The sequence below is a fragment of the Thalassotalea sp. G20_0 genome (genome assembly GCF_017744175.1).
Taxonomy (GTDB): Bacteria; Pseudomonadota; Gammaproteobacteria; order Pseudomonadales; family Endozoicomonadaceae; genus Endozoicomonas.
The window spans coordinates 1-53,394 of sequence record NZ_JAGHQV010000038.1; the positions used below are offsets into that span (position 1 = coordinate 1).

At 48.7% G+C, this 53,394-nt stretch carries 44 protein-coding genes and 2 pseudogenes; 13 read left to right on the forward strand and 33 right to left on the reverse strand.

The annotated features are described in order from the left end of the window. From J7438_RS18825 to J7438_RS18835, 3 genes are all read right to left on the reverse strand, one after another. The coding region (locus J7438_RS18825; RefSeq protein WP_209277773.1) for an IS1634 family transposase at window positions 1-812 on the reverse strand (812 nt) is incomplete at its 3' end. 108 nt (window positions 813-920) lie between these two features. Then, the gene (locus J7438_RS18830) at window positions 921-2,267 is read right to left on the reverse strand and encodes a glutamine synthetase family protein (protein WP_209277774.1); all 1,347 of its coding nucleotides are present in this window, start codon (window positions 2,265-2,267) and stop codon (window positions 921-923) included. Between the two features lie 25 nt (window positions 2,268-2,292). Beyond that, window positions 2,293-3,081, reverse strand: coding sequence for a gamma-glutamyl-gamma-aminobutyrate hydrolase family protein (locus J7438_RS18835; protein ID WP_209277775.1), 789 nt, complete (start codon window positions 3,079-3,081; stop codon window positions 2,293-2,295). Window positions 3,082-3,189: 108 nt separating this feature from the next. Here J7438_RS18835 and J7438_RS18840 point away from each other — a divergent pair, with 108 nt between their 5' ends. Then, complete coding sequence (locus J7438_RS18840; protein WP_209203337.1) at window positions 3,190-3,360, forward strand: XapX domain-containing protein; 171 nt, start codon at window positions 3,190-3,192, stop codon at window positions 3,358-3,360. A gap of 26 nt (window positions 3,361-3,386) precedes the next feature. Here J7438_RS18840 and J7438_RS18845 read toward each other — a convergent pair. Beyond that, window positions 3,387-4,019 (reverse strand): annotated as a pseudogene (locus J7438_RS18845) (aminotransferase class III-fold pyridoxal phosphate-dependent enzyme); the annotation flags it as partial. A 92-nt stretch (window positions 4,020-4,111) separates the two neighbouring features. Here J7438_RS18845 and J7438_RS18850 point away from each other — a divergent pair. Next, a pseudogene (locus J7438_RS18850) lies at window positions 4,112-5,378 on the forward strand (aldehyde dehydrogenase family protein). Here the strand turns inward: J7438_RS18850 and J7438_RS18855 are convergent. Next, window positions 5,367-6,269, reverse strand: a complete 903-nt coding sequence (locus J7438_RS18855; RefSeq protein WP_209277777.1) for a protein kinase domain-containing protein — start codon at window positions 6,267-6,269, stop codon at window positions 5,367-5,369. The pseudogene J7438_RS18850 and the gene J7438_RS18855 sit on opposite strands and share 12 nt — an antisense overlap. A gap of 406 nt (window positions 6,270-6,675) precedes the next feature. Between J7438_RS18855 and J7438_RS18860 the strand changes: the two genes are divergently transcribed. Then, window positions 6,676-7,974 carry an NAD(P)/FAD-dependent oxidoreductase gene (locus tag J7438_RS18860; protein WP_209277778.1) on the forward strand — a complete coding sequence of 433 codons (1,299 nt, stop codon included), beginning with the start codon at window positions 6,676-6,678 and terminating at the stop codon, window positions 7,972-7,974. 94 nt (window positions 7,975-8,068) lie between these two features. Here the strand turns inward: J7438_RS18860 and J7438_RS18865 are convergent, their stop codons facing one another. The 8 genes from J7438_RS18865 to J7438_RS18900 all read right to left on the reverse strand — a co-directional run bounded on the left by J7438_RS18865 (window position 8,069) and on the right by J7438_RS18900 (window position 14,252). Next, a complete protein-coding gene (locus J7438_RS18865; RefSeq protein ID WP_209203332.1) occupies window positions 8,069-8,560 on the reverse strand; it encodes a DUF2753 family protein in 492 nt (163 codons plus the stop codon). Window positions 8,561-9,047: 487 nt separating this feature from the next. Further along, window positions 9,048-9,632, reverse strand: a complete 585-nt coding sequence (locus J7438_RS18870) for a DJ-1/PfpI family protein (protein WP_209277779.1) — start codon at window positions 9,630-9,632, stop codon at window positions 9,048-9,050. 5 nt (window positions 9,633-9,637) lie between these two features. Next, complete coding sequence (locus J7438_RS18875; RefSeq protein WP_209277780.1) at window positions 9,638-10,183, reverse strand: FlgO family outer membrane protein; 546 nt, start codon at window positions 10,181-10,183, stop codon at window positions 9,638-9,640. After that, window positions 10,183-10,851, reverse strand: a complete 669-nt coding sequence (locus J7438_RS18880; RefSeq protein WP_209277781.1) for a hypothetical protein — start codon at window positions 10,849-10,851, stop codon at window positions 10,183-10,185. The genes J7438_RS18875 and J7438_RS18880 overlap by 1 nt, the downstream gene beginning before the upstream one ends. Window positions 10,852-11,016: 165 nt before the next feature. Further along, window positions 11,017-11,328: a divalent-cation tolerance protein CutA gene (gene cutA, locus J7438_RS18885; RefSeq protein WP_209277782.1), complete on the reverse strand. Its 312-nt coding sequence runs from the start codon at window positions 11,326-11,328 to the stop codon at window positions 11,017-11,019. Between the two features lie 132 nt (window positions 11,329-11,460). Continuing rightward, the gene (locus tag J7438_RS18890) at window positions 11,461-12,519 is read right to left on the reverse strand and encodes a methyltransferase domain-containing protein (protein ID WP_209277783.1); all 1,059 of its coding nucleotides are present in this window, start codon (window positions 12,517-12,519) and stop codon (window positions 11,461-11,463) included. A gap of 37 nt (window positions 12,520-12,556) precedes the next feature. Further along, window positions 12,557-13,402: an MIP/aquaporin family protein gene (locus tag J7438_RS18895; RefSeq protein WP_209277784.1), complete on the reverse strand. Its 846-nt coding sequence runs from the start codon at window positions 13,400-13,402 to the stop codon at window positions 12,557-12,559. A gap of 361 nt (window positions 13,403-13,763) precedes the next feature. Further along, on the reverse strand, window positions 13,764-14,252 hold the full coding sequence (locus J7438_RS18900; RefSeq protein WP_209277785.1) for a hypothetical protein: 489 nt from the start codon (window positions 14,250-14,252) through the stop codon (window positions 13,764-13,766). Between the two features lie 189 nt (window positions 14,253-14,441). On the opposite strand from J7438_RS18900, the gene J7438_RS18905 reads away from it, so the two are divergent. Then, entirely contained in the window at window positions 14,442-15,821 is a 1,380-nt protein-coding gene (locus tag J7438_RS18905) for a DEAD/DEAH box helicase (protein WP_209277786.1), read from the forward strand. 119 nt (window positions 15,822-15,940) lie between these two features. Then, window positions 15,941-16,672 carry a GNAT family N-acetyltransferase gene (locus J7438_RS18910; RefSeq protein WP_209277787.1) on the forward strand — a complete coding sequence of 244 codons (732 nt, stop codon included), beginning with the start codon at window positions 15,941-15,943 and terminating at the stop codon, window positions 16,670-16,672. Window positions 16,673-16,756: 84 nt separating this feature from the next. On the opposite strand, the gene J7438_RS18915 is transcribed toward J7438_RS18910, so the two are convergent. From J7438_RS18915 to J7438_RS18940, 6 genes are all read right to left on the reverse strand, one after another. Continuing rightward, the gene (locus tag J7438_RS18915; protein WP_209277788.1) at window positions 16,757-17,500 is read right to left on the reverse strand and encodes an NYN domain-containing protein; all 744 of its coding nucleotides are present in this window, start codon (window positions 17,498-17,500) and stop codon (window positions 16,757-16,759) included. Window positions 17,501-17,674: 174 nt separating this feature from the next. Beyond that, entirely contained in the window at window positions 17,675-19,924 is a 2,250-nt protein-coding gene (locus J7438_RS18920) for a hypothetical protein (protein ID WP_209277789.1), read from the reverse strand. 175 nt (window positions 19,925-20,099) lie between these two features. Next, window positions 20,100-20,678 carry a lysophospholipid acyltransferase family protein gene (locus J7438_RS18925; RefSeq protein WP_209203321.1) on the reverse strand — a complete coding sequence of 193 codons (579 nt, stop codon included), beginning with the start codon at window positions 20,676-20,678 and terminating at the stop codon, window positions 20,100-20,102. A 113-nt stretch (window positions 20,679-20,791) separates the two neighbouring features. After that, window positions 20,792-21,829, reverse strand: a complete 1,038-nt coding sequence (gene dapD / locus J7438_RS18930; protein ID WP_209277790.1) for a 2,3,4,5-tetrahydropyridine-2,6-dicarboxylate N-succinyltransferase — start codon at window positions 21,827-21,829, stop codon at window positions 20,792-20,794. 30 nt (window positions 21,830-21,859) lie between these two features. Next, window positions 21,860-22,204, reverse strand: a complete 345-nt coding sequence (locus J7438_RS18935; RefSeq protein ID WP_353620160.1) for an ArsC family reductase — start codon at window positions 22,202-22,204, stop codon at window positions 21,860-21,862. Window positions 22,205-22,530: 326 nt separating this feature from the next. Then, complete coding sequence (locus J7438_RS18940) at window positions 22,531-22,971, reverse strand: DUF1499 domain-containing protein (RefSeq protein WP_209203318.1); 441 nt, start codon at window positions 22,969-22,971, stop codon at window positions 22,531-22,533. A 281-nt stretch (window positions 22,972-23,252) separates the two neighbouring features. On the opposite strand from J7438_RS18940, the gene J7438_RS18945 reads away from it, so the two are divergent. Then, window positions 23,253-24,221: a pentapeptide repeat-containing protein gene (locus J7438_RS18945; protein ID WP_353620162.1), complete on the forward strand. Its 969-nt coding sequence runs from the start codon at window positions 23,253-23,255 to the stop codon at window positions 24,219-24,221. A gap of 89 nt (window positions 24,222-24,310) precedes the next feature. On the opposite strand, the gene J7438_RS18950 is transcribed toward J7438_RS18945, so the two are convergent. Continuing rightward, window positions 24,311-24,811: an aminoacyl-tRNA deacylase gene (locus J7438_RS18950; RefSeq protein ID WP_209203316.1), complete on the reverse strand. Its 501-nt coding sequence runs from the start codon at window positions 24,809-24,811 to the stop codon at window positions 24,311-24,313. A 328-nt stretch (window positions 24,812-25,139) separates the two neighbouring features. Between J7438_RS18950 and nhaD the strand changes: the two genes are divergently transcribed. Continuing rightward, window positions 25,140-26,504 (forward strand): sodium:proton antiporter NhaD, encoded by a 1,365-nt coding sequence (nhaD, locus tag J7438_RS18955; RefSeq protein WP_286196715.1) that lies wholly within the window; start codon window positions 25,140-25,142, stop codon window positions 26,502-26,504. Window positions 26,505-26,530: 26 nt separating this feature from the next. On the opposite strand, the gene J7438_RS18960 is transcribed toward nhaD, so the two are convergent. From J7438_RS18960 to gatC, 4 genes are all read right to left on the reverse strand, one after another. Further along, on the reverse strand, window positions 26,531-27,130 hold the full coding sequence (locus J7438_RS18960; protein ID WP_209277794.1) for an acyloxyacyl hydrolase: 600 nt from the start codon (window positions 27,128-27,130) through the stop codon (window positions 26,531-26,533). A gap of 275 nt (window positions 27,131-27,405) precedes the next feature. Continuing rightward, window positions 27,406-28,866: an Asp-tRNA(Asn)/Glu-tRNA(Gln) amidotransferase subunit GatB gene (gatB, locus tag J7438_RS18965; protein WP_209277795.1), complete on the reverse strand. Its 1,461-nt coding sequence runs from the start codon at window positions 28,864-28,866 to the stop codon at window positions 27,406-27,408. Window positions 28,867-28,890: 24 nt separating this feature from the next. Next, a complete protein-coding gene (gatA, locus tag J7438_RS18970) occupies window positions 28,891-30,342 on the reverse strand; it encodes an Asp-tRNA(Asn)/Glu-tRNA(Gln) amidotransferase subunit GatA (protein WP_209277796.1) in 1,452 nt (483 codons plus the stop codon). A gap of 129 nt (window positions 30,343-30,471) precedes the next feature. Continuing rightward, window positions 30,472-30,759 carry an Asp-tRNA(Asn)/Glu-tRNA(Gln) amidotransferase subunit GatC gene (gene gatC / locus J7438_RS18975; RefSeq protein WP_209277797.1) on the reverse strand — a complete coding sequence of 96 codons (288 nt, stop codon included), beginning with the start codon at window positions 30,757-30,759 and terminating at the stop codon, window positions 30,472-30,474. Window positions 30,760-31,286: 527 nt separating this feature from the next. On the opposite strand from gatC, the gene J7438_RS18980 reads away from it, so the two are divergent. The 3 genes from J7438_RS18980 to mreD all read left to right on the forward strand — a co-directional run bounded on the left by J7438_RS18980 (window position 31,287) and on the right by mreD (window position 34,217). After that, window positions 31,287-32,324, forward strand: coding sequence for a rod shape-determining protein (locus J7438_RS18980; RefSeq protein ID WP_020585121.1), 1,038 nt, complete (start codon window positions 31,287-31,289; stop codon window positions 32,322-32,324). A gap of 517 nt (window positions 32,325-32,841) precedes the next feature. Beyond that, complete coding sequence (gene mreC, locus J7438_RS18985; protein ID WP_353620163.1) at window positions 32,842-33,732, forward strand: rod shape-determining protein MreC; 891 nt, start codon at window positions 32,842-32,844, stop codon at window positions 33,730-33,732. Continuing rightward, window positions 33,732-34,217, forward strand: coding sequence for a rod shape-determining protein MreD (gene mreD / locus J7438_RS18990; protein WP_209277799.1), 486 nt, complete (start codon window positions 33,732-33,734; stop codon window positions 34,215-34,217). Before mreC ends, mreD begins: the two co-directional genes overlap by 1 nt. A gap of 100 nt (window positions 34,218-34,317) precedes the next feature. Here mreD and J7438_RS18995 read toward each other — a convergent pair whose 3' ends face one another. The 3 genes from J7438_RS18995 to J7438_RS19005 form a co-directional block, all read right to left on the reverse strand. Continuing rightward, a complete protein-coding gene (locus J7438_RS18995; RefSeq protein ID WP_209277800.1) occupies window positions 34,318-35,268 on the reverse strand; it encodes a hypothetical protein in 951 nt (316 codons plus the stop codon). 1,101 nt (window positions 35,269-36,369) lie between these two features. Next, complete coding sequence (locus tag J7438_RS19000; protein WP_209277801.1) at window positions 36,370-37,551, reverse strand: hypothetical protein; 1,182 nt, start codon at window positions 37,549-37,551, stop codon at window positions 36,370-36,372. A 482-nt stretch (window positions 37,552-38,033) separates the two neighbouring features. Further along, window positions 38,034-39,221, reverse strand: a complete 1,188-nt coding sequence (locus J7438_RS19005; RefSeq protein ID WP_209277802.1) for a hypothetical protein — start codon at window positions 39,219-39,221, stop codon at window positions 38,034-38,036. A 275-nt stretch (window positions 39,222-39,496) separates the two neighbouring features. Between J7438_RS19005 and J7438_RS19010 the strand changes: the two genes are divergently transcribed. The 3 genes from J7438_RS19010 (at window position 39,497) to J7438_RS19020 (ending at window position 46,085) form a co-directional block, all read left to right on the forward strand. Beyond that, the gene (locus J7438_RS19010; protein ID WP_209277803.1) at window positions 39,497-40,084 is read left to right on the forward strand and encodes a Maf family protein; all 588 of its coding nucleotides are present in this window, start codon (window positions 39,497-39,499) and stop codon (window positions 40,082-40,084) included. Window positions 40,085-40,397: 313 nt separating this feature from the next. Then, window positions 40,398-41,876 carry a ribonuclease G gene (gene rng, locus J7438_RS19015; protein ID WP_209203305.1) on the forward strand — a complete coding sequence of 493 codons (1,479 nt, stop codon included), beginning with the start codon at window positions 40,398-40,400 and terminating at the stop codon, window positions 41,874-41,876. Window positions 41,877-42,080: 204 nt separating this feature from the next. After that, complete coding sequence (locus J7438_RS19020; protein WP_286196719.1) at window positions 42,081-46,085, forward strand: YhdP family protein; 4,005 nt, start codon at window positions 42,081-42,083, stop codon at window positions 46,083-46,085. Between the two features lie 237 nt (window positions 46,086-46,322). On the opposite strand, the gene J7438_RS19025 is transcribed toward J7438_RS19020, so the two are convergent. The 6 genes from J7438_RS19025 to J7438_RS19050 form a co-directional block, all read right to left on the reverse strand. Beyond that, window positions 46,323-47,939 carry an RING finger domain-containing protein gene (locus tag J7438_RS19025; protein ID WP_209277805.1) on the reverse strand — a complete coding sequence of 539 codons (1,617 nt, stop codon included), beginning with the start codon at window positions 47,937-47,939 and terminating at the stop codon, window positions 46,323-46,325. 357 nt (window positions 47,940-48,296) lie between these two features. Continuing rightward, a complete protein-coding gene (locus J7438_RS19030; protein ID WP_209277806.1) occupies window positions 48,297-49,787 on the reverse strand; it encodes an RING finger domain-containing protein in 1,491 nt (496 codons plus the stop codon). Between the two features lie 437 nt (window positions 49,788-50,224). Next, window positions 50,225-50,650, reverse strand: a complete 426-nt coding sequence (locus J7438_RS19035; RefSeq protein WP_209203301.1) for a hypothetical protein — start codon at window positions 50,648-50,650, stop codon at window positions 50,225-50,227. Next, window positions 50,643-51,089 (reverse strand): DUF2306 domain-containing protein, encoded by a 447-nt coding sequence (locus J7438_RS19040; protein ID WP_209277807.1) that lies wholly within the window; start codon window positions 51,087-51,089, stop codon window positions 50,643-50,645. Before J7438_RS19040 ends, J7438_RS19035 begins: the two co-directional genes overlap by 8 nt. Before the next feature lie 15 nt (window positions 51,090-51,104). Then, entirely contained in the window at window positions 51,105-52,610 is a 1,506-nt protein-coding gene (locus J7438_RS19045; RefSeq protein WP_209277808.1) for a hypothetical protein, read from the reverse strand. A 592-nt stretch (window positions 52,611-53,202) separates the two neighbouring features. Continuing rightward, window positions 53,203-53,394: SEL1-like repeat protein (locus J7438_RS19050; protein ID WP_209277809.1), on the reverse strand; the 192-nt coding region annotated here is incomplete at its 5' end.

Consider the following 53,394-nt stretch of genomic DNA (forward strand, 5'->3'; position numbering starts at 1 on the left):
TCATAGCCTTCAACAGGCTCCAGTGCCATGGCAGGCGCTTTGCTGACCAGCTCCCTGGCATCCTTGATATTCAGCGGCACCCGGGAGATAAACAGCTGTTTTTGCTTATCAAGCAACTGGAGGGTTTCAGCAACGTACATGGCTGCATCTGCAACCAGATAACGGATATTCAAAGCCGACTTAAAACACGACAAATAATTTTTGATAATTTCCTGAAAGCAAGTCTTGTCGTTTACATTACTGCTCGCAGGTGCCATAAACACAGGGATACCCGCCTCATTTTCGGTGATTAGCTGCAAGACAACCTGATTCAGGTCAGGTCGGTGATCACGGCTGTAGCCGCGGCAGATATGGATGCAGTTCAAGTCATCAGGGTTTTCATTACTGTTATAGACACCGTCTGTATGAAAACTGATGCCGTCCAGGTTTAATGCCTTGCAGGTCAGCTTTAGATGGTTGACGAACTTAATGGCAAGATTCAGGTATAAGTCACTGACGCCAACGTCATAAAGACTGTCGAGAGAGCGGCCAAGTATTTTGTCGTTTAAGTGTTCTGCCTGTATGCCTTCCCCGATGAGGCGATCAATCGGCTTGTCCTCAAAAAACTCAGGGACCAGGTAGAGGGTCTGCCCTGTAAAGCCCAGCCCATTGATGATCATTGCAACCACAGCCTGTCCAATGGTGACATTGTGTGCCTCCGAGTCATTGGTTATGTGTGCGTCGAAATATTCGGCTATCTTTAGCTCCCGGCACATGGCGGCAACCAAGCCAAGATGATTAAGGTTCTTAAACTGGTATTGAACTGGCGGCATATCGGTGTTCCTGAAGATCTGATCAGTCCTTTGACATCAGATTTCAGGAAAATATCAATCGGGGTGGTGAAAGACAGTCATAGAGTTGTTCCTGGTTTAATTATTTTTCTAAACGGTCATCTGCAGATATTCACGCTCCCAGGAGCTGATAATCTCTTTGAAGTTCTGGTATTCAGTGCGCTTCACTTCAACATAGGAACGAACAAAGCGTCTCCCCAGGGTTTTTTTGAGAATTTCACTCTGTTCCATCAGCTCAAGGGCTTCCTCAAGATTAAGTGGAAGTCTTTTGTCGTTAGAATCATCAGAGGCATTTCCGGTAACGGCTTGTGTTGGCTCTGCAGCATTAACCATGCCAAGGTAACCACAAAGCAGTGATGCCGCAAAGGCGAGGTATGGGTTGGCGTCAGCCCCTGCCAGCCTGTTTTCAACACGGCGGTTGGCAGGAGATGAGTCAGGAATTCTCAGACTGACAGTCCGGTTATCAATACCCCAGGCCAGATTTACCGGCGCAGAGGTGTCCCTGAGAAAACGACGGTAGGAGTTTACGTTCGGCGCAAAAAGAGGCATGGCTTCCGAGACATACTGCTGAAGTCCGCCAATATAGTGGTAAATCATCTTGCTGGGGGAGCCATCTTCGTTGCTGAAAATGTTGTTTCCCTGTTTATCCAGGATACTCTGGTGCAGGTGCATGGAGCTGCCCGGTTCACCACTGATGGGCTTGGCCATAAAAGTGGCATTAATCTTATGTTTTAATGCCGCTTCCCGTACTGTGCGTTTAAATATAAATACCTGGTCTGCCAGAGACAGCGCATCACCGTGACGGAAGTTGATTTCCATCTGGGCCGCACCTTCTTCGTGAATCAGGGTATCTACATCCAGCCCCTGCTGTTCACTCCAGTCGTAAACATCTTCAAAGAGAGGGTCATATTCATTGGCAGCGTCAATGCTATAGGATTGGCGGCCAGACTCAGGACGCCCGGATCGGCCAACCGGCGGCTGCAACGGGTGGTCCGGATTAGCGGTGCGTTTGGTCAGGTAAAATTCCAGTTCAGGTGCCACGACGGGCTTCCAGCCTTTGGCTTCATAAAGCGCCAGAACGTTTTTCAGTACTGCCCTTGGTGCCATGCTGATCAGGTTGCCCTGCTTATCGTAACAGTCATGGATAACCAGCGCCGTTGGCTCCAGTGCCCATGGTACCATATGGACAGCGGACTCATCGGGTTTGAGAATCATATCGATTTCAGCGGCATTCATCAGCTCATAGTAGATTTCATCATCGACGTAATCTCCGGTCACCCCCTGAATCAGCAAACTTTCCGGCAGTCGTATGCCTTTTTCGGCAATAAACTTGCTACTGGGCATAATCTTGCCACGGGCGATACCGGTAAAATCGGATATGACCGCTTCGACCTCGGTGATTCTCTGCGCTTTTAACCAGCTGGCCAGCTTTTTCATAGTATCCTTGCTTATGGTTATGTTTTTAGTGATGACGAGGCAATCGTTGGTCATGCCTTGTACGACAGGCTTCGGCAAATGCCTGATAGATCTTCATGGAAAACAGACTATCTTCAGCCCTGTATTCCGGGTGCCATTGAACGGCGAGTGCAAAGTTTTTGCTGTTTTCAACGGAAATGGCTTCGATCAGGCCATCCGGCGCGCAGGCTTCAACTTTCAGGCCTGCACCGAGGCGATCAATGCCCTGCATATGCACGGAATTGACCATTTGCTCACCAGTACCCGCGATAGCAGCAAGTATACCTTCGGGCTCAATAATGATGGGGTGGGCTGGTCCATACTGTACCGCTAACGGTGCTTTTTTATCTTCACGGTGCTCCTGGTATTGGCCGGTTGTGTGCAGTGTCGCGTGCAGTGTTCCACCAAATGCCACATTCATTTCCTGCAACCCACGACAGATGCCTAATAAAGGAATACCCAGTGCTATGGCATCAGGGATAAGTTGCAGAGTTGTGTTATCTCTCTGGCTATCATGGTGTGCGCTTTCTTGTGAAACAGCAGAGTTAGCCGGTGCACCGCCGTAGCGCCGGGGTTCAATATTTGAATAAGCACCAGTAACCAGCAGGCCGTCAAGCTGTGAAAGAATGTCCTGACTATCCATGGGAACAGGCAGAGAAGGGATGATAACAGGGATGGCATTGGCAGCATGAACAACAGAGGTGAGATATTTTTCTCCAGCCTGATGTACACGGTGCAGGCCATCCATTGCCGTGTCTGCTGTGACACCGATCAGTGGCCGGGTATCTGTTTTCATAATCCACCTTATTATGTTGCTTAAGCTTCGCTTCCCTGAATCAGACTTCAGGGGCTGTTTTCATGGACTAATATAAGGTTTTCCTGCTGTTTCTTCTGGTGCCACCTGATGAACGAAGCCCTTATTGCTACAGCTACTGGTTTTGCCGTAGGTATGCTCTTCAGCTACTTCCGCTTGCCGATCCCTGCTCCCCCTGTACTGTCAGGTGTTACAGGGATCGTGGGTGTCTATCTGGGACATGTCTGCTTTCAGTTTTTGATCACACGTTTTTTCAGTTAGTTTATTGATTGATCCGGCGCTGAAAATCAACGGTCTTTGGCCTGATGGGAAAACAGGATACCTTCACGGAGAGCCGATACCAGCTGCTCAATATGTGCAGGTTCAATGATCAGAGGTGGTGACATCGCCAGTAAGTCGCCAGCCCAACGCACGAGCACGCCATTTTCGTAGATGTGCCTGAAGATTTTATAACCCCGTTCCCCGGGCTTGCCCTGTTCCGGTGCAAGCTCAATGGCCGCAACCAGTCCGGTGTTGCGAATATCGATCACATTGGGCAGATCCTTCAGGCTCAGCAGGGCATCGGCAAACAGGTCTTCCAACGCTATAGCCCGTTCAAACAAACCCTCTGTCTGATAAATATCAAGGGCTGCCAGGCCTGCGGCACAGGCAACCGGGGGGCCTGAATAGGTATAGCCGTGGAATAGCTCAATCCTGTTTTTGGGACCAGTCATGAATGTGTCGTGTATTTGATCGCTGACCAAGACGGCACCCATGGGGATGGTCCCGTTGGTAAGTCCTTTTGCTGTGGTCATAATGTCAGGCTCAACCCCCCAGCGCTCGGAAGCAAGGGCTGTACCAACCCGACCAAAGCCGGTAATGACTTCATCAAAAATCAGCAGAATGCCGTGCTTTCGAGTGATTTCAAACAGTGTGTACAATATTTCAAACAATCTGTATTGAATCAAGTACTGCATTTCGTTAATGTGCTTTTATCAACAAATGCCCTCAAACAATAACAACAGGAGCAGTTATGGCGACCAGAGCGCGCGGGCAATGGCAGGCTATGGCCGATGGGCTGGAGCTCCGCCATCAGGCCTGGATCAACGGTGAATACACTGATGCTGCCAGTGGTGACACCTTTGATTGTTTCTCTCCTGTGGATGGCAGGCTTCTGACCCGTGTAGCCAGCTGTGATGAAACGGATGTCAATCGTGCGGTTGCTGCTGCCCGTTCAACGTTTGAGTCTGGCGTCTGGTCCCGCAAATCTCCGGTCGCCCGCAAAAAAATTCTTCAGGCCTTTGCCCGCAAAATTGATCAGCATCTGGAGGAGCTGGCGCTGCTGGAATCGATTGATATGGGTAAGCCCATCAGCGATGCCCTGGGTGATGATATTCCGGGCAGTGCCAACTGTATTCGCTGGTGTGCCGAGGCCATCGATAAAATATACGACGAAGTAGCTCCGGTTGGTGAGGACAGTCTTGCCCTGGTGACCAGGGAGGCGGTAGGGGTTGTTGCTGCCATTGTTCCCTGGAACTTCCCATTAAGCATGGCCTCCTGGAAACTGGGGCCGGCACTGGCCACCGGTAACAGTGTGATTCTCAAGCCTTCAGAAAAGTCCCCATGTTATTTTTGCTGATGCCCCCGACCTTGAAAAAGCAGCCAGCTATGCTGCCATGGCTATCGGTTATAATCAGGGCGAAGTATGTACTGCCGGGTCGCGGCTCCTGGTGGAAGCTTCAATACACGACGAGTTTATAACACTGCTGAAAAAGTATATGGCCACCTGGCGACCCGGTCACCCCCTGGACCCTGAAACCAGGTCCGGTGCCATCGTCGATGATACCCAGACCCGCAATGTGCTCCGCTATATCGAAACCGGCAGGCAGGAAGGCGCAAAGCTGGTGATGGGGGGAAGCCGGGTTATGGAGGAAACGGGTGGTTACTATATCGAACCCACGGTGTTTGACCAGGTTGATAATCAGATGACCATTGCCCGTGAAGAGATCTTTGGGCCGGTGCTGTCGGTTATTACCTTCCATGATGAGGAGGAGGCAATCCGCATTGCCAATGACAGCGACTACGGCCTTGCGGCAGCACTCTGGACCGGTAATCTTGGCAAAGCGCATCGGGTAGCCAGGCGACTCAGGGCCGGTTCAGTGTTTATCAATAACTACCATGGTGGCGATATGACGGTGCCTTTTGGTGGCTATAAGCAATCCGGTAATGGTCGGGATAAGTCGCTCCACGCCTTTGATAAATACACGGAGTTGAAAACTACCTGGATTTCACTGCTCTAGGCCTGCTAACCGGTCCAACGCTGCTTTCGCTTCTGGCAATGCCATTCGCTGTCTCGGTTGACGAAACAGCGAAAGCATGATGTTCAACAATTCAGGATGAAAAAATCTGAATCTTGACAGCATGTATGACCTTTTTTGTGCCTCATTTTTTTTATTGAAACGGATGATTTCCTTATAAACCTCAGAGTGATCGTTTGAGTTATATAATCGTATTCCGGTGGATACAACAAATAGAAGCACCCCGAGTGACCAGGCATCTACGGTATAATTATATCTACTCTCAGAGAGAATCTCGGGGGCAACATAGTCAACAGTGCCACAGAGGGTTCTGGTATAATCGTCCTTTTTCAGGTGTTTGGTGAGCCCCATATCGGTTAGCTTTACAATGCTTTCTTCCCCCAGGGCTTTTGGGGGGGCATAAAGTATATTGTCGGGCTTAATATCCCGATACACCAAATTCTGATCATGAATACACATTAATGCGGCACAGATTTTTCTGCCAATATCAACTGCAAGGTCTAGACCGGGTTGGACTTTTTTATTCACAAGGCTTTCACACAGGTCAATGGCATCAATATATTCGAGAACGCAGGCCATGGGCCTGTAGAGAGCCAGAGAAAAATCGGGATCTCCGTGTTGGATCAAACGATATTCATTTTTAGCCTCTCGCCGTACTAAAACCGCCAGAGTTTTAACAATATTCGGATGATCCGGAATATTCAGCCCTGATATCTCTCCGTTTTTCTGCTGAATGAGTTTCCGCTCTATTGAGGCTGTTTTATCTTTTAACAGCTTCACAGCGATGGTTTGTTGTCCATCCGATACTTTTTTTACCACAGAAGACCCTCCTTCGTTGATTTTTCTGCTTTCCACCGGTTCTTTCAGGGGCAAGCGCTGCACTATCACCTGTTCGGTTTCACTCAGTGGGGTGTAGTGGCGACTGGCTCTTTTATTGATCGGTGCCTTTTCAGATAGAGGAAGGTCAATGGATTCTCCGGTAATTTTTCCGGTGATCGCTACTCCATCATCCGGTTTTACCGAATATTGATTGTGTTTCGCAGGACACGCTCTTGCTTCAACGGTTCCCGGGGGCGGGTTTGTGCTGAAAGATAGTTGTTTGCCGGGTTCCTTGAGGGGTGTCATAAAAAAAGCTCGTCATTAGTACTCAATATTTGACTCTGACACAGACTGAAAATTCCCTTGATATATCAGGGGCCCTGAGGAATAGTTCGTGAGGAATAGTTTGCTGAAATTCTGCCTCTTGAAAAAGTTGAAATATAAGAACAGGCAATGATTTATGAAACTCAAAGCACCTGTACATACCGAAGCCCATGCGCAGTCTTACTACGCCGAGTCACTGAACTTTGCAACAGATTATCCGGTGCTGGAAGGTAGCCTGACCGTTGATGTCTGTGTGGTTGGTGGTGGGTTCTCCGGCGTCGCTACAGCCCTGGAACTGGCCGAGCGTGGCTATCACGTTGCGGTTCTGGAGGCACGGAAAATCGGTTGGGGGGCAACCGGGCGAAATGGCGGTCAGCTGATTCGGGGGATGGGGGAAGAGCCGGAGCAGTTTCGCAACCAGATTGGTACCGATGGGGTCGAGGCAATCCATCGAATGGGGTTTGAGGCGGTTGAGCTGGTGCGCGATCGGGTCCGGAAATACGGCATTCAGTGTGACTTGAAAATGGGGTATGTGGATGCGGCAATCAAGCCAAAACAGATGGCCGGGATTACGGAAGACTATGAGTCCCTGAAGGCACGGCATTATGCCCATGAGCTACGGCTGCTATCACAGGATGATATCAAACAATATGTCAATACTGACCGGTATATTGGTGGCATGCTGGACTCGGGAAGTGGTCATTTGCACCCATTGAATCTCTGTCTGGGTGAGGCGCGTGTCGCTGAGGGATTAGGGGTACAGTTTTTCGAATATTCACCGGTGGTGAAAATCCATAAGGGTAACCTGCCCGGGGTCGAAACGGCGAAAGGTTCGGTAACCTGCCAGTTCCTGGTATTGGCAGGGAATGCCTACCTGGGGAACCTGGAACCCAAGATTGGCGGGAAAGTGTTACCTGCGGGCAGTTATATCATTGCCACAGAACAACTGGAGGACAGGGTTTGGCAAAACCTGATACCACAAGACACGGCTGTCTGTGATGTCAGCCTTGCCCTGGATTACTTCCGCCTTTCTGCGGATAAACGACTGTTGTTTGGTGGTATGTGCAATTACTCCGGGCGGGATCCAAAAGATATTGTCGCATCGCTTCGCCCGAAAATGTTGCAGGTCTTTCCTCAGCTGGAAATTGTCGCTATTGAATACCAGTGGGGCGGCATGATCGGGATTGGTGCCAACCGCATGCCACAGATTGGTCGATCAGGGGCAAACATTTACTTTGCCCAGGCCTATTCTGGCCACGGGGTCAATGCCACCCATATGGCGGGGAGGGTGCTGGCAGAGGCTATTTCCGGCCAGGCAGAACGGTTTGATGTGTTTGCCAGTATTCGTCATATCACTTTTCCCGGTGGGCGCTATTTCCGTTCGCCTTTACTGGCCCTTGGGATGCTGTGGTATCGGCTGAAAGAGATGGTTTAGCCTGCACAGGGCGTTGATAACGCTGAACAGCCATTTTGGGTTTTTTTTCTCCATGAGACCTGGCCTCAGGCAAAGTGCAAACGCCCCCTCCGGGTCAGTGAATTGTCCTATCCGTTGGGGAAGACTGGTTAACAATATGGTTTTGGTTACTGTGTAAGTATTGTAGATCCGGCCAACTGAGACTTAGCCACTCTTTGGCCTCATCGAGATAATGTTGACAGCACTTACAGATACGATGCTTTTTGGAAAACTCCAGCAGCGGTATCACAGTACACTTCAGAGCCTTGAATAACGGAGGCTGAAATGCCTCAGATAATCCTCCTGACTTTATCAGTGTGATAATCCTCCGGTAAGGGAAAACCAGAAATTCACTGGCCTTCTGGGGGATCTTCTGATTTTCATAAAGGGCTGCCAGATTATGCATGGCAGCAATCCACGCCATCATTAACTGAGGATTATCCAGATCCTTGAACCATTCATGTTCCAGCATCCGGGCAGCGTCCAGATAAGCTGTTTCAGCTGACCGCCATTTGCATTGATGAAAATTAACATTCCCTTGATGAAGCTTCTGTTGCCACTGGTTCACTGTCTGGGTCCCGTATTGATTAATTTATTTTAATGAGAATAATTATCATTTGTATTATAAAAAGTGGCTGATGTAAACTTTTCCTGCAAAATTGTTTGGAACAACAGGAGGTGATTGGGTCAGACCAGTGGCGAAGAGACTGCTCTGGGAAATCCAGGAGACTGGTTTTTACTTTGATCCCGGCAAGAAATGAGCCGTTTAAATGATGAGCGTTGTAGTCTGCGATCTGATTGAATCAATCTGCCCATGATTTTATCTCGTATTCAATGGATTATAATCAATTCATTGAATATTCGGATCATGATCGAAGCATGGCGGTTTACTTTGCCCAATCGGCAGCGTTATCAATGGCTTTCTTTTCTGCAGCGGGTGGCCTGACTGGACTGCTCAACATTGGTAAATCATTGTACGACAGGGCATGCAGTCACTTGGTATCATAGTTACGATGACTGTGTTTATCTTTTCCTGAAAGCGGTACTTGATACTGTCAGGCCTTTTGCCAGTCGAAATCCATTTGTCTGGCGGTCTTTTCTGCCAGCACCTCACTGTGTAAGCGACTGACAATATGCAGGCTCATATCAATACCCGCAGAAATACCCGCTGACGTGATAACAGAGCCTTCATCCACCCAACGGACGTTGCTGATAACGTTGAGATCAGGGAACTGTGTTTGCAAATCCGGAATATCTTCCCAGTGAGTGGTGATATTCTGCTGGTTGCTCAGTAAACCGGCTGCTGCCATCAGGAAAGCGCCGGTACAAACCGAAGCGTTCAGTTTGGTCTGTTGTCCCTGAGAATAAATCCATTGTAAAACACCGGGCTTATCCATTTCTGCGTTGTGCACACCACCGACAACCACCAGCAGGTCAATTGAGGGGTGGTTGTGAAACCCGTAATCCGGTTGAACCCGGTAACCTCCCCTGGCAGTGACCAGCTTGCCGGATTCACTGACCAGAAAAGGCCTGAAAGCTGTTCCGTTGGGAGAGAGGCGTGCCGCAGTGGTAAACACTTCAAAAGGACCAGAGAAGTCCAGAACTTCAGCCTGGTCATAAATAAAAATACCTGTATTCATTATTATCAGTAACGACGGTTGCTCACTAATAAACGAATATCTGCGTCCATTGGAATCTGGAAATCGGCAGTGGAAATAACATGTTTTGTACTGGTATCAATCATTCTTGCGCTGATATAGACAGTTGAGCTGCCAACAGCATATGTGCCAGTTACAATAGCATCAGCATTATAGGACTTACTGAGATTATCCAGATTTCTTGAAAGACTGAACTCCCCCGCCTTGAAGTCATCAATAAAAACGCTATCCCGCATTTTGATTTCGATCAAATCATAACCAATATCCGATAAAGCGGATGAAAGCTGTTCTCCAAGAACACGACCCAGAGTAGTTGTATTACTGAGCTGGTTAATATCTGCAAGACTTGTCGAAAGAATAGTAGCCCCAACCGGTAATTCATCCTGTGCCTTTTTAGCCATGGCCGTCGCTGCCAGCTGACTGATTTTTACCAGATCAATTCTTTCTGTTTTTTTGTGGCTTTTGTTTGAGCACCCGGCCATCAGAACGGTAGAAAGCAGTGCAATGATAATTTTTGCAGTGAGTGAATTCATTATTTTTCTACTCCCTGTCCATCATTTTTGGTCAGATTGACAACTGCTGACTTTTTGTACTGCCGGATCGCCATATCAGGAATATAGTAGGAGTTAGTTTCTGAAAATTGAATTTGGTAGCCGTCGACAATACGGGTTGTAATCACAACTTCTGTATTGGTTTTGGAGGGAAACATTTTGTTGACGTCATAAGCTATCGAAAGAGGGATTACGCCATAGCCAATACCTTCAGCAACGCTTAAATCATCACCAAGTTCAGCCAGTGCCCATAGGAAGCCAGCAGTACCGGTTGTGGCAAAGTGTGTGCCCATATCTCTATCATTTGAGTGCCTGACAACCTGAACATCCAGTTCCATTGAAAGGCTGGTAGAGTTTGAGGTCATAACCGTTGCGCCGCGCTTGACCAACGCACTGGATACTTGTTGTGTGAATACTTTGCTAAAAGTTGATTTACTCTGCTCCAAATCGATATATACCGGCTGAGACGCGAGGTCCGCATTGGCCATAATCTGTCCGGATAAATGTTCGGCTATCACTCCCCAATGCTGAGCAGATTGAAGTTTGACCTGAGGGCTTTGATCAATGGTTGTTGCTTTCGGGATAGGAGAACAACCCACTGCCGCCAACAGACACGCGACCACGACTGGGTACATAACTTTTCTGTTCACAAATGCATCCTTAACTTTGCTTTTCTCATACCATGCGGCATGTTTTATATTTATTTTATAGGTTTACGGCTCAGAAGGATTGTACAGACTCCTATAACTCTGACAAACAAAAACAAGATAAATGTACTAAATGAAGTATTTGCTTTGATCTTGCCAGTATATTTTTTACTGGCCGTTGACCACCGTTTCTTCCCTTACCCAATCAAGGTACTCTGGCAGGCCGTTTTCTATGGGTATCTGAATCACCTGTGGCACATCATAGCTGTGTTCAGCTTTCAGGTATTGCTCCAGTGCCTGATAACGCTCACAGGTGGTTTTAATACGAAGCAGTACTTCCGGGTCGGATTGAACTCCACCATCCCATCGATAATGGCTGTGGATTGGACTGCTCTGAACGCAGGCAGCCAGGCGCTTTTCAATGATGGCCCTGGCATGGGTGTCGGCTTCCTGTTGATTGGGGCAGGTGGTCAGTACCATGCAAAAACCGCTGGATGGTTTTATGGGCATTTGGCAACCGGTTAACAATATAACTAATAGCGGAAAGAAAGCGTTGTAACTCACTGGCCTGGTAATCTATCAGGTTCATGGATCAATGGATAGGGCTGACCCTCAACCGCAACCGCCAGTTGTGCAATCAGTCTCATTATCAATGGCTGCCGGGAGACAGTTGAAAGGGCCATAATGGGTCTTCCGGTTGCCATGCACGGTAAAATGGCTGCCATAGCGGGTATCCTGCACCATGGCTGCGGTATTGCCACAGACCAGCATCGGTTTGCCATTGATAAAGCGGTGATGGTCGTCCAGTTGGAAAAAGTGAGGGTGTTCCGGCAGGGTACCGTTGTAAATGGCCACCTGACCATAGTCTTCACAGATATCTTCAAGGTTATCCAGTTTGAACACCCGAACGGTCAGGGATTGAAAATCGATATTGCCAATTTTCTCCTCGATTTGCTGGTTGGCAATGGTGATCGGGCTGGCAGAAAGCAACCGGTAGTCCGGGTAACCCAGCCCGGTTAACAGACGACGGAAGTCTTCAATATAAAGAGCACCACTAAGGCATTCCCCCATCAGCACCGGGTCGTCTTTTAACGAGGCCGGTATTCGCTGACCGGCAAACACGTCACTGAAAAGCAGTTCGCCACCGGGTTTCAGTACCCGGAAAATCTCCCTGAATACCTCTTCCTTGTGGGGCGAAAGGTTTATCACGCAGTTGGAAATCACCACATCCATGGAATTGTCTTCTATCCCCGGGGTTTGCAGATCTTCAATATAACCCTGTCTGAAGTCGATATTCGGTTGTTGAAAGCCAAACTTCTCCATCATCGAGGGAATATGCCCGGTGGCCACCATTAATTGCTCGTCGGTCATATCGATACCGATAACCTGGCCCTGTTCTCCTACCAGACTGGCAAGAATATAACTGTCCCTGCCGGTACCGCAGCCAAGATCCAGTACCCGGCATCCTTCCAGGGCCGATGGGATCGGCGATCCGCAGCCATAAAAACGGTCCGTAATGGCCGGGTCGATCTGCTTCAGGATAGCCCGTACACGGGCTGGCATGGTGCCGGGATCGGAACAGCAGGCATTGGTTTTAAGATCCGTGGTGCCGCCAAGAACGCGGCCGTAGTACTCCTTCAGGACCTGATGATTACTGGAGTGGTTATGCATTGTTCTCGCCTTGGTCAATGTACATGAATCAGGGGTGCTATTTGTCCGGGGATGTTGTTCTGTCAATTTTGCCAGGTTCTTCCGCTGTCGTGTTTTTCATCAGCGGCTCAACAATACCCATAAAACATAAAGCGGCTATAACTCCCCCGGTAATCGGACCCGCAACATATACGGTCAAAAAACCATAATGCTTATCGGGAAACGCCGCGCGCTCCCAGCCGAACAGAGAGGCCAGCAGTCGGGGTGATAAATCTCTGGCCGGGTTGAGTCCTGCCTGGGTCAGTGGCGCAATAATCGAGATAATGGCGGTGACGGTTAAACCGATAAACAGGGGGGCGAGGGCCTGGTCCGGTCGCCCGGTGTTGCAGCCTTCGGTCAGGACGAGAATCATAAAGACCAGGGCAAAGGTACCGGTACATTCGGCAAAAAATGCATTGACAGTGGACACGGAGGCAACCTGCCCGGCCATGGGGTTGGGATAATACTCACCAAACATCATGGCACTGGCTATGGATGACTCGGTACCACGGACAATGTTATGGGTCAGTTCATACTGCATGATTGAGCTGGAGAAGAGCAGGTACAGCAGGGCGGCTGCCACAAATGCACCGGCAAACTGGGCAACCAGATAGCAGGGCAGTAATGTCATGGACATCCGGCGACTGACTACCATGGCAATGCTCACAGCCGGATTAAGGTGAGCACAGGAGAGACGACGAGTAGCGTATATGGCCAGGGTGACTGCCAGCCCCCAGACCATGGCCACCTGAAACAGTCCTGCATGGGCAGAAAATAGCACCGTCACGGCCACTGAACCACAGCCAAACAAGACGAGGATAAACGTACCTATAAACTCTCCGGCAAAGCCCTTTAGATAATTCATGGGTATAAGTTAAATTGTTCAACGTTCGTTTTATCGTCTTACATATCTTGCAAAACCGTACCTTGCAAAACCATATTTTGCTGACTTCTTGAGCATGGATCGGAACACGCTTCTCATAAACTGTCCAGATTATCCGACAAGGTTATTACCAACCACAGGCGGAGCATCACTTCCATTTTCTCTGAAATCTCCTTAAGGAAGTTGACCGTCCTCGTCTCTCTCGTTTGGTTACAGCAACTAAAAACTAGCTGTTTTTTTCTATACTGCAAACAAATGTCAGTACTGGAACTGAGACTGCAGAAGATCAATATTAACAATCGAAGTACCGGACAATCGCTTTAATGATAGGGAAACCATCAGTCTAAGGGCTGTAAGGTGGTGGCGATTCTATAGGAGTGTATGCTGGTGGCGGTCCTGGATAGTTTTGCAACGTAGCCGGGTAATTGTCTGGTTCTACTTCACTGGGTATTTCTGTCGCTTCAGGATCATGGCTGATAACCCGGGATAACTCTACTGATGGGGGCTCGGTTGCTGTGTGCCGACGCTGACGACAACGATACACCTCCGAGGCGGCACCACCAACAGCCAAACCAACATAACTACCTACGGTCAAAGATACACAAATACCAGCGAGGCTTGAGGAAATGATCAAACCCGGCACAACAAAAGACAGGCCTGCAGTTAGACCTACAGACAGACTCAAAGCTGTAATTTTTGACATTGAAACCGTTCGTCCAAAAACTTGATGCTTGCAAAATATCTGTTCTGAATTACCCATCTGCTCATTGGCTGCCGCCGCCTGAGGCTGGAGCATTGGCACAGATGTAGCTAATGATCTTGTTGGTTGCATGAAATTATCCTGAATAGCTTGTATCCTTATCAATCTGACTTTGAATGCAGAAAAAAGTTCTTTATTCTCAGGTTCCTCTCCTTCGAAAAGTTCCCGCGTAATCCACAGGATGATTCATGTGGTAACAGAACAGCGGTAAACTGGCGAATATCAATCATTTTAGTTGTATGGCCCTTAATGAGACATTCCATGACCTTTGCCAACCTCGGGCTTTCCCTTCCGATCCTGCAAGCCATTACCGAACAGGGCTATAAACAGCCTTCTCCTATTCAGGCAGAAGCCATACCGGCGGTTCTGGCAGGGCAGGATGTTATGGCGGCGGCTCAGACAGGCACAGGTAAAACAGCCGGTTTTACGCTGCCGATACTGGAGCTGCTCAGTCGCGGCGAGCGGGCAAGGCCCAACCAGGTTCGTGCGCTGGTTCTGACGCCGACCCGAGAGCTGGCAGCCCAGGTGGCAGAGAGTGTTGCCACCTATGGTCGGCATTTGCCAATACGTTCCTCAGTGGTTTTTGGCGGGGTCAAAATCAACCCGCAAATGATGAATCTGAGACGTGGTGCCGATATCCTTGTTGCCACACCCGGGCGACTTCTGGATCTTTACAACCAGAATGCGGTGAAGTTCAAACATCTGGAAGTGCTGGTTCTGGATGAAGCAGACCGGATGCTGGATATGGGGTTTATTCACGATATTCGTCGTATTCTGGCGCTGTTGCCCCAGCAAAGACAGAACCTGATGTTTTCGGCAACGTTTTCCGATGAAATACGACAGCTGGCAAAAACCATTGTTCACCATCCCGTAGAGATTGACGTTTCTCCGCGCAATACAACGGCCAGAACGGTCAGGCAGTGTGTGTATCCGGTGGATAAAAGTAAAAAACCGGCACTGCTGACCCGGTTGATTAAAGAGCATAACTGGCAACAGGTGCTGGTTTTTACCCGGACCAAGCACGGTGCCAACCGCTTAACCCGTCATCTGGAAGGTAAAGGAATTCTGGCGGCGGCGATTCATGGCAATAAGAGCCAGGGAGCTCGTACCAAGGCTCTTGCTGATTTCAAAAATAATGACATTACGGCCCTGGTGGCAACGGATATCGCTGCCCGTGGGCTGGATATTGACCAGTTGCCACAGGTGGTGAACTTCGACCTGCCCAATGTGCCGGAGGATTATGTGCATCGTATCGGGCGAACAGGGCGCGCGGGGGCGGATGGTCATGCGGTTTCACTGGTCTGTGCCGATGAGAGCAAGCAGCTTCGGGACATTGAACGGTTGATCAATCAGCAGTTACCCAGGGAGATGATTTCCGGGTTTGAGCCGGTTAATGAGGTGCCGGTGACTCAGTTGTCCGGTAAGCCACCGAAACCTAAAAGGCCTAAAAAATCCAGGACTTCTCACAGGCCCGGACAGGAGAGTGGCGAAAACGGTAAGGCACCTAAGCAGCAGGCAGGTCAGAGTAGTGAAAGGAGAAAGTCCGGGGGAACGGGGTCAGGGCGTGTGTTTACCGAAAACCACCGCAGGCCGGGAAGGCGTAAAGTGACCAACCCAAAAAGCACTTCTGCTTCTGTATAAATATGACCTCATTCTCCCTGAGCTGAGGTCGTCAGGCTATGCCGGGGAACTATGCTATCTCTTTTAAGTCTAAAAGGTGATGGATCACTAAATGCTTAATTATATGGAGAAATTAAATTATGAACAGCAGTATTCCATCAGGCAATCCTTACCGTGGCTCTATTGAGCTCAGTATTGACCCGGCTTCTTACGATGACCCGGGAAAGGAGAAACAGGGCCTGGTTGTCCACATTTATACCGATGATTTGCATCTTCGTTCTGTTGAGATTTCAGATCTTAATGATTCAATTGGGCTTTATAAATGTGCTGAGAATATGAAAAACTACGGTGCTGGCCAACCTTGGGATGACAGCATCTCTGAAAGGCTAGTGCAGAGATGGAGTGATGATTGGAAAAAGGGTAATCCTTTCAGTGGGTTTTCGATTTTTGAGCGTGATGTCAGTGGGGTGCAGGATCCTGAGGGATTTATAGGGCACATCTGCTTCAAATCAGGAGAGAACAATGAGGCATATGTCCGCAACACAGTAGCTGGATCCTCTGAGATGACTTTTATAATTGATCACAAATATTGGGGTGAGGGCTATGGCAAACAGGCGGCTGCTGCATTAGTGAATGGTGTTGCTCCGGAATATCAAAAGCAGGGCTTTAAAGTCACCTGTGCGTTGCCAGATAATACCCGGAAATCTCTGCCTCTGGAGTGGCTGACGGCGACAGTCTCCCCAGAAAATACGGGTTCAGTCAAGATACTCACCGGCTTGGGATTTGAGTTTGAAAGTATCCTGGAGAAACCATTTGTGAAGGGGAAATCCATAAAAAACTTTTATGCTAAACCCCTACCGAAGCCCCTTTGATGATGGATAGCAAAGCGTCCCCTTTGGGTAACCGGGGTGCCTTGGCCGGTTCTGATGAGCAGCCTCTCAGGCTGCACATCACGCTTAATGGCCACCATTCTGGATATGGTTACCACGTCGCTTATCACGGACACTCATCTGATTATTATCCATAACCTGAGTTTCAAACAGGTCTACAGCCCTGATCAGATCGCCCAGTTTTTTATAACCGTAATTTCGTGGGTCAAAGGAAGCCTGGTTAGCGATAACTGCGCCGATTCTTCCAAGGTACGCCCAGCCATCATCGTCCTGCTCTGTATCGATGGCATTGCGGATCAGGTTCATCAGTTTGGTATCGGCTTTCAATTCATGGCCGCTTTTTTTATCGTTTGCAGCGACTTTTTCCGGATCATCACCGGGCTCATCCAGGTAGAGAAAGCGGGAGCAGGCATTCACGAAAGGGGATGGGGCTTTTCGTTCACCAAAGCCGTACACCACTTTACCTGCTGACAGCAGTCGCATGATCAGTGGCGTAAAGTCACTGTCAGAAGAGACAATGCAAAAGGCGTCCATGTTCCTGGTGTAAAGCGTATCCATGGCATCAATGGTCAAGGCCATATCGGTGGCGTTCTTGCCTTTGGTTAAATCAAACTGCTGGATTGGCTGGATCGCGTATTCGTGGAGTTGTTCCTCCCACCCTTTGATGGTGTGGCTCTTCCAGTTGCCGTAGGCCCTTCGGATACTGACGACACCATACTTGGCCATTTCAGAGAGGATCTTCTCAATTTTTCTGGCCGGGGCATTATCCGCATCAATAAAGAGGGCGATCTTCTGGTTAGACTCTGCCATTGATACTTCCTGCTACTTATAATTCTTTGTTTATGTGCCAACAGTGTCCTCTGATTTGATAAAATTTGCAAAAATGCGCCGCTGTAATGATGATGAAAGGTGTTGTTAGCAGTGCAGAAGAGCGCTAAACCCCATTTCTTGCGCTGTGTGGGAGGCAGGTAGGGACGACCCTGTTTAACTGACCCGTTGACGAACTGCTGGTAACAGGCTCTCAGGGGTATTTGCTATACAGGTGCGCCATTCCTCTATGGTATTTACAAGACGTTGGTAAAGTTCTTGCTGTTTTTCAGTTTTTAAATGTGCACTGAAGTCTTCAAGTGAAGACAGCACTATAGCTGTTTTTGCCAGTGCTTCCTGAATCTTTTCCAGTTGATTTTCAGCGCTGTTGATATCTTCTGTTGTGTGATGGCTTGATTTAAGCAGATCTTGTTGTCTGTTTTCAAAAGCATGGATGATTTGTGGGAAACAGTGTTGAACTTCCCGGACTTTTTGTATTACCGGATTTAGCATTTCTCTGGCATCATCCGGACACCAGACGTTTGAATTATGCCGGTATAAACGTATGATCATTTTAATTTCTTCAATTAATTCCGGCACTCTCTCTTTTAATTTTATGGTAGCTTCCGGGTTTGTATTACCTTCTATTGCAAAGAACTTTGTCAAAAAAGGCATAGGAAGTTTCAAAACTGTGGATAAGGGTTGCCGGGTAGGGGCGTATCCAAAGTCTTCAGAATGGCCTCGGAGTCTTTCAGGTTCGATTATAGGTTTCAATGATAGCTCTTTGGATTTTTCTATCATGGTAATGAAGGCATTTTGAGCTTCAGAGAAGTCTGGCTTTCTTTCAGCAGTGCTCATGTGGGTGGGTGGTTTATCTGTATATGGTGGTTTATTGGGTTTCGGGATATACACTTCGCCAGGTCTGTCATTAGTTCTATCTTCTTTAGGTGTGATTGATACTGATTTTTTAACTGTGTCAAACCTGTAGAGTGATTTGTTTATTCCAAAGTGTTGACGGCACGCATCATATAGTCTGCTGAGTTCATCCTGGGCGGCTATTACTTCTGCACGATCTCTGTGATAACTGGCTTCAACACTCTCTTCGAGAGGGGCAGACGTTGGATCCGGAATTAATTCTTTCTCTCTCTGCTCAAGTACAGATTTGATAATTTTTTCAAATGCCGGAATGCCTGTTTCTTTTAATAAGTTTTCCTTATCCATTCTGGGAAATTTATTGGCTGTAGAGGACGATGAAAATGTGCTTTTTTTCTTTTTCTTTTTCTTTCTCTTTTTGGGCAAAATGGCCAGTTGATCATCAAAAATTTCCTGGTAATTTGGATAAGACCTGCGTTTTCTTAATGAACGGTCTGTGGTTTGGTGGATAGGCTTGTTGCCTTCTTCAACAAAATTGCAGGTTGAGGCATCAGGGCTGTCTTCGACAATCCCATTTAACGTTTGCCCCGCAGCTTCACCGGTTTCTGATTGCTGCATGCTCTCCTGCTCTTCAGTGCAAGGGCTTTGATTATCCCAGAAATAAAGCTTGTAGGCAGGATTGGTCTTTGCTTGTCTGTTGGCTACTGTATCTGCATAATCAAAACGTGCAGCGATGGCATCAATATGAAACCTGGTTAAACCCGGTGGTGAGCTGGGGGTACCAATAGCTGGATTGTGTAAGGCTGCTTTTAATTTTCGAAGTTTGCAAATAAAGCGGAAAAGTTCGGGATCTAATTTACTGACAATAAGGTCGGTCAGTTGATTTCTTTTAGCATTTTTGAATGAATGTCGGAAATTCCAATAAGCCAGCATTGCTTTTGACGCTGGAATTTTAGGGTCTATTTCAGTTTTTTTCATCCATTCAGGGCAGAAATCACCTGATTGATGCTGTGCATTACAGTTTTTATCATCTTGATCAAAAAAGGGTATGTCTTCAGGGGCAGGCAGCCAGCTTCCGGTGTCATAATATTCTTCCAGATGATTTAGTTCTCTTCCGATATCACTGAGTAAATTTAATTTACCCTCTGTCAATAACTGATTTATTTTTTCCTCTACCTTTGTTTTGTGTTTATCAGAAAAGCCATTTTCAGTCATAATAAGATCTATTCTTTTCAATAAGATGATTAGTCTGTTATAAAAAATTCCATGACCATTAAGTATCTTTGTGAGATTGTTATTGAGGGTGCAATACCTTTGAATTGAGTTTAATTCAACTTTAAGTGCTTCTGGTAAGTTAGTTAAAAACTCCTCTACGGAAAACGTACTGGTACTTTGGGTATTTTCTATAGTTTTGAACGAAGCGATACGTTTTCTAGCATGCCGTTGTTTAGCGGTTGGTAAAAATTTTTTTTCTTCTTTTTTTATCTCGAATAGACTTTCGTCAGAGGTTGCGTGTTTCGTTACAGTCGATGTTGATAGTGCTGGAATGGTCATGATTTAATTAAGTGGTTATCCGGTTTTTTTATATGGGTTTTATATGGGTTTTATAGGGGTTAGATGCTCTTACTATTAAATAGTTCCATGGTTCTATAAAATTACGGAAAGTTATTCATCTAAAGATGATAGCTACATGCTGTCTGGTTTCAGTATGCAGCTAGGAATAGATGGCCTAAGCAAACTTTTCCGGGTTCTTACCCGTCATAGGTTGATAAAATTCCTGGATTTTTTTCAAGTCTGAGGCATAGTCCCCTGTAGTAAAGAACATGGGACCAAAACCGCCAACCTTCTTTTTATAATCCAGGAAGCTCAGCGCAATGGGGACTTCAGCACCGTGGGCGACGTGGTAAAAACCACTTTTCCATTGACGAACCTTGTTGCGTGTGCCTTCAGGAGGAATGGCAACGGCCAGGTCCGTGGAGTTGTGGAAGGTGTCGACCATTTGCTGAACCAGACCATTGGCTTTGCTGCGGTCAACCGGAATTCCCCCAAGCCATGTCATGATGCCGCCAAAGGGCCCCTTGAACAGAGAGTTTTTCCCCATCCAGTAGATATTAATGCGAAAGCAGAAGGCACAGGCAATGATCAGAATAAAGTCCCAGTTACTGGTATGGGGTGCCGCGATAATAACGTACTTCCGGGCATTTGGGCGTTGGCCTTCCAGCTTCCAGCCGAATAGCTTCAGACCAAGGTGGGATAAGAAGCGAAAACAGCTGTTAACGATAGGCGTATCAAAAATCGTATGACGCATTATTATTATTTAAACCTGATCTTAATAAATAGCCCCAGTATTATGCACCGGGGCTATAAGTATGCGCTACCCTTTCTTCACCGCGTTATTTTCAATACACAATCATTGCGGGCTTAATTGTGGGAGTGCAGCTCATCATTCAGCTCAATGGCTGATTTGTTGGTGAGGCATTCCAGGGCTCCGGTCAGGGAGTTTCTGCGGAACAGCAGATCGGACTTGCCTGAGAGGTCTCCTGCTTTCACGACTTCAACGACCTTTTTCTGATCATCAAACACCTGAACCTTGCTGGCTGCCGTCAGGTAAAGGCCGGCTTCGATAATGCAGCGGTCACCCAAAGGAATGCCCAAGCCGGCATTGGCACCGATCAGACAGTTTTCACCGACACAGATCACAATGTTATTGCCGCCGGACAGGGTACCCATGGTACTGCAGCCACCACCAAGATCAGAGCCCTCACCCACCATGACACCGGCAGAAACACGACCTTCAATCATGCTCTTGCCTTCGGTACCGGCGTTGAAGTTGATAAAGCCTTCATGCATTACGGTGGTGCCTTCACCCACATAAGCACCCAGACGAACCCGGGCAGTGTGGGCAATACGGACACCGGCAGGGACAACGTAGTCGGTCATTTTCGGGAATTTATCCACGGAGTTGACACTCAGAACCCGGCCTTCTGCCCGGGCCGCCAGCTGACGGGCTGGCAGTTCTTCCAGGTCGATTGCGCCTTCGCTGGTCCAGGCAACATTTGGCAGCAGTGGGAAAATGCCCTGAAGGTTGGTGCCGTGTGGCTTGACCAGACGATGTGACAGCAGGTGCAGCTTGAGATAAGCCTCGGGGGTGCTGGTGGGTGCTTCATCGGTTGCCAGAATAGTGATCACACGGGGTTGTACACTTTCTTCCAGGCTGCGGGTGATGGCAGCCAGTTCAGTTTGTTCGATATCGACAAACAGGTCTTCCAATGCGTGCAGGGTTTTGCTGTCAAGCTCAATAAACGTATTGCCACCGTGGTAACCAACCAGTTTGGCAATACTCTCCAGCAGTTCCGGTGCTGGATTGAGAATAGGTTTTGGGTAGAATACTTCCAGCCACTGGTCGTTCCGGTTTTTGCTGCCGACACCAATGGCCAGACTGAAGTGCTGTTTGCTCATTCTCATTCCTTCAATTAATCAGAACGTCTGTTATGCCAGCAAGTTGCGGTATTGTTCTTCGGAAAAGCCCAGCAACTTCTGGCTGCCCGTATCCAGTAACGGGCGCTTGATCATGGCGGGTTGCTCCAGCATCAGGGTAATTGCCCGCTCTGCATTAATGGCTGCTTTTGCTTCTTCCGGAAGCTGCCGCCAAGTGGTTCCCCGGCGGTTTAACAGGGCCTCCCAGCCCAGTTCACTGGCCCACTGTTCGAGCATTTCTTTCCTCAGGCCGTCTTTCCTGTAGTCATGAAAGTGATATTCAATACCAGCACCTTCGAGCCAGCGGCGTGCTTTCTTTATGGTGTCGCAGTTTGGTATGCCGTATAGGGTGACCACCGTGCCTCCTGTTGTGAGATTCCATAAGCTATGCGTTGTACAAACTGAGGTTGAGACGCTCAGTAATGGCCGCAAAAAACGAGCAAAGCTTACACTCTTCTGGAGGTGTTTGCCTAGGAGGCCTCTTAGGGTAGACATTAAGCGCCTACTCCTCTCTTCGGCAAGTTAAAGATGGAACCACGAAGGACACGAAGAGCACGAAGGAAAAGAATGGCTCTTCTTTGTGCTCTTCGTGTCCTTCGTGGTTCCATCCGAAACCCCAATGAAAATGGAGGGATAAGCTTAATGTCCAACCTAAGAGGAGGCCTGTAAACGGATATCGGGTCCTATTTTGACTCTGCATCCGCGCTGGTTTTATCACCAAGCGCTGCTCTTAACTTTTCGATACGACGACGATTAGTACCGAAATCGTAATAGCCGACGCGAGAGGATGAGCGCACATCAACCGTGCCGTTCGGACGAATAATCAGTATCAGGTCGTCCTTGAACTTCAGCCAGGGGGTGGTGAACACTGTAATAATGATCTGGTCATTACTGCTGAGAATCTCTGCATTGGGCCAGTTCTGTAAAGTGGCTAACAGTTTTTTCTTGATCCCCTGGGTATCAGACTGATCAAAGGAAAGGGGGGCAATATTCTGTTTGCCAGAAGCGAGGCTGCTGACGCAGTTCGGGCTTTCAGGGCAGGTAAGTTCCGGGACGTCAGCGTGCAGCCAATGGCTGGAAAATAATAACAGTAAAGGCAGGATGTAATGCGCAGATTTATTCATTGTTCTTGGTTCCTTCTTGCAGGTGTTGGTGAAATATATGACTCCACGTTTTTTCACTCATAGACCCCTGTTTACCGTGGGCGGAGAGTACAAACAGAATTTTCATGGAGGGTCCCACATTGATCAGAGAAGCGTTCAGTGTGTTGAAAAGTTTGCTGTCTGTAAAGTCACCGGCGATGTAAATACCATAATCAGCGGGCCGATATAGTCAGCACAGCAGGGAAGATGATGGTTTTCAGCAGAAACTGTCGTCGCAATACAGGGACCGGGGTTTGAATCAGGTGCAGAAGACCGAGCATCAGTGCTCTTTTTTCGGACAATATGGTCGTTGCAAAGATGTGGCGGAGTCAGGCAGCCAGCTTTGCTTCTGGCATGATCCTGATGTGGATAAAACCGGAGATGAGGTAAAAGCGAGGCTGGAAAAGAGGGCAGAAACCGGGCTGCCCATGGAAGGCTTTATTCTCCGCAGGGCTAATCTGGACAACGTTAACCTGGTGAACCACGGTGGCGGTAAGCCATATCAACTGGTTAACTGCGACTTGAGCAGGGCCAGCCTCTGTAATGGGCATTTTTATCGTGTGGATTTATCGGGTTCCCGACTGTTAAAAGCAAATCTTTCCAATGCCAATCTGCATAGGGCAAATCTTGAAGGCTGTAATCTGCTGGGTGTGAATCTGAACAACAGTCTGCTGGATCATGTGAAGTGGGGGGATAAGCTTTATCAGGAACAGGAAGCTGCCGCCAACCCTGAAAATGCCATGGCGTTATTTGAAGAAGCGGAAGAGTCTGCCAGAAATATTCGCCGACACTGTGAAAACCTCGGCATGATGAGGGAGGCCGGTCATTTTTATTATCGGGAAAGGGTCTTTCATCGGTTGCAGATGCCAAAATGCTCGCGGCAACGGGTGCTTTCCTACCTGGTTGACAGAATCAGTGGCTATGGTGAATCACCGCTGCGAGTGGTGCTTTTTTCCGTGGCTTTGATTGTGTTCTGCTCTTTCCTTTATCTGTTCACCGGGGTTCAGGGTGGTGATACGGTTATCCGGTTCAGCCAGAATCAGGATCTGTTCCAGAACCTCCGGTATTGGCTTGATTGTCTTTATTTCAGCGTGGTGACGTTTACCACCCTTGGCTACGGTGACTTGACCCCGCTGGGGCTGTCCCGGATTGTTGCTGCCTGTGAAGCATTCACCGGCAGCTTTTCCCTGGCGCTTTTTGTTGTTTTGTTTGTGAAGAAGATGATTCGCTAAAAGAGATTGCCACGGAGTCACAGAGGCACGGAGAAAAACAAAAAGCTTTTCCTCTGTGGCAAAAAAGGAAATTATTCAGGCCCAATTCCTTAGTTGTCCGTTGCATAAGCCTCCGCTTCATCCGGATCACAGCTGATGGCAGCATGAGGCTGGCCTTGCAGCAACTGCTTAAACTGTTCTCTCTGAATATGCACCAGTTCCCGATGATTACCTCCCTGCAGGTAAAGATCCTGAACGGCGTTGAGTTCATCATCCCAGCAGGTTTTCATGCCATAGGCTATGCCCATTGCCGGTACTGCCCCCATCTCACAGTCCGGGAACAGCTCCTCAAGACTTTGTTCGCTGACCAGGTGAAGATGGCGATTCAGTTTTGTATTTATCCAGCGCAGCATTAATTTGTTCATGGAGGGAACAATGGCCATTACGTAGCCTTCCTCATCCTGAAGAACGATGGCTTTAGCCATATGTTTAACGGGAACGCAGGCGACATGGGCAGTGTTGAGTGCACGGTCTGAATAAGGGTGACTGACCACTTCATAATCGACCTGGTTGTGAGCTAAAAAAGCCTGAAGTTTTGGAGCGATTGACATCAGACACTCTCTCAAAAATCATTCTCGAAAATATTGAACAGCTGTTCTATAAAGTCTATACGCAAACCTGTTGAAATATTGTTCAATATAAAGCAGTTTTTAAGCTAAAAAAGTATTAATAGCTTTTTTTTCATATCGCTATTTGCTTTCGTACCGACTTGTCTGTTTATCCCGCCATTGCGTCATGCTGCTTTTATTTGATGCTTTTTTGCACTCTGCTCTCGGTATAGGTATCCTTCGCCATCTTTAAATTTACCAATTTAGCACTGGCTTCAGATTGAGCCTGTGGGACGAAGTTATGACGACAATAATGAAAAGACGCCTGTCAATGGGAGCGCTAGCCTGCCTGCCGACCACTGCTCTGGCTGGCGATAATGTGCTGGGGGTAACATCCAGCCCGTTAGCCTGGGCCTGCATTGCCATTTTTGTAATTGCCTACTGCCTGGTGATGGCCGAAGAGCAGCTTCATCTGCGTAAGTCTAAGCCGGTGATTATGGCAGCGGGAATCATCTGGGCACTGATTGCTTTTATTGCTACACAGAAGGGCGTTTCCCACGAAGAACTCAAACAGGCCGTGATGCATGATCTGGAAGAGTATGCGGCGATGTTCCTCTTTCTGCTGGTCGCCATGACCTACATTAATGCCATGGAAGACCGGCAGGTGTTTGCCACGTTACGCAGCTGGCTGATCAGCAAGGGCTTTAATTACCGAAGTCTTTTCTGGATAACCGGCGTTATGGCGTTCTTTATTTCCCCGGTGGCTGACAATCTTACCACCGCGCTGTTAATGGGCGCGGTGATCATGGCCGTAGGTGAAGGCAAACCGACGTTTATTACCCTGGCTATGATCAATGTGGTGGTTGCTGCCAATGCCGGTGGTGCTTTCAGCCCCTTTGGCGATATTACCACGCTGATGGTGTGGCAGGCAGGTAAGGTTGAGTTCTTTACCTTTTTCAGCCTCTTTATACCGTCGGTGGTTAATTATCTGGTGCCGGCCATCATCATGAGCTTTTTCATTGAGAAAGGGCGTCCGGTCGGTGTGCGAGTGGATAGCACCATTCGCCGTGGAGGTATTACCATCTGCCTGCTTTTTCTGGTGACCATCTTCCTGGCGGTCAGTTTTGAGAAAGCGTTAGGTCTGCCGCCATTTATGGGGATGATGACCGGTCTCGCCCTGTTGATGCTTTATACCTATGTCATGCAAATTCAGGGGCTGACCAGTAACCGCCGATTGACGGCACGTCCCCGGGCCAAAGAGGATAAAATCGATATCTTCCAGGAAGTGGCCCATGCCGAATGGGATACACTGCTGTTCTTCTTTGGTGTCATCTTCTCGGTGGGTGGCCTGCGCTATCTCGGTTATCTCGACCTTGCCTCACAAACCATGTATGCCGATCTTGGGGCAACGTGGACTAATATCATCGCCGGTATAATCTCTGCCATTGTCGATAACATTCCGGTGATGTTTGCTATCCTCGGAATGGACCCTGAAATGAACGCCTTCCAGTGGTTATTGATAACTCTGACCGCAGGTGTGGGTGGCAGCCTGTTATCCATCGGCTCCGCTGCTGGCGTTGCCTTGATGGGGACATCAAAAGGTGGCTACACCTTTATGACCCATCTCCGCTGGAGTTGGGCCATTGCCCTGGGGTATGCGGCCAGTATCTGGGCTCACTTCCTGGTTAATAGCTGATCCAGGTAGTAAAAACTGACTGTCAGTTAAAAGCGGTAGGCCAGCTGAAGGGTTTGGAAATCCAGCCCTTCATTGTCGTCTTTCAGATCGGCATTTGAATAGTGCATCCAGCCATAGCTGACTTCAAATGGATTACCCTCGCCCAGTGTCAGGCCAACCATGGCCCGGGTTTCAAACTGCCAGCGCCTGCCCATATTGATTCCGGAAAAGTCCTGTTGCTCAATATCTTTCTCACTCTGATAGCTAACGCCCACGCCAAGATCAAGAAACGGTGAGGTTTGACCTATTAACAGACCATTGCCTGTGAAGCGAAAAACAGGGCTAAAGCTGATCTGTTTGACACTGTCAGCTCCCACTCGATAGCTGTTTCTCATTGGGTTTAAAGTGCTTTTCCAGTTGCCCAGAGCCAGTTCTGCATAACTCTGTAACAGCAGTGATTCTGATGTCCACAGTGAGTCTGAAAGGTCCCAGGCAAGAGCCAGGCGATATTGATTGATATCAGCCTGTCGATCATCAAAGGGTGCTATAAACTGACCAAAAGCCAGCGTTATTTTATCGGGCTGCCAGTCAGCATGGGTGACCGTGGGCATCAGGGCAATAACAGCAAGAGAAAATGCCTGTTTCATAACGAAGTCCTTTCTGGCTGTGTTGGCTTAAAATCAAGCAATACAGTCCGAATAGTTGTTTTTATTCTTTATCAATATATTTTATGCGGTTTTATATGCCTACTGTTTTTTTATAAAATGTTTGTCATCTGTCGTATTCAGGTTAACAGGTGGGCAATCACAGACGGAAGTGAGAGGGGCTGTTTTGATGGACGTTGTCTTGTTAATTAATCACGCTTTTCAGGGGTGACATTAGCGACTACTTCTGGTGCTAATGTCTACCCTGAGAGCTTCGGTTAGCCGTCCAGTTTCTGTTTCAGAATCTGGTTAACCAGGCCGGGGTTGGCCTTGCCTTTGGACGCTTTCATGCACTGACCCACAAAGAAGCCGATCATTTTTCCGCGCTTGTCTTCCTCAGCCGCACGATAATTCTCAACCTGCCGGGCATTGTTGGCCAGAACTTCATCAATCATGGCTTCAATGGCACCGGTATCGGTCACCTGCTTGAGGCCTTTTTTCTCGATGACTGCATCGGCCGTGTTGCACTCACCCTGCCAGAGTGCTTCAAAGACCTCTTTGGCGATTTTACCGGAGATGGTGTTGTCTTTGATGCGCTTGATCAGGCCGCCGAGCATTTCGGCAGTCACCGGACTTGCGCTGATGGCAATGCTGTTCTGATTCAGGGATCTGGACAGTTCTCCCATAATCCAGTTGGCAGACAGTTTGGCATCATCACTGGCACGGACGGTGGCTTCAAAGTAGTTCGCCGTCCCCTGGTCAGCGGACAGTATGTCGGCATCGTAATCGCTCAGGCCAAAGTCAGCGATAAAACGTGCTTTTTTGGCATCTGGCATTTCAGGCATTTCAGCCTTCAGTTTTTCAAGACGACTGTCGTCAATAATAACCGGCAGCAGGTCAGGGCAGGGGAAGTAACGGTAATCGTTCGCTTCTTCTTTGCTGCGCATGGAGCGGGCTTCGCCGGTATCACCGTTATAGAGACGGGTCTCCTGGATAACGGTTCCGCCATCTTCAATCAGGTCGATCTGGCGTTCTACCTCTTTGAAGATGGCAGCCTCCATAAACTTGAAGGAGTTCAGGTTTTTGGTTTCTGTGCGGGTACCGAACTCTTTTTGTCCTTCAGGGCGAACGGAGACGTTAACATCAAACCGCATGGAACCCTGGGACATATCGCCATCGCAGATGCCCAGCGTAGTGACAATGGAGTGCAGCTTTTTGGCAAAGGCAACGGCTTCCTCTGCATTGCGGATATCAGGTTCTGTGACAATCTCAATCAGAGGAGTGCCAGCACGGTTCAGGTCAATCCCTGACATGCCGTGCTCTCCATTAAAAGAACCTTCGTGAAGACTTTTGCCCGCATCTTCCTCCAGGTGAGCGTGGTGGATGCGAATGCTTTTGGTGGAGCCATCCGCCAATGTGATATCCACATGACCAGCGCCCACTATTGGCTTTTCCAGCTGGGTGGTCTGGTAGCCTTTTGGCAGATCCGGGTAGAAGTAGTTTTTACGCTCGAAAACATTCACCCTGTTGATTTCGGCATCGATGCCCAGCCCAAACTTAATGGCCATATTGATGGCTTCTTCGTTCACCACGGGAAGGATGCCGGGCAGACCAAGGTCTACCGCGCAGGCCTGGGTGTTGGGTGCAGCACCAAAAGCGGTGGATGCACCCGAGAATATTTTGGTTTTGGTGGCGAGCTGGACGTGAATCTCCAGTCCGATAACGGTTTCCCATTGCATATTACTGTGTCCTGTACCTGTGTCCTAAACCAATGCCGGAGATTTCTGGTGCCAGTCGGTCGCCTGTTGGAAGCGGTGGCCAATATTCAACAGGCGGGCTTCATCAAAGTGCTGACCAATGATTTGCAGGCCGACAGGGCGCTGGTTTGCCATGCCAGCGGGAACGGATAATCCGGGCAGGCCTGCCAGGTTAACCGACAGTGTATAGATATCCGAGAGGTACATGGCGACCGGATCATTGCTCATGGAGCCAATGTCAAAGGCGGATGTCGGGGCGTTAGGGCCCATGATGACATCACACTCTTTAAAGGCGTTGAGGAAGTCGTCACGGATCAGGCGACGGATTTGCTGAGCCTTGCGGTAATAGGCGTCGTAGTAACCAGCCGAGAGGGCATAGGTACCCACAATAATACGACGTTTGACTTCTTCACCAAACCCTTCGCTGCGGCTGCGAATGTAGAGATCCATCAAGTCTTTTGGGTCTTCGCAGCGATGTCCGAAACGCACGCCGTCAAAGCGTGACAGGTTGGAAGAGGCTTCTGCCGGGGCAATCACGTAGTAGGCAGGAATGCACAGCCTGGCATTGGGCAGGCTGACCTCCTTGACGTTTGCACCGAGCTTTTCATATTCGGCAATGGCATTGCGGATCTGCTGTTCCACTTCACTGTCCAGTCCGGCCGCGAAGTACTCTTTTGGCAACCCAATGGTCAGACCTTCCAGGGAGTCATTCAGTGTTGCCGTGTAGTCCGGTACGTCATGGTCAAGACAGGTGGAGTCGCGGTTATCAAAGCCCGCCATGGTGTTCAGCATAATGGCGGCATCTTCAGCGGAGCGGGTCATCGGGCCAGCCTGATCAAGGCTTGATGCGTAGGCCACCATACCCCAGCGGGAAACCCGGCCATAGGTTGGTTTCAGTCCGGTAATGCCGCAGTGTGAGGCTGGCTGGCGAATGGAGCCACCGGTATCCGTGCCGGTAGCGCCAGCCGCCAGCAGGGCTGCTACAGCTGCCGCAGAACCGCCGGAGGAGCCGCCGGGGATTGCGGATTTATCCCAGGGGTTTTTGACCGGGCCATAATGGCTGTTTTCATTGGAAGAGCCCATGGCAAACTCATCCATATTGGTTTTGCCCAGCATAACGGCACCCGCATCCCTGAATTTGCCGGTGACGGTGGACTCATAAGGGGCAATAAAGTTGTCCAGCATTTTTGAACCGCAGGAGGTTTTCACGCCTTGTGTGCAGAACAGGTCTTTATGGGCAACGGGAATGCCGGTCATGGCGTGGGCATCGCCTGCTGCACGGCGTTGGTCGGCTGCTGCCGCCTGTTCCAGGGCTAACGTTTCAGTCACCGTAATAAAGCTGTTGATGTCACCATCGAACTGCCTGATTCGATCAAGGTAGGTTTGTGTCAACTCGACACTGGATATTTCGCCACTGGCTAATGCCCGGCTCTGTTCTGCAATGGTTTTATCGTACATGGGATTCGGTCGGTTGGAAGACGTATGGTATAGAAGAGGCTCAGCTTCTACCGGACTCAGAGCAGTTATTATGAAAATAATGCCTTTTCGGCGTTTCTACCACGATCACTGCTGCAATATTTTCTGACGTCACTCAATAACACGGGGAACCAGAAAGAGGCCTTCTTCAACGGCAGGTGCGCAGCCCTGTAATTGCTCTCGCTGGTTTTCTTCGGTGACCTGGTCAGGGCGCAGGCGCTGAATGGCATCGAGAGGATGTGCCAGGGGTTCCACGCCCTGTGTATCAACGGCCTGCATGCTATCGACCAGTTCCAGTATGTTGCTGATGGTGGCAGCGGTTACTTCCACTGCATCGTCGTCAATGGACAGACGTGCAAGCTTTGCAACCTTTTTGACTCCAGAGGCGTCGATGGCCATTGGTAAGGGTTCTCCATAAATGAATAACAATCAAACAAATAAGAAGCTAATGTATGGGCTGCCCACCTATTTCTCAAGGATTTATCGGGTGATCTATGGGATGATTACCGGAAACATCTCTGCAGGAATGGTAAATGGGGGGGCGATTGGTGTAAAAATAGAGTATTGCAGTTTAACAAAACACACGGACAGTCACCCGGTTTTTCGGTAAATCCCACTATAAGTAGTTGGCCAAATGGAATCGTATATTTCTGGCTAAGTGGGCAGTTACTATGCAAGGCGCAACGCAGGGAGCATAGCAGTAGCTATGTGACCGGAGTTGCAACGCCGCAGAGTGATTGACAACTTAGTCAGAAATATATGATTTCATTTGGTTAACTACTTAAGAAGCCGCTGTTTGAATGCTTTTACTGAGATAAATGATTCAGGCACAGTTGCCACAGAGCACAATTGCTGCTTGCCCTCCGGATGCAGCATTGTTAGAGTTTCTGGAATTACCCAAGCCTTGAATCAAGGTACACCATAACATGCTGAAAAGGTTACGTGGCCTGTTTTCCAGCGATCTCTCGATTGATCTTGGAACAGCCAACACACTGGTCTATGTCCGCGAAAAGGGCATAGTGTTAAATGAACCCTCTGTGGTTGCTATCCGCAATCTCGGTACTCAAAAAAGCGTAGTGGCTGTTGGTGCCGATGCCAAGCGGATGCTGGGGCGAACCCCCGGCAATATTACCGCTATTCGTCCAATGAAGGATGGCGTGATCGCGGACTTTGATGTCTGCGAGCGTATGCTCCAGCACTTTATTAACAAAGTGCATGAGAACAGTTTTATTCAGCCCAGCCCTCGTGTGCTGGTCTGTGTGCCCTGCAAATCAACCAAAGTTGAAAAGCGGGCGATCCGTGAATCGGTACTGGGCGCGGGTGCCCGGGAAGTGTATTTGATCGAAGAGCCCATGGCGGCCGCTATCGGTGCCGGACTTCCGGTTGAAGAAGCCAGTGGCTCCATGGTTGTGGATATCGGTGGTGGTACTACGGAGATTGCCATTATCTCCCTTAGCGGTGTTGTCTACTCTGAATCTGTGCGCATTGGCGGTGACCGTTTTGATGACGCGATCGTGACGTATGTCCGCCGCAACTACGGCAGCCTGATTGGTGATGCTACTGCTGAGCGTATCAAGCAGGAAATTGCCATCGCCTACCCAAGTGATGAACTGCTGGAAATTGATGTGCGCGGGCGTAACCTGGCGGAAGGTATTCCCAGAAGCTTTACCCTGAACAGCGGCGAAATTCTGGAAGCGCTCCAGGAGTCGCTGACGGCGATTGTTCAGGCGGTCAAAAGTGCCCTGGAACAATCTCCGCCAGAACTGGCTTCTGATATTGCCGAGCGTGGCCTGGTTCTGACCGGTGGTGGCGCATTGCTGCGGGATCTGGATAAACTGATCAGTGAAGAAACCGGCCTGCCGGTTCTGGTCGCTGAAGATCCGCTCACCTGTGTGGCCCGTGGCGGCGGCAGGGCAATCGAGATGATGGATAAGCACCGTATGGATCTGTTATCCACGGATTAACTGCTCTGTTAATCAAGCACCTGTTTTGGAAAATGATCAGCAATATTTCTTCCCGAGGTATTGCTGATTTGCTATTTTGGTCTGCCATCAGGCAAAGTTAGCAGTTCTCTTCAGGTGATCAGTGTTTTTTCTGTAATCGCGGTTTTTCCGGGAAGTGTTGTTGGACTCATCACCTTTAATAGCTGATCACTGGAAATTGTCAGCCAGACATGGGTGTCGATCGGACGGTGCTTCAGGTTTTTGATATGGCATTCTCAAGGCAGTTAACCCGGATATTTCATAAACTGCCCCGAATCTCGCGCACGACCACATGGATGTGGGAGATAGGGCGACGCAGGATGCTAAAGCCGAGGACTTTGTCGCTCTAAGGGATTTTGTGAGGGAGCGCCGTACCGGGGAGTACGGTCGACTGAACAAAACTCCCTTAGAGCGGCAAAGGACAAGCGAGAACGGGAGTATGTTTATGAAATATCCGGGTTAAGTTCTGAGGCCTGGTAAGGAGCAGGTTATTAAACCGATTTTCAGTCAACGCCAGTCATTGGTCACGCGCTTTGTTTTGCTGATCATCCTGTCATTGGCGATTTTGTATTTTGATCATAGCTATCGAGCCCTGTCACAGGTTCGTCAGTGGCTGACTGTTGCTGCTACGCCTGTCCTGTTTCTTGCCGATCTGCCCGGGCGTATCTGGGGAACCGCTTCACAGGTGGTCATGTCGCACAACGACTTGCTTCAGGAAAACGCCCGTCTCAAAGCACGAAACCTGATTCTTGAGCAGAAGGTTCAGAAGCTTGCCTCATTAACAGCCCAGAATATCCGCCTGCGGGAGTTGCTGAACTCTTCTGAACTGGTGGATGAGCAAGTATTGGTTGCCGAGGTGGTTGGCGTTGACCCTGATCCTTTCCGGCACCGGGTGATCATTAATAAGGGAGCCATTGATAAGGTCTACGAAGGGCAGGCCATTCTTGATGCTCATGGTGTAATGGGCCAGGTCATTGAAGTCAGCCCTGTCAGCAGTCGGGTGTTGATGCTGACCGATGTGGCGGCCCGCATTCCTGTGCAAAATCACCGAACCAAATATCGTGCTATTGCTACGGGGACCGGTCGTACGGATCGCCTTGAATTGCAGCATATTCCTGTTACTGAAGATTTTCAGGAGGGCGATCTGCTGACCAGCTCGGGGCTGGGGGGCACTTATCCTGAGGGATACCCGGTGGGCGTGGTTACCCGGGTTATCCATGATTCCGGCGATGCCTTTGCCTCTATTGAAGTTGAGCCGCTTGCTGAAGTGAATAGAAGCCGGGTTGTGCTTCTGGTTTTTCGGGAAGTCTCCGGCCTGATTGAGCCGATCAATGCTGCCCAGACAGATGAGACAAAGGCGGAGAAGAAAACAGATGAGGTGCGGCGATAATGGTTCAGCAGGCTAATGCCCACTGGGTGGTGTGGATGACCCTGCTGGTGGCGGCAATGTTCAGTATTATGCCATTACCTGAATGGTTATCACTGGTTCGCCCGGCATGGGTTCCGCTGGTGGTTATCTACTGGGTTCTGGCATTGCCGGAGCGGTTTGGTTTGTTGTTTGCCTTTATTACTGGTTTGCTGCTGGATGTGTTTCATGGCAGTCTGTTTGGGCTGAACTCCCTGGGTATGATCATGGTCGCTTTTATTGTGCTCAGTCTGCATCGACGGCTCAGGTTATTTCCTGTCTGGCAACAGGCCTTCATGGTGTTCCTGATGGTGGGTTTTTATCAGCTGCTGCTACTCTGGGTTCGCAGTGCAGCAGGGGATACGATTCCCTCTGTCTGGTATTTGCTGCCTTCATTTTCCAGCGCGCTTATCTGGCCCTGGGTTATGTCCGGGCTGCGTTTTTTGAGGCGCTATTTCCGCGTGGTTTAGTTCCCGGTGTGAATGGGATTTGCCACTGGTACATGTCAATGTTATTGGAGGCTCCTTCATTGGCCTCCTGGAAACCTGCACTACCTTTTTACAGGTAGCTTCATTTGCGAAGGTATCTTTCAGCAAGTCTGTCAACAAGACTTTCCCAATCTTCTGGCAACTGGTGTGCATTGGCATCAAATTGAATAAGAACCACTTCCTTGATATGTGCCTTCAGTATTGTTTTCTCGTCTGCCGCTGTCAGCTTATTTTTAACGGGAAGACGGTCATAGTGAAAAAACCTGCTTGAGAAATCAATTGGAAATGCACGAACCTCATAATCAGCAGGACCTCCTGAGTGGAATTTAGCGCCTTTTCCCACGAGAATTATATTGAAGGCATCACCCGGGTTGTAAACTCCATTATCAATGAGGTTTCTAATATCCTTAACCAATGGAGTTAAAGTCGCATCCCAGTCTTCAGGTTTAAGCGGCTTCTGGCCTTCTGATAACACTTTCTTACCGTTCAGGTGATTGAAAATCTCAAGACCGGTTTTGCTGAGCAATTCAAAAGTATTTTGTTTTGCGTATTCGCTAAATGATGGCGCGATATGGGTTGCTATTGAGTATTTGGTACCCTGAAATTCCCAACGAATAACAGCAGGTTTGATGTCAAGGGTTGGAATACCTGATTTTTTCAGGTAACTGTGCATCATTAACTCATCATAGAATTGGTGAGGGGCCGCATTCATTGCCAGTGCCTGGCCATCGCCAGTATCATAGAATGTCTTTGATGCACCAGCTCCCAGACTTTTCTTGAGTTTTACTGTCTTAACACCATCCTGAGTAATCAACTCAATGGGGATATCACCATCTCTTGCCTTCTCCAATTGACTGTAGGCTGCTTTTGGAATCTCTTCAGGATGATGTGAAACGTTAACTGCCAGAAAACGATTGTATCTTTCCATCGCATCTCTGACATTGCCATCATCGATGTATCTTTGCCATTGTACTTTGGCTTCGGGAATAACTTGAAGGTTTGAAGTCAGCGTTTTTGAACCACCCTCTGCCATTCGATTATGAGCTGTACTTTTAAACCTGCTCTTTGGTATTGGGCGTTGAGCTGGAGTTTTTGGCCTGTACTTTGGTATCGGGTTTTGAGCCGTAGTTTGTGACCCGCTCTTTGGTATCGGGTTTTGAGCCGTAGTTTGTGACCCGCTCTTTGGTGTCGGGTTTTGAGCTGTAGTTTGGGGCCTGCTCTTTGTTGTCGGGTTTTGAGCTGTAGTTTGTGGCCTGCTCTTTGTTGTCGGGTTTTGAGCTGTAGTTTGTGGCCTGCTCTTTGGTGTCGGATTTTGAGCTGTAGTTTGTGACCCACTCTTTGGTGTCGGGTTTTGAGCTGTAGTTTGTGACCCGCTCTTTGGTGTCGGGTTTTGAGCTGTAGTTTGTGACCCGCTCTTTGGTGTCGGGTTTTGAGCTGTAGTTTGTGACCCGCTCTTTGGTGTCGGGTTTTGGGCTGTAGTTTGTGAACTGCGCTCTGGTATCGGGGATTGAGCTGTAGTTTGTGGCCTTCTCTCTGGTATCGGGTTTTGAGCTGTAGTTTGTGTTCTGCTCACTGGCAGCTGGTTTTCAGTCATAGTTTGAGGTTTGGTAACTTTTCGGTCATACAGGCTCTTGACTGCGTAAACAAGATCAACCGCCAGTGACGGAATAAAAGCTACTACAGACACCACAGCGGCAACAGCACGCCCAAAAAAGCGAGATGTTTTACTGGCAACAGCCTCAGAAATTTTGTTAAACCAGTTTGCGCAAGTCCATTTACGCTTTTCTGTGGTCTGATTGGTATTGAGTGCCGGATTACCAACAATCGGGTCTGGCATAGAAACCTCCTATGTTTCATTAAATCATATAGTTGTAAATAATAATTTGAGGATATAGTTGATTACCTAGTGGTTTGACCACTATGCAGTGAATAAGTTTCAATTCTTTTAAGATTAAATAAGATCCATCTGGCTTACCAATGGCTGCGTCGAGCTGAGCTGTTACACCAAATTGGTGTTTTCTGCCAAAAACTGGCCTTCAATGAAAACCCTTTTCCCGGTGAGTCCCATGCCGGGAAAAGGCAACTGCAGGAAGAAATACTGAACCTCCCGGGATAGAAATCTGTCGCTACTTTTTCACAGGAAGTTTCTTCGACGACGGTATCTTTTGGTAAGGTCCGTAACAAGGTCTTCCCACTCTTTTGGCAAGGTGCATTTTTTGGTATCAAATTGAATAAAAACGACTTGCTCAATATATGCCCTCAATGTTCTTTCCTCCTCTTTCGCTTTAAGCCGCTTTTTAACAGGGAGCTGATCGTACTGCTCGAATTTGCTTGAGAAATCAAATGGAAATGCACGCACCTCAAAATCAGCTTGCCCCCCTGAATGGAATTTGTTGCCTTTTCCCACAAGAATGGCATTTAGAGAATCATGCCGAGCGAAAACTCCATTATCAATAAGGGTTCTAATATCATTAACCAGTGGATTCAAAACTTCATCCCAGTTCTCAAGTATGAATGGTTTCTGGCCTGCTGATAACACTTTCTTACCGTTCAGTTGATCGGTAATATTAAAAGGGGCTTTGCTGTCCAATACGAAAGCATTTTGTTTTGGGTATTCGTTAAATGATGGTGCGATATAGGTTGCTATTGTGTATGTGGTGCCCTCAAATTCCCAACGAATAACAGCGGGTTTGATTTCATTGGTAGGAATACCTAATTTTTCCAGATATCGCTGCATCATTAACTCATCATAGAATTGGTGTGGGGCCCTGATCATTGCCAGTGCCTGGCCATCGCCGATATCGTAGAATGTCTTGGATCCACCACCTCCCAGCTCTTTATGGAGTTTTACGGTTGTGACACCATCTTCAGTAATCAACTCAATGGGCATATCACCTTTGGTTGCCTCATTTAATTGTTGATATGCTGCTTCAGGAATCTCGTTTGGATGATGTGTGAGGTTTTCTGCCAGAAAACGATCGTAACGTTCCATCGTAGCTTTAACATCGTCATCATGAATGTATCTTCGCCATTGTACTTTGGCTCCTGGAATAACCGGAAGATTTGGAGCAGGAGCCTGGAGTTTGGTGATTTTTCTGTCATACAGGCTCTTGGCTGCATAAACAAGATCAATGCCCAGTGAAGGAATAAAGGTGACTACAGTTACCACAGCGGCAACAACATGCCCAAAAAAGCGAGATGTTTTACTGGCAACAGCGTCAGAAATTTTTTTAAACCAGCTTACGCAGGTCCATTCACTATTATGCGCATTCTGGGGGGGATTGAGCGCTGGATTGCCGGCAGTGGGGCCTGTCATGGAAACCTCCTATGTTTCTTTATTAAGAGTATTGTTATAAATAGTTGATTCTTTGATAACCATACCATTCGCACTGAGTGAAGTGCGGTGCTTCTATCCTTCGGCTTCGCTCAGGATGAATGGGTGTACGGGTATTAACGGGTATTAAAGTTTTACTGGTACTTTTGACCACTAACTAATGAATAAGTTCAAACTATTTTATAATCCGTTTTCATTACGTTAGGCATCAGGAATCTATTCCTCTAAGTGGCTACGGTTCTGTGTCGTTCAAAAAAGGTTGAATATGATCTATCTGGCTTCCCAATCCCCGCCTCGGGCTGAGCTGTTACAATAGATTGGTGTTTCTTGGCAGAAACTGGCCTTCAATGTAAACCCTTTTCCCGGTGAGTCCCCTGCCGGGAAAAGGCGACTGCAGGCAAAAACACCAAATCGCGATTTTCCCGGGAGTGTAGAAAACCAACGCAGCCTTTTCACAGGAAGATTCATCGGCGAATATGTCTTTCGACAAGATCTGTAACAAGTTTTTTCCACTTTTCCGGCAAGCGCCATGCCTTAGGGTTAAATTGAACAAAAGCGGCTAACTCGATATAATGTCTCAATATTTCTTTCTCCTCTTCAGCTGTAAGCCGCTTTTTAGGTGGAAGTTGATCAAGTTGAGTCGTCTCGTCTACGAATTCATATGGAAATGCGCGAATCTCATAATCAGCAGGCCCACCTGAGTGGAATTTATTGCCTTTTCCGACAACGATGGCTTTGTGGGTAGCCGAAATTGCGTAACAAGCATGTGTAGAAACACCATTATCAATCAGGGTTCTAACATCATTAACCAGTGGCTTTAAAACCTCATCCCAGTGCTCAGGAGTCATTATATACTTGTCTTCGTCTTCGTCTTCGTCTTCGTCTTCGTCTACTGCTAACAATTTCTTACCATCCAGTAGTTCAGTTTCCTCTGAAGTAGATCTTTTATGCATTAAGAAAGCATTTTGTTTTGCGTATTCGCTAAATGATGTTGTGATGTAGGTTGCCATTGTGTATTTTTCACCCTCGAATTCCCAACGAATAACAGCGGGTTTGATTTCAATGGTCGGAACACCTAATTTTTCAAGGTATCTATTCATCATTAATTCATCATAGAATTGGTGTGGGCAATTATTCATTGCCAGTGCCTGTCCATCTCCAATATCGTAGTAACGTCTTGATTCACCAATTCTTAGCTCTTCCCCAAACTTAAATGTTGTAAAAGCATTTTGGTCTGGAGTAATCAACTCAACTGGAATATCACCATCCAGGGCCTTAACCAGTTGTTGGTGAGCTGCTTCCGGGATAGCCTCTGGATGGTGTAAGACGTTATTTGCCAGAAAACGATTGTGTTTTCCCATCGTAGTTTTGACATCGCCATCATGAATGTCTCTTATCCACTCTACCTTGGCCTGGAGTTTGGTGACTTTTCTGTCACACAGGCTCTTGGCTGCATAAACAAGATCAACGCCCAGTGAAGGAATGAAGGTGGCTACAGTTAACACAGCGGCAACAACACGCCCAAAAAAGCGAGATGTTTTACTGGCAACAGCGTCAGAAATTTTTTTAAACCAGCTTACGCAGGTCCATTCACTATTTTGCGCATTCTGGGGGGAATTAAGCGCTGGATTACCGGCAGTGGGGCCTGTCATAGAAACCTCCTATGTTTCTTTATTAAGAGTATTGTTATAAGTAGTTGATTCTTTGATACCCATACCGTTCGCACTGAGTGAAGTGCGGTGCTCCCATCCTTCGAATCCGCTCAGGATGAATGGGGTGTACGGTATTAAAGCTTTACTGGTGTTTTTGACCACTAACTAATGAATAAGTTCCAACTCTTTTATAATCCGTCTTTATTACGTTAGGCTTCGGGCATCTATCCGGGCTAAGTGACTACGGTTCTGTGTCGTTCAAAAAAAGGTTGAATATGATCTATCTGGCTTCCCAATCCCCGCGTCGAGCTGAGCTGTTACAGCAAATCGGTGTTTCCTTTCATCAACTGGCCTGTGATATTGATGAAACCCCATTCCCCGGTGAGGCTCCAGCAGAATATGTGCTGCGAATGGCCCGGGAAAAGGCAGCGGCAGGCTGGCAGGCATTATTAACCCGGGATTCTGTCCAAATGCCCTTGCTGGCAGCAGATACAACGGTGGTCTGTAATGATCAAATTCTCGGCAAGCCTCAGGATTCAAACGATGCTCGTCGTATGTTGGTGATGCTGTCCGGCAATGCTCATCAGGTGATGACCGCAGTAGCGGTAACCGATGGCAGTCAGCTGCAAACTGAGTTGTCAGTCACAGATGTGGTGTTTAATGACCTGTCTGATTCGTTGATTGATGATTATATTGCCTCCGGGGAGCCGACCGATAAAGCAGGTGCCTACGGTATTCAGGGCTATGGTGCGGTTTTGGTAGCGAGTCTGTCTGGCAGCTATTCCGGTGTTGTCGGGTTGCCGCTTATGGAGACTGCACGACTTCTGACCGATTTTAATGTGCCATTCTGGCAAGCGTGCTGATCTGTAGTCTGTATCTTATTTCCAACTAAGGTGTCTCATTTTCTCGCCGTTTTTGCCGTTCAAAAAAGAGCGTGAATACGCTCTCACAACATCATGGAACGGTTTTTGGTATAAAGTTTGTCAGGAAGCAAAAACCGGATGCAAATTACTGGTATGATCGACTGATCTATTTTGTTTCTACCAGTACGTCAGCCTCAGACGGCCTCTTAAGGAATGGTGGAAAGTGTATTGACCTGTGATGCCTGTGACGAAACTCATTGTCCGTCTAAAGAGGCACCACAGGTCAATGCATTAAAGGAATTGAGGGACTGGGATGAGCGAAGAAATTCTCATGAATATCACGCCCATGGAATCACGGGTGGCTCTGGTTGAAAATGGGGTGCTGCAGGAGATCTATGTCGAGCGTGCCCGAAGTCGGGGTATTGTCGGCAATATTTATAAAGGGAAGGTGGTTCGTGTCCTGCCGGGAATGCAGGCCGCATTTGTTGATATTGGCCTTGAACGGGCGGCGTTTATTCATGCCAGTGAAATTGCGCCCAGGCAGGACAGCCGCCATGAAAAAAACGGGGAAGAGACCCAGGAACGCCCGATTTATGAACTGGTGCATGAAGGCCAGTCGCTGGTGGTTCAGGTAACCAAAGATCCCCTGGGTACCAAAGGTGCCCGTCTGACCACCCATATCTCTATTCCGGCCCGCTATCTGGTGCACATGCCAAAAAACAACCACGTGGGGATCTCGCTGCGCATCGAAGATGTTGAGGAGCGGGAACGTCTGCGGCAACTGGTTGAGTCTTGCCTTGGCGGTGATGATGGTGCCGGTGGCTTTATTCTGAGAACGGCTGCAGAAGGCATCGGCGAAGCTGAGGTGCGTGCCGATATTCTCTTTCTGCGCAGGCTGTGGGCCACCATCGAAGAGAATATCCGGGAGAGTAAGGCACCGGCCAATGTCTATGAAGACTTGCCGCTGCACTTGCGAACCATGCGTGACCTGGTCAACCCCAACATTGAAAAGATCCGCATTGATTCCCGGGAAACGTTTGAAAAAGTGTCCAAATTTGTCAAAAAGCTGGTACCTGAGATCGATGGCCGGGTTGAATATTACCCCGGCGAACGCCCGATTTTTGATCTGTTTGGCGTTGAGGATGAGATCAACAAGGGGCTTAGCCGTAAAGTTCAGCTGAAGTCCGGTGGCTATCTGATTATTGATCAGACCGAAGCCATGACCACCATTGATGTCAACACCGGTGCCTTTGTCGGTCATCGTAATCTGGAAGAGACTATTTTTAAAACCAACCTTGAAGCGGCCGTTGCCATTGCCCGCCAGCTCCGGTTACGGAACCTGGGGGGGATCATCATTATCGACTTTATTGATATGGAAGATCCGGAGCATCAGCGGCAGGTTCAGCGTGCTTTTGAAAAGGCCATGGAGCAGGATCATGCCAAGACCAATTTTACCGGCGTCAGTGAACTGGGCCTGGTGGAGATGACTCGCAAGCGAACCCGCGAGTCACTGGAGAATGTTCTGTGTGAATCCTGCCCAACCTGTGAAGGCCGTGGTACCCTGAAAACGGCAGAGACGGTATGCTACGAGATTTTCCGGGAAATTCTCCGGGCTGTCCGGGCCTATGATGGCGACAGTTATACGGTGCTGGCAGCTGAGACCGTGATAGACCGTCTGCTGGATGAAGAGTCCAATAATGTGGCCGATCTTGAAGAGTTTATCCAGAAGCCTATTCGTTTTCAGGTGGAGCCGATCTATACCCAGGAACAGTTTGATGTAGTTCTGGTGTAACGAACGCTGCCCGCTTCCTGCTGCCCGCTACCCCGCTTTTCAGGGGCGCGGTTAACGGGAAGCGGGTAGTGTTTTTTTAGCATTTGGTAATGGTTACTGTTGAGTCTGGATTGATATTTTGTTGAGCGTCACTTTTGTTATACGGCTGGTTAATAGTCAGTTGTCCAATGGTTTGTCAGGGCGGGAACTCGGTTGTTGAAGCGGATGGTAAACAGCCTCAAACGGAGTGCTCCGGGCATTCAGGGGGCAGATGGTGAAAAAGCACCATCAGGCAGTCTCCGTCTACTGAATAGTTTGATGAAATGGAGCTGGCGGCTGCTGCTGACCGGGTTAACCATTCTGGTCATTCTGGTGGGGCTCGGGCGACTGACGTTTAGTGCTTTACCGGTTCTGCTGCCTCAGCTTTCAGGTTTTCTCAGCGACCGGTTGCAGGCTGACCTGCAAATTGAGTCCATGTCTGCGCAATGGAATGATGGTGAGCCATGGTTATCCATGAGAGGGTTGACGCTTAAAGGTAAAGAGGCAGATCAGGCCGGGTTCAGTATCTCGCAGCTGGCTTTGGAACTGAGCCTGAAGGAGTCACTATTACACTGGACGCCAGTATTTTCGTCCCTGGAAATCAATGGAATCAATGTCGAGCTGGTCCGTGGAGATGGTGCCCAGTGGGCACTATCCGGTATTCAACGGGTTGCCGGGTCATCATTACAGGCTCCTGAATATCAACAGAGTTCTGCGCTGGAATGGCTTGCCCTGCAAAAGAAGGTGGATATTCGTGATATCCGCCTGAATATGCGCAAAGCCAATGGTGAGAGCAGTGATATTCATGGCCAGCATTTGACGGTCGTGACGGATGGTGACCAGAAAAATCTGTCGGTCCGCCTTGAAGCGGGTGCTGGTTATCTTGCCATCAATGGCTCTGGCATCGCCGGCCCTGGTCAGTTTTCCCGGTGGCAGGGAGAGGCCGTCGCCAGTGATCTTGATGCTGAGCAGCTCTGTGTCCTGTGGTCTGGTTGTTATGATGATGTGCTGTCAGCAGTGGTACAGTTGGAGACCCGCTGGCTGTATGATGATGGTGTCTGGCAAGTACAGGGAGAGGTCGCTTCTCCTGATGTAACGTATCGGGATAACGCTGGTGCGTTGAACCATCTTTCCGGGCAGACCCATGTATTTATGCAGGGCGTTTTGTCCCGGGAGCCGTTGTCAGAATCCAGCTGGCAGATCTGGCTGAATGGCCTCAATCTGGAAAACCGCCTGCATAACGGGACGGTTTATCAGTGGGAAAACAGCTGGTATCTGGCCGGTGGCCTGGCTGAAGAATATGCGGTAACCGTAGCGACCGAAAACCTGGATCTGGATCTGCTGAAACGATGGTTACTGGATACCGATGCGCTTCCGGAACCGGTTGCTGATCTGGTGAATACCCTGAATCCCATTGGCCAGTTGAATGATCTGGCCATCCGTTTTTACCCATCCCGTCAACCGTTTGATTTCGACTTGAGTGCCCGGCTTGACAATGTGTCGGTGGCTGCCTGGCACGGCGCTCCTTCCGGGGGCAATGTCAGTGGTCAGTTAAGGATGAACCTGCTGCAGGGGTATCTTGATCTGGATACCCGGAACTTCCAGCTGGGCTTTCCCAAACTGTTCCGGGAAACCTGGACGTTTGCTACTGCCAAAGCACGCCTTTACTGGGATGTTATTGATGACTTTTATATTTTGAAGTCGGATGACATCGCCCTGGTGGGTGCTGAAGGTGATCTGAAAGGCAAGCTCAGGCTCGATATCCCGTTAAAATGGCATGAAGGTGACACCCTGGATATGGCATTGACGGTGGGCATGAGCAATGGTGATGCCCGCTATACGGGCAAGTACCTGCCAGTCTTTCTGCCCATGAACAGCGGCCTGGTTCACTGGCTGGATACCGCCATTCGCAAGGCGGATATCTCAGGGGGCGGGTTTATTTATAACGGTGCGCTGTCTGGTGGTAAGCGTGGAGATATCGGCCCACAGGATTCCCGCTGGGGACTGTTTTTTGATCTCCAGAATGGCGAGCTGGACTATGCGCCTGACTGGCCTGTGATTACCGGCCTGGCCGGGCAGGTTTATGTTAACGATGACCGGGTGGAAGTACTGGGCCAGCAGGCAGAGTCAGCGGGTGGCCAACTGAATGATATCGTGGCGCGAGTGCCGCTGGACGGGACATCGATACTCAGGATCCGCAGTCAGCTGAATGCCAGTGGCGAGACACTGCAGCACTTTCTTACCCGGACACCCATTAATGACTGGATGAAGGGTGCAGCAGAACTATGGACGTTACAGGGGCAGCTGGATGCCGGACTTGATTTGACACTTCCTCTGGATGACCCGGGCCGTTCTGAAGTGGATATCCGTGGTGCAGTGGAATCGTTTACCTTCGGAATTCCTGAGGTGGGGATTGCCGCAAAAGGCATTGCCGGTGAACTCTCCTACAGCACTGACCGTGGACTTACTGCACGACAGTTATCTGGTCAGCTGTTTGGTCAGCCGGCTCAATTTCAGATACGTTCGATGGTACAGAATCAACAACCCGTTTCCACCGATATTGTCTGGTCAGGCAGAGCCTCAGTGTCTTCACTTCAGGACTGGCTGAAGCTGGATTGGCTCAGTTTGCTGGAGGGAGAAACGGATTATCGCGCCAGCTTATCCCTGGGGTTAGACGACAATAACACGGAACTCAGGGTCGGCAGTGAATTGCTTGGCGTTGATATAGAGCTGCCAGCGCCGGTGGGTAAAACAGCCGATACACCGCTACCCCTGACGTTTTCTCTGACCAAAAAAGCAGGTCACCAGATGCTGGGTGTGATGCTGGGAAAACTGGGGCGGCTGGACATGAGAATGACGCCAGAGTTTTCCCCGGAGTCTGCCTTGATGACACTGGGTGACGATGCTTCCCATCCCGGTACAGGCTTTGCTGTCTGGCCTTCAGGGAATCAATTTCTGGTGACCGGTACTTTGCCGGAACTGGATCTCGGTCCCTGGAAGGCCCGCTTTGAAGGGCAGCCCGTTAGTCCTGTCGAGCAACAGTTGGCCTCACGCCTGGCCCTTGACAATGTTCACCTCGGTTCACTGAAGTATGGGGATTATCTCTGGCCGGATATATCGGTTTCACTTCAGCAGGCGGTTCAGAATCAGAGGTCACAGTCTGACAGAAAAGGCATGAAACTGGCCGTTGATGGACAGACACTGAAAGGTGATTTATGGATTCCTGACCAGCAAACTGCACCGTGGTCTCTTTATATTGACCGTGTACATCTGCCAGAGCCTGCTTCTGAAACCGCTTCCGGGGATAGTCCTTTAGAATCCGGGGACAGCCTGGCAGACATCAATCCGGCAACGTTGCCCAATATTGATGTGAACATCAACCATATTCAGGTTGGCGGCCGAACACCAGCAAGCATCGGTTTTAAACTTCGTCATGGACCCAACGGTGTCAAGATCGATCATATTACCGGTGAGCTGTCGGATATGTCGCTGAATGGTCTGGCAGACTGGGTGCTGATGGACGGTGAACAGCGCAGCTGGATTCAGGGAGAACTTAAAGGCACGGACATCACCGCATTGCAGAAAGCCCTGGGCTCTTCAGGTTTTCTTGAGGCCAGGGAAAGCCGTTTCGAGGCCAGCCTGAACTGGGATGGATCGCCTCTTGGAGGTTCGATTGCCACCATGAAAGGCCGGATCGATTTGCTGCTGAAGAAAGGGCGGCTGCGCAAAGTCGATAATGGCTCGTCGGAAGCACTTAAATTATTTGGTATTTTTAATACCGAAGCACTGACCAGAAGGATAAGGCTGGACTTTTCCGATCTCTACTCGTCCGGTATCAGTTTTGATCAAATCAAGGGCAGTCTGAACTTTAACCGTGGACTGATTACCTTCAATTCACCCATGGTGATCGAAGGGCCGTCTTCCGACTTCAAACTGGATGGCACTATTGATACCAATACTGAACAGCTGGATCTGAGCCTGGTGGTTACCCTGCCTGTGTCATCCAATCTGCCGATTCTCAGCGTACTGCTGGGAACTGCTCCCCAGGTGGCGGGCATTATTTATATTGCGGACAGACTGGTGGGCAAACAGGTGGATCAGCTGGCCAGCATTCGTTACCGGATTCATGGCTCCTTTGCTGACCCTAAAATGACCCTGGACAGGCTGTTCTCCAATAAGCCGAAAAAATAACCCGGCCGATAAGTAGTTAACCAAATGAAATCGTATTTTCTGACTAAGTGGACAGTCACTCTGCGGCGTTACAACTACGGTCACATAGCTACGGCTATGCTCCCTACGTTGTGCCTTGCATAGTAACTGCCCACTTAGCCAGAAAATACGATTCCATTTGGCCAACTACTTATAATCTTCCTGATTCATCCTCTGCCTGAATGTACTCTGAATACGCAAAGGCTTTTAGCGGATCTATCAGGAAGCTATCTCCACACTGCTTTTGAGGTTCCTCAGATTTTTAATAGCCTTGGCATTCCCCAGCCTGGCTGCCTTACGGTACCAGCGCTCCGCTTCATACAGATTTACCCCAAAGCCCTCTCTACCAAGCTCATACAGGGTGCCCAGTTTGTTCATGGCTGAAGCACTACCCAGCTCAGCCGCATTGAGCAACCAGAAGATCGCCTGGTCCAGATTTATCGGAAAGCCCTCGTCACCATTGAGATAAAGGCTGCCCAGCTTTTTCATGGCTGAATCATTGCGCAGCCTGGCCGCCTTAAGGTACCACCGCTCCGCTTCACGCAGGTTTACCCCAAAGCCCTCGTCAGCATAGTGATGAAGGTAGCCCAGCAGGTACATGGCTGAAGCTATAATGGCTGGATCTTTCCCCAGCTCAACCACCTTGAGCAACCAGATTTTCGCCTGATGCAGATCTGCCGTAAAGCTCTCACCACCATACAGATACAGGTAACCCAGGTGATACATGGCTCTGACATGTTCCAGCTCAACCGCCTTGAGCCACCAGGATTTCGCCTGGTGCAGATCTTTGTCAAAGCCTTGTTCACCCTGGTAATACAGGCAGCCCAGGCTGGACATGGCTCCAACATCCCCCAACCCGGCCGCCTTGAACAACAGGAACATTCCCTGATCCTGATGATCTGCCGGTAAGCCCTCGCCGCCATCCAGATACAGTAGGGCCAGGTTATTCATGGCGCAGGCATCCCCCAATCCAGCCGCCTCCAGGTACCAGTGCTCCGCTTTGCGCAGATCTGCCGCGAAGTCCTTGCCACCATGCTGATACTGGTAGGCCAGGTTATTCATGGCTGTAGTATCCCCCAGCTCAGCCGCCTTAAGGTACCAGCTCTCGGCTTTGTGCAGATCGGCTGGAAAGCCCTTGCCACCACGTGCATAGACGATGCCCAGGCTGCACATGGCTGTAATATCCCCCAGCTCAGCTGCCTTAAGGTACCAGCTCTCGGCTTTGTGCAGATCTATCCGAAAGCCCTCACCGCCCAACTGATACAGGTGGCCCAGATGCCACATGGCTGTAATATCCCCCAATTCAGCCGCCTTGATATACCAGTGTTCCGCTTTGTGCAGATCTACCGGAATCCCTTCGCCACCATTCTGGAAAAGACACCCCAGGTTTCTCAGACCGATCAGGTCGGATCCTCCCCTTCTGGCCAGCAGCAGGGCAGCATCGAGGTGCTTATTGGCAACGGCCAGGGCCAGGGGAGTTTTACCCGAAGTTCGGCCCGCATCCACCTTCGTTCCCCTTTGCAGCAGGGCCTGGATGATCTTGATATCACCCTCCTTTGCCGCGTTGACCATCTGACGCCGCCAGCCCCGGGGCAGGGGCAGGTTTTTCACCACCATTTTTTTAATGACTTCCCGTCCGTAAGGGCAGGTCAGATGGCCTTTTGTCCAGCTGGAAAGGCACTTAAAGTGAAACTTATGCCCGCAGGGCCTGGCAATAGCGACGCGCCTGCCCACAAACATCAGATTAGTGGATGAGTAGAGGCCATCATGGCAGATCGGGCAGATTGTGGGCTCGGTGGGCACAACAACTGCTGCACTGGAGGGAATGCTGTTCATGCCAGGTAACTCCCTTACGTTTTTGGGATTACTACTCTGACTGTGTTGATCTCAAAAATATCCCGTACCAGGTTCTGAAAATATCAAAAAACCAGCTTTGTGGAATTGCTGAATTCCAGAAAAGATCTAAATATCGGAAAAGAAGGCGTTTATAAGGTTATAATGCAGACAATTTTATCGATGCAGGAGGTATAGATATATATTCATTGTCGTTTAAATCGACCCGGACTTTAACAGGCTAGCATTGGTTACCGGATTCATGGCTCCTTTGATGATCCCGGGATAATCCGGAAATAACTCTGGATAGCCTCCCGGGGGACGCAAAATATTGTCACGTACCATGGGCATTTGGTGGATCTATCGGGAAGCCTTCTCTATTTTATGCCCCTTACAGCCTGCTGCCGTGGATTCGCCCTCTGGGTGGGCGCGGCCGGGTTCACCAGGAAAGGCTTCATCAAACCCGCGTTTTTTAGCGGGTTGCGGTTTAGAGGCTTTTTCCAGTTTTTTGATGGCCAGGTCATTCCCCAACTCAGCCGCCTTGAGCAACCAGGCCTTCGCCTGGTTCAGATCTACCGGAAAGTCCGCCCCACCATGCTTATACAGATGACTCAGGTGGAACATGGCCGCAGCGTTACCCAGGTCAGCCGCCTTGAGCAACCAGATTTTCGCCTGGTGCAGATCTGCCGGAAAGTTCTCGCCACCATGCAGATACAGGTATCCCAGGAGTTGCATGGCTCTAACATATCCCAGCTCACCCGCCTTGAGCCACCAGGATTTCGCCTGGTGCAGATCTTTCTCAAAGCCTTGTTCACCCTCGTAATACAGGCAGCCCAGGCTGCTCATGGCTCCAACATCCCCCAACCCAGCCGCCTTGAACAACAGGAACTTTCCCTGATCCTGATCTGCCGGTAAGCCCTCGCCGCCATCCAGATACAATAGGGCCAGGTTATTCATGGCGCAGGCATCCCCCAATCCAGCCGCCTGCAGGTACCAGTGCTCCGCTTTGCGCAGATCTGCCGCGAAGTCCTTGCCACCATGCTGATACTGGTGGGCCAGGTTATTCATGGCTATAGTATCCCCCAGCCCAGCCGCCTTAAGGTACCAGCTCTCAGCTTTGTGCAGATCTATCGGAAAGCCCTCGCCACCATTTGTATACACGATGCCCAGGCTGCTCATGGCTGCAATATCCCCCAGTTCAGCCGCTTTGAGGTACCAGCTCTCGGCTTTGTGCAGATCTATCGGAAAGCCCTCGCCACCAAACTGATACTGGTAGCCCAGATACCACATGGCTGCAAAATCCCCCAACTCAGCTGCCTTGAGATACCAGTGCTCCGCTTTGTGCAGATCTACCGGAATGCCCTCACCACCATGCCGGAACAGCTCCCCCAGGTCTCTCAGACCGATCGGGTCGGATCCTCCCCTTCCGGCCAGCAGCAGGGCAGCATCAAGATGCTTATTGGCAACGGCCAGGGCCAGGGGGGTTGTACCCGCAGTTCGGCCCGCATCCACCTTCGCCCTCCGTTGCAGCAGGGCCTGGATGATCTTGATATCACCCTCCTTTGCCGCGTTGACCATCTGATTCTTCCAGTCCCGGGGCAGGGGCAGGTTTTTCACCACCATATTTTTAATGACTTCCCGCTCGTAAGGGCAGGTCACGTGGTCTTTTGTCCAACGGGAAAGGCACTTAAAGTGAAACTTATGCCCGCAGGGTCTGGCAATAGCGACGCGCCTGCCCACAAACTTCCGGTTTTTGGGTGAGTAAAGGCTATCATGGCAGATTGGGCAGATTGGGCAGATTGGGGGCTTGGTGGGTACAACAATTGCTGCACTGGAGGGCACGCTGTTCATGCCAGGTAACTCCCTTACGTTTTTGGGATTGTTACTCTGACTGTGTTGATCTCAAAAATATCCCGTACCAGGTTCTGAAAATATCAAAAAACAGCTTTATAGATTTCATGAATTCCAGAACAGATCAAATATCCGAAAATAATGCGGTTATACGGTTATAACGTGCACAATTTTATGGATGCAGGAAGTATAGAGATACAAATTCATTGTTGTTTAAGTCGACGTGAACTTTAACAGGCCAGCATTGGTTACCGGGTTCATGGCTCCTTTGATGATCCCTGGTAATCCTGAAATAACCCTGGAGAGGCTGTTATCCAATAAGCCGAAAAAATAACCTGGCCGACATAATCCTCCTGATTCATTCTCTGCCTGGATGTACTGTGAATCGAGTTTCCGATCACCAGTTTGCTTTTGCCTGTTCTTTATCTTGTTGGGAATCAGATTTCCCCTGGGAGAGGGCCCTTGATGGCCAGAACGGGTAATTCACTGTGTTGGTTGGTTCGGCATAGTTTAGGCAACCACATATCGGCAATGAATAATCCATTCCTTCCTGCTATTTTACGACAATCCTGAATGGTTGTGTTCTGAACCCGGAATGTGAGTGCAGGGTGCTCATCAGCAAAATAATCAAGCTGGTCAATAACAAGAATATATTGATTTGGCTCAATGAGTAGCAAGCTGCAACATGCCACAGGGGAGATAGTTTGATCGTTGGCCTGGTTTTGTGAATGGGCCAGTGCTGCTGTAATACCCTCCAGAATGGAAAAGACCTGAAAATAATACGTTCCGCCCACATACACAGATATCAGCAGGCTGGCACCAATAATCAGCCAAGTCAGATATTCTAATAATCGTTTAGTCATGATGGAGTGACAATAACGGCACAACAAAATTATGAACCAGATTGAACAAATAATAGGAAAGCATTCGACCAGGAAACAGGGTCATGGTCCCTGCCAGCAGTAAACCAAAGTAAAACACCAGTTTCATACAAAATTCATGTTGATGGATTTTTCTCCTTCGGGCGAAATAAATGCCTAAAGCAAGAAAAACAAGTGTCGCAAAGCTGAGACTATGTACAGCACTTAAGCCATACAGACGGCTGTTGGGATTAAGCACCTTTATCCAGAATGAGCCAATGGCGACCAGGGATACCATGGCAACCCAGAGGCGTCCAAGTCGCCGGTGTAATCTACCGCCTTTTTTTAGTAGTAAGATAATCGCACCGAGGATAATGGACGCAAGAGCTAAAGCAATGTGTGACACTACCGCGAAATCGCTGGTATAACCAAGGTATTGCATTGATTTTGATGAATTCTAACAATTGCCAAAGAAACGATTGGCTTGCACAAATTTGAGTGATGAACTCAGGTTCTGCTCCAATGCATCAAATATTGTGTCTATAAACATGGTAATGACCTGTACCTGCTCTTGATGAATGGGTATAGACTTGATGGCAATGGTATCCAACAGTTTGCCGTTATGGTCATGAACCAAATGGTGGCGATTTGCCAGGTAATTGAGGCGAATACCATTTTGCTGCTCAGCGGTCACGGCTACAGGCTGGCAATGGTGGAAAAATGCATGACCACTGGCTTCAAGTATTTCAAGGAACCACAGGCGCAGAAACGGATCCTCGAACTGCAGCATTAGCATGCCAAACTTAATTAATGCACGTCTGTGTTTGTCCATCATTGGATCAAGGAAAAAAAATTCCAAGGCATCACTGGCCCGCCAGCCCAGGTGATCGTCAAGTTCAAGTGCAAGCCAGTCGGCCATTGCCAGTCGACTGTGGCGTGCCAGGTTGCTTGATACAGTATTGACATGTACCTCAAACGCATTTTGAGGGGAAGAATAGTTGATTATGTAATGGTTGAGATCCCGGTAGCCGAGGCAGTCAAAAATCCATAAGGGAAAGAAACGACGCAGTTTGTCTATGGCTGGTAAATCGGCAAATTGCAGCCATTGATAAAATTCATGGGATTCAACACGTTGCTTTCTTTCAAGCAGGTATTTAACCAGCGGCTGTTGTGTGGCGTCTGTTTTGGTGGCATCTGGTAGCTTCAGGTCAGAAGAAGCATCAGGATAACAGGGGGTGTCGAAAAATATGGCATTGTTCTTTGCTGGCACACGATCGGGCAGACAATATTGTGTGATGTATTGGTAAAAACTGTCATGAATGGTATCAAAAATATGAAACATCTGATCGGATAGTGTTATCGATAAACGATACTGGTCGTCAGTAAGTGCCTCATCCTCAAAAACGCCCGTGGAGTTGAGCATATGCCCAGTCTCTCGATCCAGATGATATTGGCCAAAATAGCGATAGTCGATTCCGTTATCTGCCGTAAGGGCTGTTGCGATTGGTGTAATGGTCTCGAAAAAGACATGCCCACATGCTTCACCGGCTTCTGAGTGGGCAAAGCGTATGAGTGGATCGCCCTGATCTGCAACATTCAAGCGCATGAATTCTACACCACATTTGCGGAAAACTTCTGTGTCTTCCGCAAAAAATAACCACCACAACAGATCACTGATACGCCAGTTCAAAGATGTATCGAAGCCAAGTTTGCGCCAGTCCTCCAAGAACAGACGAGAGTGTGTTTCATCCTCTCGTGTATTGCCATTTATGGTTTGTTTAAACTGATCATTTTCATCATCAAAGCGGATGACCCATTTATTCATATCTCTAAAATTCATGACAAAAAGGATCATGATTGGCATTAATTGGAGCTTCTTGTCCTGAGGGATCTGGTCAGAAGTTATGAGGGAAAATAGTTTATGTTGTTGGAATATATTTTGTCTGTGTTCAATATGTTTCATGACTCTTTTCATTGACATTGCCCTCTAATGTAACGTGAGTTCGATGCTCAGAAAGCCATAGGCAAACCTTCTGTCAGTGCTGTTATATCAATATGATGCTTTCTGGGCTGCCGGGTATAAGCGATTGTAAGAAACCAGGTTCGGGAAGCAGTCAGACTTATATTTAACGATGAGATTCAGGTAATAATGCTTGAAATTCCGAAAGGCACTCTGGTGGAAATGAATGATGATGGTCATTATTTCACTGAGCGACAATTTTGATATAACTGGAGGCTTATTGGCATTACAGATAAGTTGTTTATGCCATTCTGGTTCAAAAATCAGGCAGAAATCATCGATATCACAGAATACACTGGTCATAGACATGGGGCCTCTGGTTAGCTGTTCTATGGTTTGATATCTGAAAGATAGCTAAGCAGTCCGGAGGCCTCTTGTCTTTTTTACGTCGAATTCACGTTAATGTATTACAAAAAAGGCAAAATATAGTAGCATTTTGGGATGGGGTATGTGGTACAGATACTCTATCTGAGGTTAGGCTCGGTCCAGCTTAGTCGTTGGTTGTGATAATGAATTAATTTAACTAAATCATTATTCACATACCCGCGTTTTTAGCTGGTTGTGGTTCAGAGAGTTTTTCCAGTTTTTTGATGGCCCGGGCATTCCCCAACTCAGCCGCCTTGAGCAACCAGGCCTTCGCCTGGTCCAGATCTACCGGGAAGTCCGCCCCACCATGCTCATACAGATGACTCAGGTGGAACATGGCCCAAGCGTTACCCAGGTCAGC

Bases quoted from the DNA above. Each gene is read 5' to 3' on its own strand.
- J7438_RS18830 (WP_209277774.1), bottom strand. From the start codon at position 2,267: ATGAAAAAGCTGGCCAGCTGGTTAAAAGCGCAGAGAATCACCGAGGTC.
- J7438_RS18835 (WP_209277775.1), bottom strand. From the start codon at position 3,081: ATGAAAACAGATACCCGGCCACTGATCGGTGTCACAGCAGACACGGCA.
- J7438_RS18840 (WP_209203337.1), top strand. From the start codon at position 3,190: ATGAACGAAGCCCTTATTGCTACAGCTACTGGTTTTGCCGTAGGTATG.
- J7438_RS18860 (WP_209277778.1), top strand. From the start codon at position 6,676: ATGAAACTCAAAGCACCTGTACATACCGAAGCCCATGCGCAGTCTTAC.
- J7438_RS18870 (WP_209277779.1), bottom strand. From the start codon at position 9,632: ATGAATACAGGTATTTTTATTTATGACCAGGCTGAAGTTCTGGACTTC.
- J7438_RS18875 (WP_209277780.1), bottom strand. From the start codon at position 10,183: ATGAATTCACTCACTGCAAAAATTATCATTGCACTGCTTTCTACCGTT.
- cutA (WP_209277782.1), bottom strand. From the start codon at position 11,328: ATGGTACTGACCACCTGCCCCAATCAACAGGAAGCCGACACCCATGCC.
- J7438_RS18890 (WP_209277783.1), bottom strand. From the start codon at position 12,519: ATGCATAACCACTCCAGTAATCATCAGGTCCTGAAGGAGTACTACGGC.
- J7438_RS18895 (WP_209277784.1), bottom strand. From the start codon at position 13,402: ATGAATTATCTAAAGGGCTTTGCCGGAGAGTTTATAGGTACGTTTATC.
- J7438_RS18900 (WP_209277785.1), bottom strand. From the start codon at position 14,252: ATGCAACCAACAAGATCATTAGCTACATCTGTGCCAATGCTCCAGCCT.
- J7438_RS18905 (WP_209277786.1), top strand. From the start codon at position 14,442: ATGACCTTTGCCAACCTCGGGCTTTCCCTTCCGATCCTGCAAGCCATT.
- J7438_RS18910 (WP_209277787.1), top strand. From the start codon at position 15,941: ATGAACAGCAGTATTCCATCAGGCAATCCTTACCGTGGCTCTATTGAG.
- J7438_RS18915 (WP_209277788.1), bottom strand. From the start codon at position 17,500: ATGGCAGAGTCTAACCAGAAGATCGCCCTCTTTATTGATGCGGATAAT.
- J7438_RS18920 (WP_209277789.1), bottom strand. From the start codon at position 19,924: ATGACCATTCCAGCACTATCAACATCGACTGTAACGAAACACGCAACC.
- J7438_RS18925 (WP_209203321.1), bottom strand. From the start codon at position 20,678: ATGCGTCATACGATTTTTGATACGCCTATCGTTAACAGCTGTTTTCGC.
- dapD (WP_209277790.1), bottom strand. From the start codon at position 21,829: ATGAGCAAACAGCACTTCAGTCTGGCCATTGGTGTCGGCAGCAAAAAC.
- J7438_RS18940 (WP_209203318.1), bottom strand. From the start codon at position 22,971: ATGAATAAATCTGCGCATTACATCCTGCCTTTACTGTTATTATTTTCC.
- J7438_RS18950 (WP_209203316.1), bottom strand. From the start codon at position 24,811: ATGTCAATCGCTCCAAAACTTCAGGCTTTTTTAGCTCACAACCAGGTC.
- nhaD (WP_286196715.1), top strand. From the start codon at position 25,140: ATGGGAGCGCTAGCCTGCCTGCCGACCACTGCTCTGGCTGGCGATAAT.
- J7438_RS18960 (WP_209277794.1), bottom strand. From the start codon at position 27,130: ATGAAACAGGCATTTTCTCTTGCTGTTATTGCCCTGATGCCCACGGTC.
- gatB (WP_209277795.1), bottom strand. From the start codon at position 28,866: ATGCAATGGGAAACCGTTATCGGACTGGAGATTCACGTCCAGCTCGCC.
- gatA (WP_209277796.1), bottom strand. From the start codon at position 30,342: ATGTACGATAAAACCATTGCAGAACAGAGCCGGGCATTAGCCAGTGGC.
- gatC (WP_209277797.1), bottom strand. From the start codon at position 30,759: ATGGCCATCGACGCCTCTGGAGTCAAAAAGGTTGCAAAGCTTGCACGT.
- J7438_RS18980 (WP_020585121.1), top strand. From the start codon at position 31,287: ATGCTGAAAAGGTTACGTGGCCTGTTTTCCAGCGATCTCTCGATTGAT.
- mreD (WP_209277799.1), top strand. From the start codon at position 33,732: ATGGTTCAGCAGGCTAATGCCCACTGGGTGGTGTGGATGACCCTGCTG.
- J7438_RS18995 (WP_209277800.1), bottom strand. From the start codon at position 35,268: ATGGCAGAGGGTGGTTCAAAAACGCTGACTTCAAACCTTCAAGTTATT.
- J7438_RS19000 (WP_209277801.1), bottom strand. From the start codon at position 37,551: ATGACAGGCCCCACTGCCGGCAATCCAGCGCTCAATCCCCCCCAGAAT.
- J7438_RS19005 (WP_209277802.1), bottom strand. From the start codon at position 39,221: ATGACAGGCCCCACTGCCGGTAATCCAGCGCTTAATTCCCCCCAGAAT.
- J7438_RS19010 (WP_209277803.1), top strand. From the start codon at position 39,497: ATGATCTATCTGGCTTCCCAATCCCCGCGTCGAGCTGAGCTGTTACAG.
- rng (WP_209203305.1), top strand. From the start codon at position 40,398: ATGAGCGAAGAAATTCTCATGAATATCACGCCCATGGAATCACGGGTG.
- J7438_RS19020 (WP_286196719.1), top strand. From the start codon at position 42,081: ATGGTAAACAGCCTCAAACGGAGTGCTCCGGGCATTCAGGGGGCAGAT.
- J7438_RS19025 (WP_209277805.1), bottom strand. From the start codon at position 47,939: ATGAACAGCATTCCCTCCAGTGCAGCAGTTGTTGTGCCCACCGAGCCC.
- J7438_RS19030 (WP_209277806.1), bottom strand. From the start codon at position 49,787: ATGAACAGCGTGCCCTCCAGTGCAGCAATTGTTGTACCCACCAAGCCC.
- J7438_RS19035 (WP_209203301.1), bottom strand. From the start codon at position 50,650: ATGACTAAACGATTATTAGAATATCTGACTTGGCTGATTATTGGTGCC.
- J7438_RS19040 (WP_209277807.1), bottom strand. From the start codon at position 51,089: ATGCAATACCTTGGTTATACCAGCGATTTCGCGGTAGTGTCACACATT.
- J7438_RS19045 (WP_209277808.1), bottom strand. From the start codon at position 52,610: ATGAAACATATTGAACACAGACAAAATATATTCCAACAACATAAACTA.